Genomic DNA, 57,671 nt, shown 5'->3' with positions numbered 1-57,671 from the left:
CGACCGGTCATACGACCGCAAAAATCACTGCTCAGCACGGCCTCATCTACGATGAACTCATTCAACATACAGACAAAACGAAAGCAAGACTTCATTATGAAGGCGCTACTGATGCATTAAACATGATTAAAGAAACGGTTGAATCCTTGGCAATCGATTGCGACTTTGTTCATAAGGACGCTGTTCTTTACGCAGAGAATGACGTGTACGCTCGTAAATTAGAACGAGAAGCAATGGCTTACAAAACATTAAACATTCCCTATGAAACGATTGATGGACCTCCAGATCTACAGGCGGTGGGCGGCTTGCGCATGCCCGATCAAGCGGAGTTTCATCCGATTAAGTATTTATCTTCTCTCGTCCATTATATCACTAAACACGGTGGGCGCATTTATGAGCAGACGGTGGCAACAGACTTGTCTAAGGATGATCGTCCAGAAGTGATCACACGCGTTGGCCATCGCCTGCAAGGGTCCCACGTGCTTGTCTGTTCACATTTCCCTTTTTTTGAAGGTAACCAATTTTATTTTACAAGAATGTACGCCGAGCGCTCCTACATTCTTGCCATCAAACCGAAACAAATGCCTGCAGAAGATGACATGTATTTAAACCCAGAAGATCCGGTCCGCTCCATTCGCAAAATGTCCTTCAAAGGAGAAGAACTTCTACTCATTGGGGGCGAGCAGCATAAAACAGGACAAGGACGTGCGACGAGTTCTCATTACGAAGCACTTGAAACATTTGCCAAAAAGCATTTCGGAATTGAGCGCATCGTTGACCGCTGGTCTGCTCAAGATTTAACAACGATTGATAAACTGCCTATATCGGAAGAATGAGTGATGCACATCCGAACGTATACGTGAGTACAGGATATCGCAAGTGGGGAATGACGACCGGTACGTTAGCCGCAATGATCCTTTCTGACGCTGTCCAACTCAAGCAAAATCGGTATGCATCGTTGTATTCACCCAACCGGTTTTATGCAAACCCTAGTATCGCGACCTTTCTTAGAGAAAACCTTAACGTTAGTAAACACCTGTTACTCGGTAAGCTGGACTTGACGAATCAATCGTTAGATGATCTGAATACGAATGAAGCGATTGTGTTCAAGCATAATGGCCAAAGAAAAGGTGCATTTAAAGATGCCGAAAATCACATCCACATCGTTGATACAACGTGTACGCATCTTGGGTGTGAAGTGGCATGGAATGACGGTGACCATACTTGGGATTGCCCTTGCCATGGATCAAGATTCTCCTATACAGGCGATGTCATTGAAGGTCCAGCCGAAACCCCTTTACAAACACATGATCATAGTCTATTTACCAACCTTGACACGAAAGATGATTCGTCTGGTTGGTAAAAATAAAAAGAACTCGTCGATGTTGTTAACGAGTTCTTTTTTCCTTTAAAGTAACCCTTTTTCATGAATGGCTTGCGATAACGACGATCGAACCGAGACTTCATCAAATTGAATACCTAGTTGTACTGCCGTTTGCGCAATTTCAGGACGTAAGCCAGACAAAATTGTATGTACGCCTAATAATCTTAGCCCTTGAATAAGCTGAAAAAGCTGTTGTGCCACCATCGTATCGACAATGGGTACACCTGAAAGGTCCATAAATAACGTAGACACTTGCTTTTCAGCACATTGTTGCAATGTGTGCTCCAACATAATTTTCGCACGATACGTGTCGATATCCCCTACGATCGGTAAAAGAGCGGTATGTTTCGTGAGCAAAAGAACAGGTGCACTCAATTCTGCAATCGTTCTCTGTTGGGCAAGGTTTCTACTTTCAGCAATTTCGTCATACGCTTTCGCAAACATTTGAATAACGGTGTTCATCGCTTCTGAAATGGTTACCGTCCAATCGAGCTCGTCTCGCCCCCTCCGTTCTTCAGAGAATTGTTCAAAATATTCCTCCAGTAACTGTTCATAGAGTCGTTGATTATGCGCGAATTCACGAATAATCAGATGAATGGGTGTGTTTTGATGATACTCATCTCGAGCAATTTCTCTTACCCAAGGTTCAAGCGTTGACTGGAATTCATCGATGGTACTGTTAAAAATCGTAAAGAAGCGTGGATGAAAAGCATGATTCTGTTCCTTTAATTGATCAATTACTTCTTGATTCCTTGAAGCGTACACGCCTTCATTTTTGTCTAGCTTTTCATACCAACGCTCAGTAACCGTTCTGCTATTCCTCATCATAAATTCATACAGACCGTCGTTTTGGCTCATAATCTTCTCTCCTGTTCCATATATATTTCTATCATAGAACAATTTGTGCACAATTGTCTTGCAAAAATGGGGGTAGAGAGATATGTCGAATCAAGATGAACAGGTTGTGCATCTTATAAAAGAAGTGGGCACACAAATTGTCCAATTAGAAAAAGAGTTAAAACAACTCAAACAGAGGATCACAACGTTGGAAGAGAATGAAAAAAAGCTTCATGAGCAGATGGAAGAATACGAACAGCTACACCGATACGTTCACAACAAAGTGTGCGAGCATGATCGCGATATATTTTTGCTAAAGCCTAGAGGTGACCGATGAAACAAGAATGGTATTACCTCGTAGATGATGGCAATCAAATTGGTCCTTTCTCTGCAAAAATGATGGTGCAATTGTACGAAGATGAGAAAATTCACAAAGAAACGTACGTATGGGATGGAATCATTGATGGGTGGCGCTACTTCTCAAGAACACAACTTTATGAACAATGGAAGTCCTATTCCATGCGTCATGAAAGGACAACCTTACAAGAGCCCGTAACTCGCATGCATAAATGGGAGGAAGTCATTGAAAAACGGGTGCTGCGAAGGCAATTCTTCGCTAAGATCTTTACCATCCATTCCTGGCAAGAAACGAATGATGTGTTATTCGCTCATCAACCCGTCCAAAAACCTGTACAACCTTGGGTGTACACGCGCATCATGTTGTTAAGTCTTTTTTTCTATTTACTAACGTTCATGCTGTCTTTTTTCGTCACCGATCTTCCAGTTTTCATCCCATTTGCCATAGCAGGTTTGCTTCTCCCTGGATTGTTATGGATTGTATTACTTATAGAGCTTCAACGACACGTGCAATTGCTTCCAATATTCTATACCGTGATCGTTATTCTTTCGGGTGTTGTTGCCATGATGGGTTACGCCACCGTTGCCATCATCGGCAACCCATTTTTACTGTTAATCTTCTTGATCGGAAGCGTTGCGCTTTATAATCGATTGTATAAGCATCAAGATCTTTCTCATTCCTTGCTTATAGGTACGCTAATCGCAGTGCCCTATGCAATCATTGAAGGGCAGATGCTCTTAACATCTGCTGGGAGTGATTTAGCGCTTTTCTCGTTGTACGGCACATTCCTCCCTTGGGGCATGCTTATCGGCGCAACCTTTTCAAAGTATTGGAACAAGTGGCAAAGCATCGGGTTGTTTTCTCTCGCCATTCTTTTGGCTGGATTCTACTATACCTTCCCTATCACTTTCGTCATCGTTCTCGTTACGATCGTTGGATTAATAGCGGTCCTCATGCTAATTTATGTACAATATATTAAGACAGAGCAAAAAACAGGCGAATAGAACCACTCGCCTGTTTTAAGATTTCTTTTTATTTTTATGAATGCCTAAACGCGTTCGCTCACTTCGTACGTCAAACCCAAACTCATCCATACGTTTAATCATATTTAAGTACAACTCGCCATTTTTTCTCGTATCCATTCCATCGAATAAAGAAATAAAACGAACCCCTTGTTCGCGTAGCTTCGCTAAGTTGTCGATCAGTTGTTCACTAGATGATGCAAAACAGGAAAGCTTAATGACGACGATTGTGTCTTTCGGCTTTACAGTGTCCATTAGCTTTTCGAGCTCAACTGGTTCATTCGCTTTTCCAAATTCTTGTTCTTCAAACACAAAGTCTACACCGTAATTTTTAAGCATTTGTCGCTGAATAAAGCCTTTTTCATCGCGACTATAAGGATTCACATATCCATAGATCACTTCGCACACCTCCTTTAGTCTATACTTCTGTCTCATACCTGTTTCTCGTCCTTTTCAAACGCCCTTTAAAAAAGCGGAATCTGCACATGCTCTGCTTCTTCAAGGTTGGAGACGGTAATCCCGAGTAGCCGGATACCTTTTTCTGCATCCCCTAACTCTGTCCATAATTCTTCAGCATATTCATAAATGTCGTCAGAAGCTTGCACGTGACGGTTGCCACTCGCTCTTCTTGTAATCGTTTCAAAAGAATGGTAACGAACTTTAAGAACGACCGTTTTTCCTTTCTTACCATGCCTAACTAATGCGTTCATCACCTCATCGGCTAAGCGTTTAAGCTGGGCTAGCACTTCAGTTTCTGAGTACAGGTTTTTAAAATACGTATGTTCTTTACCCACTGACTTTCGTTCACGTTCAACCCGAATCGGCTTATTATCAATGCCACGAATCTTTTTATAGTAAGACATGCCCGCTTTACCAAAAAGACGAATCAATTCCATCTGTTCTAACTGATACAAGTCATCTCCTGTATAAATGCCAAGTTCATGCATACGTTGCGCCGTTTTCGGCCCGACACCTGGAAACTCCTCCACTTGTAACTGGCGAAGAAACCCCTCGGCTTCATCGGGAATGATGACCGTTAATCCCGCTGGTTTTTGCTGATCAGAAGCAATTTTAGCAATGAACTTATTATATGAAACACCCGCTGAACTCGTCAGCTTTGTTTCCTTCCAAATGTCTCGTTGAATCATCCGTGCGACGACCGTCGCACTTGGAATGTTCTTTTTATTGTTCGTCACATCAAGGTACGCTTCATCAATGGACATCGGTTCTACGAGGTCTGTATACCGAAGCATAATGCTTCGAATTTGTGCCGATGCCTCGCGATACGCTTCATAATTGCCAGACACAAACACCCCGTGTGGGCATCTTTCATATGCTTCAAAGGCACTCATTGCCGAATGTACACCGAACTTACGCGCTTCATAGTTCGCCGTGGACACAATGCCCTTTCCCCCGGTTTGGTGAGGATGCTTCGCAATGATGACAGGTTTGCCTTTCAGCCGTGGATCATCTCGTTCTTCAACAGAGGAGAAAAACGCATCCATGTCGATATGAATAATCTTCCGTGAAATATCCCGATAAGGTTCTGGAAACTGAATTCCTGACGACACGGCCACTTCCTCCCTGTTTTCGTATACATTTATTATAGCGAACGTATGATCGTTCTTCAAGTGACAAGGGAACTTCACATAAATATTTTACTTCCGGCTCTATATAGTATGAATTTTACATTTTCTTGATTTGCGCTGTTAGGAGTGGGGTTGGGTGAGTAGCGCGGTGCTGGGTGCCTTTTGCGCGCTAGTTTACACGTTCTACGCGCAAGTTTGCCTAATTTAATGATTTTGGCGATCATTCCGCTAAACTCCTGCGCAGTTTGTTCCAACTGCAGTGCAAATTCAATGCCCATAAGCGAGCACCCTGTCGGTCTGAGCGATGCCGAAGCCAAATCGGACTCGGTTCGGCGCCGACGTCTTGTGGGTACTTCGGGGTGGGGATGTACACATGACCCGGTGATCTGTTCCCTAGTTTATGAGAATCCATCGCTTTTCCTGCGATACTCCTCAACTTGAGAACCGTTCGGGGCAACTCGAGCACAGGTTTCCACTTTACCAAGCTTACTATTGGTTCTTGAAGCAATTCTTTCGTTCAACTTATATAGAACAATAACCCAACATTTAGTGTAGAGCAGAAAAAATGAGCGACCCCAATTGGGGTCGCTCATTCATTTATTCCTCATCTTCGTCCTCGTTCTCATCGTCAGTTTCCTCATCACTGTCTTCTTCATCAACTTCTTCATCTTCACGCTCTGCCTTCTCATCAGCGCCCGCGATTTCAATGTCGCGACCGAGCGTATAGTCGACGCCTTCAGTATACGAGTTGCCCGCATTCCAAAGGAGGAACTCGTAGATATCGTTGTCATATAGCGCTTGAATTTGCGCTTCAACTTCAGCTACCCCATAGCTCATATAATTCCCAGATCCAAGATAGGAAGCTGTAAAGTCTTGAAGCCACGGTCTCGAAACCGGTGGGTTGTCCAATTCACTTAAAACATCGTTTTCCATTTGTGAAAACCAATCCATAACATTGTAAGGCTCCAGATCTGGAATTGGAATTCCTTCAATGTGCCCAACACCCCAGTGACTTGGATAAGGCATGGCAGAGATAATGTCTACGTGTTCTGCAATTCGTTGATAGTCTTGGCCAATCGTTGGTGCACCGTCAGGTAGACGAACGGGCTCACCGAAAATATCAACAGAAACTTTCACACCGTATTCTCTTAGTTCTTCACGGGCGTATTCAACAAAATCTGTAACCGCTCGGAACCGCTTCTCAGAACTCTCAACGTCCATATCGCCGTATTGACCGTAATCAAAATTTAAGCGATCTTCATTAGATGCGAGGTTTTCTGGAAAACGAATATAATCAAATTGAATCTCTTTAAACCCAGCCTTTGCAGCCTCTCTAGCTACTTCAACATTGTACTCCCAAACTTCTTCAGAGAATGCACTAACAAACACATCACCATAGTTTTCCCACATTGAGCCATCTGGCTCGGTATAAGAAAGTTGAGGTTCACTTTCACCAAGTACACGATCTTTAAAAACAACTACACGCGCAATCGGATAGATCTCTGAATCTTCAAGTGTCTCCATCATCCCGTCAACATCAGAAATAATGGCTTGTGAGTTGTTTTGAATTCGCTCATCTTCAGAGTCCGTGTCAATAGTAATATTGCCGTGATCGTCTTTAATGTCAATAACCATTGAATTCAATTCGGTACGATCTAGCAGGTCAACTAACGTTTCGAACCGGTCCCCACCTGCTGAATACGCGGTAGAATACACACCTCTCACACCGTCTTGAGGATATTCAATCTCAATGCCGCTATCGTATGTAAATCGATCAGGAATTAGGCGTGGGAGGAACAAGAGTCGATCTTCTTCTGAAGGAACGTCAAACAAGCGATCTTCTTCGACTTCATCTTCAGCTTCATCACTGTCTTCTTCTGCATCGTCTTCTTCTGTTTCTTCTTCAGTATCCGCATCCGTTTCTTCAGCCTCTTCTTCTGCAGATACGTCAGTCACCCCAATGCTCAGTGCAAACCAGCCAGCAAACAATAAAGTTGATAGTTTCAAAGGTTTATTCATTAATTATTCCTCTCCCTCTTCTTCCTCAACGTCCATTTCAAAGTCTGCGAGAATTTCTTCAATCGTAAGTAACGCTTCTTCTAACTCGTCCCAAGCTGGAAGTGTTTCGACATTAGAATCATTTAACGTTTCAATGCCATCTGCCAACATTTGAAAATCGGCTTCTTCACTTCCTAGACCATCAAAATATTGTTGATGACGCTCTAGATTGGCACTATATTGTGAGATAAATGAAGAAATACCACTTTTAGCATCCGCTAAACTAGATGCTGTTTCTTCAAGATCACTCGGAAGTTCTTCAGCATTACCGTTTTCTAAAACGAGCTCAACGGTGGACAAGTCAGATTCCATTTGAGCGTATGCCGATTCGATTTCATTGAAGTACTGTTCACGAGCGCTTACATTCTCAGCAACTTGCCCTGAACCTTCTGTCAATGCACCGTTTGCGTCATCTGCCAAGTCTTCTTCAAAATGAATTTGCAAGTCTCTTTCTTGTTCCAAAATGTTATGAGCTGCACTGATGATCGTCTCGTGTTGCGACTCTATGCTATCAAATGCAGTGCCTGCCTCTTCTGTGCTGCTCGGCTCGTCAGTGCCATTACATGCAGCGAGTAAAAGTGCCGTACTAGCAGCACCAAGCACCAAGTTCATCTTTTTCATTTGTTTCTCCTCCCTGTTTCTAAACCTGAGCGTTATCGACAATGTTACTAGAGATGCGCCTGATTTCCTAGATCTTTTTTCCTCCATTGGCAAAAGAAAAACCGGCACGTAAAAATTGCCAGTTTTAGAAATCATAAACCATATTTATTATATCAGCACCTTAGTAAGAGTGGAAGAGTTAGATGTATGATTTTGTCAATTGTCGTAGAATTATGAACAGGGACAAATGCATAGAGAGCGGTTATACTAGATGGAACGCTTTCGTTTGAAAGGAATTCGAGTATGAAACAACACCAACAAGATTTCACCCAAGGCCCATTGTTTAAGCCGTTGTTGCTGTTTTCTGGGCCCATTATGCTCGCCAACTTACTTCAATCATCATTCCAGATCACTGACAGCTTATGGGTCGGTAACTTGCTTGGCGCTAATGCACTCGGTGCTGTCGCCGTTTCCAGTACGATCATCTTTACCGTTCTCTCATTCGTCATTGGTTTGAACAACGCATCGTTAACGATCCTTTCTCAACAACGTGGCAAAAATGACCAAACCGGCTTAAAGCGATACTTAAACGCATTTGTTGTCGTTATGACACTCATTGCCCTATCTGTAGGTGCTGCAGGCTATTGGTTTAGCGAGCAGTTACTCTTATTAATCGGCACGCCTGAAGCTATGCTCGCTTCAGCAGACGCCTATTTGCGTATTAATTTTCTAGGCATTCTCTTTCTTTTTGGGTATACCTTTATTAGTACGATCTTACGTGCGCTCGGCGATAGCAAAACGCCTCTTCGCATCGTATTGCTCGCGGTGGTTTTAAACATCGGTTTAGACCCGCTGTTCATCAGCGGATTTGGCTGGGGCATTGAAGGGGCTGCTTATGCGACGCTTGCTTCTCAGGGGACTGCCTTTTTGTTCGGTGTTATGTACATCATCAAAAGACAGCTAGCACCATTTACTATGCCACACTTGCCCTCTAAACAAGAAATTGGTTTGATCTTAAAACTCGGCATTCCTTCAGGGTTGCAAATGTCAGTAATCGCGGCAGGTGTTGCGGCCATTATGAGCGTGGTGACGAGCTTTGGTAGTGATGTTGTTGCTGGATTTAGCGCTGCTCAACGTTTAGACAGCTTAATTATGCTTCCCGCCATGGCCCTTGGGACGGCTGTGAATAGTATGGCAGGACAAAATATTGGAGATGAACAGTGGGATCGCGTAAGAACGCTCGCTAAATATGCGGTTCTTTATAATCTCGTCATTATGTTTGCCATTGCAACGGTCATTGTGCTGTTTGCGGAATACGGCGTGCGTTTATTCATCCAAGATCCAGATGCGGTTTTGTTTGCGACTCGTTACTTACAAATCGTTGCCTTGTGCTATCCGTTTCTTGGCATAAACTTCGTGTTGAATGGGATCGTAAGAGCGTCGGGAGCGATGTATCAAGTTCTCGCATTGAACATTATCTCTTTTTGGGTATTAAGATACCCAATTACCGCGCTTTGTTCCTCGTTATTCGGGGAAATTGGCATCGGAATTGGGATGGGAATCAGCCTTCTCATCGGTAGTTTATTTGCCTATCTGTACTACCGCTATGGGAAGTGGGACCAAAAGCGGATTTTTGCAGAAGAATAAAGAGGGAACACGAAAGCGATGAGATTCGTATTCTGCGAATCTCATCGCTTTAGTTTTTCTTCGCATCCGGCACCGTTAATGTAAACCGAACTCCCGCATCGGTATTTTCTAATTTGTATGGGTAGGACAATGCTTCAGCCATTTGTTGAACGAGATACAAACCAACGCCACTACCGCCACTGTTTTTGTTTCGGGACTTTTCTACACGATAAAACGGGGCAAAAACAGCCGTTAAGTCTTTATCTGATAGTGTTGCGCCTGTATTCACAATTGAAATGTCATAAGCATTAGAAACCTTTTCAGCTCGAATGACCATCCACTCTCCTTGAGGAGAATACATAAAGCCGTTATGAATGACGTTATACATAATCCTCGATAACAGTTCTTCGTTTGACTGAACCCACACGTCGTCCTCTAGCTGACTATCGACCGTAATCTCTCGTTCTAATTGGAAGTACTCCAGTCGCGCCAACGTCTGATTAATGAGGGAATTGAGGTGAATATTTTGTCGTTCGATACTCGTCAAGCTTCTCTCTAATTTCGACAGCTTCATCATATTTTGCAAAAGACTTTCCATCTCTTCGGTCGTCTGAATCGACTTAGCCAAATACACATCCCGGTCTTTATACGGACCGATTTCGTGTAGCATGCCTTCAAGCTGCCCTTTTAAAATTGTAATCGGTGATTTTAGTTCATGGGACACTGCTGAAAAATACTCTCTTCTTTTCTCTTCAATCGCCCGTTCTTTTTCAATGTCGGTCTGCAGTTGCTCATTTGCCGACTGTAACCGTTCCATCGATTGTTCTAAGTTCCCAGACATATGATTGATGCTTTGAGATAATTCACCGATTTCATCGCTCCGGTTCATGTCAATTTTATCGGTGAAGTTCAGCTGTGCCAGCGATTGAGCAGATTGATTGAGCTGAAGGAGCGGTTTTGTGATCTGTCTAGAGAACACATAGGCAAACCCAACAGATAAAACAATCGCAAACACAATAATGTAGGGCAAAAAGAGAAACAGTGCTTCAGTCGCCTCACTCACCGGCTGCAAAGAAGCGTTCACGTACAAATAAAACGGCTGCTCTTCGATTAAAATCGGAATCGTCCTTGCGTACCCATCGGAAAAACCTTCAATATGTTCAGGGTTGGCTAAGATGCGTTCCCTATAGTTCAAGCCCCATCGATTTCAATCGAACGAGCGTTTAAGGAGAGTAGCGGTGTATAGTTTTCGTCGAGCAGATGAAAATGCACATTCTGATTCCAACTAATCTCTTGCATCCCTTCATAAATCGCTTGAAACGGGCTAGCTTGTGCTTGCTCGACCAATTCGTCAACCGCTTCGTCAATTTGTGCAACCTTATACTGTTCATAAAAACTCGGGAGAAATAAATAAAGGGCTACATAAAACACAAACGCAAGTGTAAGTAATGTACCTGCTGAAATTAAAAACAGTTTGCCCGTAATTCGATTCGGTGACAGTTGCTTAATGAGATTAATCATCCAATTTATAACCGACGCCTTTCACAGTTTGAATCGTATCAATGCCTAGTTTTCTTCTAACGTTTTTTATGTGTGTATCAATCATTCTCGTCTCTCCTAAATAGTCGTAACCCCACACTTGCTCAACAATTTTCTCTCTTGTCAGTACAATGCCTTGATTCATGAGCAATAACTTTACAATTTCAAACTCTCTCGTTGTCAGCGTCACCTCGCACCCATCTACCCACACTTGGTATCGATCAGGATCGAGCTTGATACTACCAAAATGCAACGTAGTGTCGGGTTCCGATTGATTGGCTCTTCGTAACAGCGCTTCGACTCTCGCTGTTAGAATTCGAAAAGAAAACGGCTTCGTCATATAGTCATCAATGCCGGTTTCAAACCCACGCACTTGATCCTCTTCTTCACCAAGTGCCGTCAGCATAATGATTGGAACACTCGATTGTTGGCGAATCATTTTTACAAGTTGAAGCCCATCAATGTTTGGCATCATCACATCAATGAGACAAAGATCAAACGAATAATTTTTCATCCATTCATACGCCTCTAATCCATCCAATGCAGTGGTCACATCATAGCCACCAGCGATGAGAAATTGCTTTATAATTTCTTGGATCTCTAAATCATCTTCTGCAACAAGTATTCGGTTCATAGACGGTCCCCACAGTTTCATAGTATACGCTCATTATAATCGATGCCGACACCCCTCTTAAAGAAAAGTCACTTCATCATCGAATTCCTAAAGAGAAACCCCTTCGTAAAACTGCCTTTCGAGCAGTTCTACGAACTAAGACAACGTAACACTTCCATCTTCTTATAGAAGCGCAAGATCCAACGTAGATATACCTACGCTGGGATCTTGATGGATTTTAGGTTAATTTTTGCTGCAATTCCTTGATTAGATTTTTGTCAGCACATCTGTCGTCAATGTGGAATTTATGAATTAATCAACGTTCACCCCGGTATGCTTCTTTGTCCCTCCTTTATATGAATAGATTGTCATCAGAATCTTCTGCTACGTTCAGCATTAGCTGGGGGGCAGCTTGCTGTTTACATATTTTAAACTACAGACCCTATCTGTAGTTTGTGTGAAGTTCACTTGAAGACTAGATGAGGATTCACAAATCTTGTGATTCCATTCTTCTACACTTTCTATTTACACCATTCTTTCGTATAGTAGCAGTGAGGTGATGACGTGCAAGCAACCGATATCGATTGGCAAGCCATTGTTGACAATGATTCGACCTTTGATTCTATATTTGTATACGCGGTTCAAACGACGAAAATCTATTGCAAACCGTCTTGCCGCTCCCGCCAACCAAAACGCTCTCACGTACAGGTGTTTCAACGAGCTGAAGATGCAGAACGGCAAGGTTATCGACCTTGTAAACGCTGCGAACCACGGGAACAATTACAGCCAAACGCACGGCTTGCACAAACAATGACTTCTTTGCTTAGAAATCATTTAGACGAGCCCGTCACTTTGAGATGGCTTTCAATGAAACTTCATAAAGACTCTGCCCACCTGCAAAAGATCTATAAAGCACAAACTGGGGAAACGCCAAAACAAACACTCACATACATGCGTATGCAAAAAGCAGCTGAACTTCTCGTTCATACGCACAAATCAATCGCTGAAATTGCACGAACTGTCGGGTATACGAATCGTTCATCATTTCAGCGAACGTTTGACAAGGTTATGCACAGTACACCACAACAATTTCGAAATGAGGAGGGGAAACGATGAATGTTTACTACACGAACATCACAGTTTCAAAAGACAGCCATTGTGATTTATTAATTAGTGAGTATGGGCTTTGTTATGTCGGGGCTCCTACCGAATCTTATTCGACAACAAAAGCGTGGCTAGACCGAAACTTACCAGACGCAGTATTAACGACTGACCCGCTCGTGACAGAACCTTACGAGAATGCTTTGCAACACTATTTACTTCAAAAAGCGAACACCATCGATATTTCGATTCATCTCGTCGGAACCCCTTTTCAAAAACAAGTATGGAATGAATTATGTCAAATTTCATATGGGCAAACGAAGAGCTACTCGGACGTGGCACGTGCACTCCACCGACCAACAAGCGTTCGGGCTGTGAGCAATGCCATTGCGAAAAATCCCGTTATGATTGCCGTTCCTTGCCATCGTGTGATCGGTAAAAACGGTAAACTAACCGGTTTTCGTGGTGGTTTAGCGATGAAAAAACAGCTACTTCAATTAGAAGAGGGGGTATTTACATGAACCTAGACGTGCAACACGTCCAATCAAAGTCAATTCTCACACGAACGTCTGGGTTTTTAAATGGTTATACACATTCACTAAACCCTTATACGGGTTGTGCTTACGGGTGTAGTTTTTGTTACGTGAGGCAAATGCCAATTGCGCTTTTTCGAACGGAGAGCTGGGGAGAGTATGTCGATGTGAAGCAAAACGCCAATGCACTACTCGAAAAAGAATTAATACGTGCAAAGAAAAAAGAACCTGTCTCCATTTTCATGTCTTCCAGTACAGACCCTTATCAGCCCATCGAAATGAAAGCAGAAATCACTCGAGCGCTCCTTACTACCCTCATCGAAAACCGTCCAGCTTTTCTGTTCGTACAGACGAGAAGCCCAATCGTGCAACGTGACATCGATCTGTTTAAAGAACTTAAAGACCAAGTGTTTGTTAGCATGACCGTTGAAACCGATGACGACGAATTCGGAAACAGTTCACCCCGAATGCCCCTGCGATTCGCGGCCGATTAAAAGCATTAGAAAAACTCGCAGCAGCAGGTATTCCTACTCAAGCAGCAGTTGCCCCACTATTGCCTAGCACCCCCAACTTCCCGCAACGTTTGGCAGATTATGTGGAGCGTGTTTGTATTGATGACTTCTTTTTAGGCGATGGAAGTGGAGGAAAACGAACCTCACGCCTTAACATCCGGTCCTTATACGACGAAAAACACGTCCGAGATTGGTACGACCCCTCCGCCCGCGATCGCCTAACGAAACGCTTTTTAACAGTTTTTAAGGACGAAAATGTGAGGATGAACCAGGATGGCTTTCTGCCCCCTGCACATCTCGGATTGAGTCGGTAATATCAAGTGCAAGCCGTAGCCGACCACGCCAGGCAAGAAGCCCATCCTCATCCTCTGTTCCCCGATTTAGTTGTGTATACGCCAATCCATCAGATTCCACATAACCGACAGCCCCACCTCGCTTCTTTACTTGCAGTGGCCAAGCGGCGTCATTCATTGAGAACACCTTCTCATGCATGAGTGTTCGTAAACTCGCTCTATTCATCCCACAAGAACCAGCGGTCACATCCCAATCCTCTTCGCCCATTTCTTTCGAAAATAACCGATTTACTATACTCTCGGTTTGTTGCCAAGACTCGGGGTGACTCCGAAATGCCTGTTCGCTTCTACCAATTACCGTATAATCGTTCGCCTGAATCGTCTTGTGCACAGCGGCTAACTGCTCTTTGGCCGTGTCTAACCATGTTAATAATCGATCGGTGTCGCAATAATGGAAATGATCTGATTGCGTGCGCTCATTTGCTAGCTGGAGTAGTGAATGTCTAGCATGAGCAGCTCCTTTTGCAGGAATGATTTGTACCAAAAAACCTAAGCGTTGCAGTTCCTCCTGTAGAACATTCGGCGTCTCTTCACTACACGTGGCAATTTTTTCAGTAAAATACGCATTTAACTGTTCACCGTGCTCGTGCATTTTCGTAAGCAACGCACTTTTTGGGTCATGCAATGTAACAAGCAGCACCATATTCAAAACGATTCACCTCAGATAAAATGAAGGAAGTGAAGATCTCTCCTCACTTCCTGGGCGTTTTAGTTTGCCATGACTTTACAAACGTCTTGTGTAAATGCGACAGGGTCTTCAAGTGGAAGCCCCTCGATAAGCAAAGCCTGATTGTATAATAGCTTTGTATAGAGCTCCAACGTTTCGTCATCCGCTTGTTTTAGCGATTGAAAAACATCATGCTGGGCATTCACTTCTAATACTTTATCTGCCTTAACATCTTGATTATCTGGCATGGACTGTAAGACTTTCTCCATCTCTATCGTAATCTCGCCATCAGCCGCCAGAAAGACCGGATGTGTTTTTAGCCGCTTTGATTCGCGAACGTCTGTCACTTTCCCTTCTAGAAATCCTTTCATTTTGGCAAAAATCGCTTGGTCTTCTTCTGTTGCTGTACTCTCTTTGTCATTCTCTGACAAATTAAGGTCTGCACTTGAAACCGATTGGAATTCTTTTTCGTTGTAACTCGCAATCATCTTCAAGGCAAATTCATCAATATCTTCGGTTAGGTAGAGAATCTCGTAGCCTTGCTCCGCGACCATCTCCGTTTGTGGAAGCTTATCTATTCGCGTGACAGATTCACCGGTAGCATAGTAGATATGAGATTGATCGTCCGCCATACGTTCTACATACTCCAAAAGTGTGACGAGTTTCTTCTCTTTAGACGAATAGAACATTAACAGATCTTGTAGGTCATCTTTATTCATGCCAAAGTCGCTATACACGCCAAACTTCAGCTGACGACCAAACGCTTCGTAAAACTTCAAGTAGTTGTCTCGGTCGTTTTTTTTGCATCGTTTTCAGTTGCGATTTAATCTTCGATTTGATGTTTTTGGCAATTAACTTTAATTGTCGATCGTGTTGCAACATCTCTCTAGAGATGTTGAGTGACAAATCTTCAGAGTCAACCATTCCTTTGACAAAGCTAAAGTAATCAGGCAACAGGTCGCTGCATTTCTCCATAATGAGCACCCCGTTTGCGTAAAGCTCCAACCCTTTCTCAAATTCCTTTGAATAATAATCAAACGGTGCAGACTCAGGAAGATAGAGAATCGCATTGTAGCGAACCGCCCCGTCTACACTAATGTGGACATGGTCTAATGGCGTATCAAAGCCGTAGCGTTTGTCTTTATAGAACTGTATATAATCCTCTTCTTTAAGCTCCACTTTGTTCTTTCTCCAAATCGGAACCATGCTATTGATCGTTTGTAGTTCTTCCACTTCCTCCATTTCATCACTGTCATCCGATTTAGGCTGACTCACTGTAACGTTCATTTTAATCGGATAGCCGATAAAATCCGAATACTTCTTAATGATCGACTGTAAGCGATGTTCATCTAAATAATCCTCATACGTTTCTTCTTCTGTGTCTTCTTTCAGTGTGAGAATGATTTTCGTACCAACCTCATCTTTTGATGTTTCTTCGATCGTAAACCCATCCGTACCGTTGGACGTCCATAGGTACGCCTTTTGTTCATCTACGGAACGACTGATGACTTGCACCTCTTCGGCGACCATAAATGCAGCGTAAAAACCAACACCAAATTGACCAATAATGTCATGGCCATCTTTAATTTCTTGTTCTTTCTTAAATGCTAGAGAACCACTTTTGGCAATTGTGCCTAGGTTGTTTTCTAATTCTTCACGTGTCATCCCAATCCCTGAATCCGTCAGTGTTAGTGTGCGACTTTCTTTGTTTGTCTCCACTTGAATGTAATAATCTTCACGATTAAACGTGATGGAGTCATCGGTGAGCGCTCGGTAGTACATCTTATCTGTTGCATCACTTGCATTAGAGATGAGCTCACGAAGAAAAATCTCTTTGTGTGTGTAAATGGAGTTAATCATTAGTTCTAATAAGCGTTTCGATTCTGCTTGAAATGGAATTTTAGTCATGTCTGTTTCCTCCTTGACGATCGTTTAGCACTCCACTCTTTTGAGTGCTAACCTACGTATTATTTTACCGAATCACCCAAAATCGTCAATGATTATGCGGATATTTTACACATTTTTGTTACATAAGAACTGTACACTTAATAGAATTGTTAATTTAAGGCGTAGGTACATATTGTATAATGACACTGAATGAAAATGACGCATATCGTGAGGTGTACGATGTCTGCGCGATTCCATGTTCGAACCGTAGTGCAAGAAGAAGAGCTCCACTCCATGAGTCAACTATATGATGATGTATGGAATAGCAGTGAATCTAGTACGATTCAAGAGAGAATGAAACTACATTATGAATATGAAGGATTTTTAGGGCTTCGGGTCATTGGCCCAAAAGACGAGCTTTACGGTTTTGTTTATGGCTACACGTCTAAACCTGGACAATATTATCACGAACGGTTGAAATCCAACTTGCCGAGCCCCATTTATGACCAATGGCTATCCTCTTGCTTTGAACTCTCCGAACTCGTCGTTCACCCTTCTGCAAGGCGCAAAGGAGTTGCCCGGTATCTTTTAGAACATATCACGACCGTCGTTCGCCACGATACCGCGATATTGACGACGCAGGAAACAAACAAAAAAGCGAGAGCGCTTTATGAGCAACTCGGATGGCAAACAATATCTGAAACGTTCTACCCCTCCTCCTTACTCGAACCGTATGTCATAATGGGTAAAGATCTCGAAGAAGCTGATGGTGTCCCCTCTATATAATTGAGCGTTTTTATGGCTTTAGCCGCCCCCTCCCGCTAGAGCCAACGCTCGTCTTCCTTAATCTACTAACGGTCATTGATTGTGAAATTCGTAGTTTCCATGTATATTTTTAATGAGAGAGATTCTCAAGGAGGAAAACGATGCACACATCCGTGAAATTCTGGATGAAAACTACCCGCTCCCAAGTGCTACCTGTGATGGTGCTTCCAGTGCTCATTGGTGCAGCCGGAGCGTTTGCTGTTTATGAAACTTTTCATCTCGGACTATTTTTACTCACACTTATCGGTGCGCTTAGCGCTCACCTGTTTAGTAACATGATTAATGATTTATGGGACTTTCGAAATGGTGTGGACATCGCTGCTGAAGAAACGGCTGCTGCCATCTCTACCAATTCTCGAGTATTGCCGAGTGGGACTGTTCCCGAACGAACATTTGCCTTCGTCACGTGGCTATTCTTTTTTATTGCCCTCCTATGCGGCGTCGTGATTAGTGCGTTTGTAGGTTGGACGGTTCTGTTATTTGCAGCTGCAGGCGGCGCTATTGCTTATTTCTACGTTGCCCCTCCACTTAAATTTGGGTATCGGGGGAAAGGATATAGTGAAGTAGCTATTTTCCTCGCTTTCGGCGTGTTGCCCGTCGTTGGTACGTATTACGTACTTACCGAGCAATTGGATCTCCAAGCCTTCATGATGAGTGTACCAATTGGAATCTTAACCACGTTAATTTTATTTAATCATCATTTCTTACATTGGCAAGCCGATGAAGCATCTGGGAAAAAAACACTCGTCGTTGTTCTTGGCGAGAAAGGAGCGCTTCGCTTTTCTAAAGTACTCGCTTCGCTAGGATTTTTCTCCATTATTGTCGGCATTGTGTTCGGTGCGTTTCCGTGGTACACAGTGCTCGCCATCATCCCTGCAATACCGTTATTCAAAGTGTATCCTTCTTTTAACGATACGAATGCCAACGAGTCGTATGTGAAACTGATGAGCGCATCGTTAAAAGCGTCTGTCCGCTCAGGCTTGATCATCACGATTTGCCTCATCATTAGCGGACTACTATAAAAAACGAAGGTGTGAAAAAAATGACAAACACGCGCATACTCGGAGATTTTCATAATATCATTTCAGAAAACGACACATGGAGAATTGGGGGCTTCCCACTTCCTGACGGAAGTTTCTGGGAATACCGTGAGCCGGAAGCCGTTGTTATTTCTAGAAATGGCTTTCTTTACGTGCGTGCTCCGCTTAGTCGCTCGCATGACCATGTCCAAATTCTTGATAATGCCAAGCATATGTATTACTCAAAAGAGCCCATCACTGTTCCTGAAAACACAAAAGTGAGCTTTGAGCTTCAAATTCGCGCCCGCACGAAAGACACAAATCCAGACGACTTGTATGACGGGTACGTATCCCTTAACCTTCTAGATTTCTCAACAGGAGCTGCACTTGACTTCTTCACGAACGACAAACAATACGCCTCCGTATACGGCGTGCTTCCGTTCCCTGGTGTCGATGTGCCTGATACCGATGAAACGAAGTATTTTTGTATGTTCAAAGAATCAGATGAGCATTTCAACTCGAACGACTTTAATCAATATAAGATTACGTATGACCGGGCTAACGATGAAGTTATTTTCTTTGTAAACGGTCACGAAGTGCGTCGAGAAACCAACGTACCGATTAAATTCAATCAATTCACCGTTGCCCTTGGCATTATGACCGAACAAGACCTCGGTCCAGATGGTAGTGTATCCGTTCATGGTCAAACGGTAATTGGTGAATGGTCGCCAGTAACCGTAACAACAGAAGAAGAATAAACCGAACCTAAGGGAAAGAACGCCGTCAAAGCTGAATAAAACGAAATTCCTTTAGAAGCGCTTACGATGGAATTTCCGTCTTTTATGTTGGGATGTTCAGCGTGAGTAACCATTCAAATTCCAAACACCCCCATACGTGGTCTGAAGCCACGTATGGGGGTGTTTGTGCACAACCTTCCCCCCTTCCAAACGCTTCTCCCCACGTCTTGCGCCTACGTACTACCGCCCCGTTACGTACAAAACGGTGGAGCATCAAATGTCAGTTTTTCGGTTTATCTTCGGCACCAAAGCTGCCGATGGTTGCTCGCCCTTGAGGTCTAGATGAATAAACAGGGCTGAAGTTCGTCATAGAGCGCCCAGTATGAGGTTAGCTGCGGCGTTCTGAAGCGATCTATATAGGATGAACTTAACATTTTCTAATTGCACAGTTTGTTGTTTGCTTTCCACTTCAGGCGGGTGCTTGCCGCGGAGGACCGGCCGAGCCTCCTCGGTCTTGCGACCTGCGGGGTCTCGTCTCGGCCCTTCTTCCGCAGGCGTCACCGCCTCTCGTTCCAATTAACGGTACTGAATAGACGACGTCGCTGAACTGGGGTTGCTCAATATTGGCATTCAACTTCATCCTTACACTTTGGAGGCCAATAGCAGTAGATACCCATCATTGCTACGTCTATTGTAAACGATTAAGATCGATCTCAAAGTCGATGAACTTCAGGCTTTAACGGTTAGTCTACCATTCGTTTGTGAAGAAATTCTTTAGATCAACTTATATAGATCACCAACCCTCTAGAAATTCCCAAAAATGAGTGGCTGTTGCCACCGAAAGAGCTGAAGATCGTGAAAAACGATCTATATAGAACGAACGCAAGATTTTCCTAATTTATGCTGTTGGGTTGGAGGGGTAGCTTGGTGCTGGGTGCTGGGTACCATTTTGCGCGCTAGTTTGCCTAGTTTAACGATTTTGGCGCTCATTCCGCTAAACTTGCGCGCAGTTTGTTCCAACTGGAGCGCAGATTCAATGCCCATAGGTGAGCAACCTGTCGGCCTGAGTGCGGCTGAAAAAAATCGGACTCGGTTCGCGCGATTTGCGCCGACAGTATGCTAGGTTTTTGGCTTGAAAATGCAAAGGATGGTTCTCTGAACCCGTTGCCGCAGGAGATGGCGGCATATGCGGGCAAGACGAACGACCGTTCTGCGCTCTAGTTTTCCCCATTTGCGCGCAAGTTTGAGCTTTTCACTGATTTTAGCGCCGATTTCGCCAAACTTGCGCGCAGATTCCAGGCTGAAGTGCCAACGACACGTCGGCCCCGCCGGGGCCGAAACGAAACCGAACTTGATTCGGCGCGGCTCGCGCCGACAGCTTGCGGGTACTTGGGGCGGGGATGTACACATGAACTTAAGATCTGTTACCGAGTTTGCTTATTCTGTTCCCTAGTTTATGAGAATAGATCGCTTTTCCTGCGACTTTCCCCAACTTGAGAACAGATCGGTCGCAACTCGAGCACAGTTTCCACTAAACCAAGCTTACCATTGGTTCTTGAAGAAATTCTTTCGTTCAACTCATCTAGATTGCAAATCTCCTAATCATTCCCAAACATAATTCAGCTAGAAGTTCTTGTAAGCAAAAACCACCTCAACTTCGGTAGAGAAAAATCAAACTTCTTCGTATACTTGGCTGTCGGGACCTCCCGCTCGCATCGCTCGTTCAGCTCGATGCGGAAGCGAACATGACGAGCTGTGTCATGTTTATCACTTGAGCATATTAAGTTCAACAAATATAGAATGTCACATGAACTTCGCCAACTTTCATAAATTGCATGATATGGGGTGTTTGACGGGTGAATGATCATATAAAAAGGGCAGTCATCCTCTCTGCCCTTTTATCTATGGTGATCACTGAGCAAACGGATCACGTCTGTTCAAAGTTATCATTCGTACACTTCGTAATGCTCCCCCGTTTGTTTCCCTTCCAAAGACTTTACGTACGCCTGTGCGACCTTTTTACCGGGAACAGGCTGAAAACCACGGAAATAACTGCCAAGTTTTTCAAATGATTCTTCTAGCACTGTTGGACTTACGGCATTAATTCGGATGCTACGTGGCATCTCAATTGCCGATGCTTTCACAAACGATCGTACCGCGCCATTTGCCATCGCAGCTGAAGCCCCTTGTGGTATTGGGTCATCCATCATGACTCCGGTTGTGAGTGTGAAACTGCCACCATCTGCCACATAAGGAATACCTAAAAGCACCAGGTTAATCTGCCCTTTCAGCTTACTGTTGAGACCGACTTCGTTCTTTTCAGGTGTTAACTCGTTAATCGGTGAAAAACCGGCTCGCCCAGATGCATTAATGACTGCATCAATGATACCGGTTTGCTCATACATCTGTTGGATACTCGCCTCGTCCGTAATATCGACTTGGATATCTGAACCGTTCCTCCCTGCTCGAATGACTTCATGATGGTTCTTAAGAAACGCATAAATCTCCTTCCCGATCGTTCCACTTGCACCAATGAGAAGCACCTTCATCTAATCAACAACCTCTCCTAAAAGAATTCGCTTCAGTTTACGGATTAACTTAATAACTATGAAAAAAATCCGTCTGTATTCTTCATTTACCGTTATGGGGTGAGATAAACATACAGAGTCGGTGAATATTATGCGGAAGAAGAGCACATTAACATCCGGACAAAATACATGAATTCCTGTTTTTGATGGCGTATAACGCATGGATGAATTAGCATATTCAAGTATTAGTGACAAAAAGAAATTTCCAAACGTAAATATCGAAATGAATCTCACAAAAAAAATCGAAGTGGAGTGGGATTTTTTTGTCATCACCCAAAACTCCACAACGATTATATACTTCATGTAAATTTCATTGAAAATGTGTTCCCTACTCTTCCTCATGTTACGATCATTTTAAATGCATATCAGAATTTCTGACAAAGTCATTATCGGTCTTTATGACGAGCCTATTCCTAACTTCAACAAACAAATTGAAGGGTTAGGCAAAATGGTTATTGCCAAAGACTATATTGTTTAGACCCCAGATATAAAAGAACTGGAAACCACCATGATCGCATGTTCAAGCGATGAGCGATTTGCTTAGCTAAACCGCTCATTGGCAATATCCATGACCATCATTGACGCGGCCATATTGCCGGCAGTGCTAGCCATAAGAAGCGAGGAAGATGCTTTTTTCTCAGTCTCACCAGCAATATGAACGCCAAGTACGTTCGTTCTCCCAAATCCATCAGTAATAATTTCATCTCGATCATTTTTTTCTAACTGGAGTTGTTCAGCAAAAGGGTCTGCACGCACGTATTCGGGAACGACGAACCCGCCACGCCTTAATACCTGCTCTCCATTTAGTAATTCAACGGATGATAATTTTCCATTCTCTCCGTGAAGTTGGCTAATCGGGTTTGTTTGAATGGAAATTCCTTGCTCGGTTAGCGGTTTGACAGCTTCTTTGTCAACAGGTTTACCATTTGTAAACACGACCAAATCTGCGGACCAATTTGACAACAATTTCGTCAAGTGGAGAATGGCTGGTTCATCCTCTGCAAACACAGCAAGTGGTTGGTCACGTAATTCATAGCCATCACAAAAAGGGCAGCCAAAAATGGACGTCCCATAATATGTGCGAATTTGCTCGTGAGAAAACACTTCTTGTACGCCAGTCGCGATGAGAATTCGTTTGGCGACGAACACCTCTCCTTCTCCAGTGGTGACTTCACATCCGCCTCCTATTTTTGCAATGCTTGCTACAGTTGCAGAAATCTTCTTCACCGTCGGATAAGCAAGGGCATCAAGCTGCGCTCGTTCTCGAAATGCAATCGGGGACATGCCATCTCTCGTAATGAAATTGTGTGACTCTCTCGTCACACGGTTCCGGTTCGTATCGTTATCAAATAATAACACGTGTTGACGAGAACGACCGAGGGTCAAAGCAGCAGCTGAACCTGACGCACCCCCACCGATAATAATGACATCAACATTTTTCATATTTTAACACTCTCCAATGAATATAATAAAGACCTATATTATCTATAATTAAACCGTGATAAATGCCACTAAAAAGTGGCATTTATCGGACTTGAGAGACCAAATCTTCGAGTCTTGTTTCATCTAGTTGTGCAAAGAACTTCTCCTCTGCAGCTTCAATGGACCGTTGAATGACACAGTTTGGGTTATGTGTCTCACAATAATCAAAGATCGCAGGCAATCCCTCTACCGCACGAATCATTTCTAATACGGAAATCTTCTCCCAGCCTGCTTTTAATTTATATCCCCCATTTGCACCTGGAACAGAAACAATCATTCTCGCTTTCACAAGTTTTGTTAAAATCTTGGATAGATACGTGGTTGAGACGTTTTGATGGCCTGCAAGCTTGGCCACACTCGTATGTCCCGAATCATCGCCAACAGCTAAATGGAGCATCGTGTGCAATGCATAATTCGTCGCCTTGGACAGTTTCATCTTTCGGCTCCCTTAACATAGATAATATGAGTCTATAATATCAACAACACCTGTTTGTGTCAATCAAATTGGAATGCAATCTTGCCATGCTCATCTAGAGTAAGCACAGCTGAAAACTTTTTCTTGTTTTTGCTCACGAACCCTTTAATTTTTCTCGTTTCTCTTTTCGTACACAACATCCGAATTTGATTTTCTGTGAGTGTCTTTCCTGCAATTCGAATCGGAATCACTTGTTTGCACCCTTCTTTATATTTGTCACAGCCGTATACTCTACCCTTTTTGATCATGGCTCCCCCGCATGCAGGGCAATTTGCAATTGATGGGGGTTTCACTCGATCCGTTACAGAACTGTCTAGCTGTAACTGGCCGACTTGTTGCTTGGATGTTTGTAACAGATGATGAATGAATTGCTCAATATTCGTTAAAAATTGATCTTTTGATTTCTCCCCTTGCCCAATTCTTAGCAAAAACTGTTCCCACTCAGCCGTCATATCTGCTTTAGATAACAGTGTTCCATCGACAGCTTCACAAAGAATACGACCTTTCGGGGTCACACGAACGATATTTTTCGTGACTTCAATGTAGTTTTCTCGAATGAGTGTTTCGATAATGCTGCTTCTTGTCGCTTCTGTGCCAATACCTGCTGTCTTCTTTAACACCTCTTTGAGTTCCTCATCTTCAACAGATTGGCCTGCCGTTTTCATTAGGTTAATGAGCTGTCCATTCGTATAAGGTTTTGGTGGCTTCGTCTCATCTTCGTGTACGCGTAGGTGTGCATGAACGGATTCTCCTTCTTGAACATTCGGAAGACGCTCTGTGTCTTCTCCCTTTTCAAATAGCAACGCTTTCCAACCTCTCACTCGTTCAACGATGCCTTTCGCTTTGAACTCTAGCCCCTTAATGTCAACTGTTACATGGGTTTCTTCAAACTGATGAGCTGGCATAAACATCGCCAATGTGTTCGTTAAGATTTCGTCATAAATCTTCTTCTCAAGCGCTGGCAATTGATCGATGCGGCGGCGTGTAGGGACCCGCTTCGTCGGAATAATTGCATAGTGCTCTTTCACCGCTTGATCGTTTACGTATCGACGATCCGGCTTTCCATGTTGAATGAGCGAAGAGGTGGACTCTGGTACAGAAAGCAATTGTTTATATTTAGTTAAGTTTGTGTTCAAATACTTGAATTCATGTTGCGTAATGTAGTTGGAATCTGTTCTTGGATATGTGACAAGCTTCTTTTCATATAAAGACTGAACCGTACGAAGCACTTGAGAAGGGCTCAGCTTCCATCTTTTGTTCGCTTTCGTTTGAAGTGTGCTTAAGCTATGCAATCGCGGAGATTTCACCCGCTTCTCGACACGATTCACTTCAGCAATCGTTCCCTCTTCCTCCTCACGGATGCCTGCTTCATTAAATACTTTCTTTACTTCAGGCATCGAGCCGTAACGATTCGGGTGCTTCGCTTCAAATGAGCCCTCGTTCGTATGAATACGGGCGTAGACCTCCACATAGGCTCGGGCTTGAAGTGTCGGATTTCTTCTTCCCGACGATGAATTAGGCAAAGCGTGGGTGTTTGCACACGGCCGACACTAAACGCTTGTGACAGCCCACGTTCTTGTAGCAGAAGGCTGTAGGCTCTAGAAGCATTCATTCCAACAAGCCAATCACCAAATTGACGTGCTTTTGCTTCTTCGTACAAAGACAAATATTTGTCCCCTTCCTGCAACTGCGTAAATCCACGCTGTACTTCTTGTTTCTCTAAAGAATTGATCCACAATCGTTGAGTCGGTTTGTGCGAGGCACGGGCTTTCTCAATAATACTTCTTGCAATGTTCTCCCCTTCTCGGTCGGCATCTGTGGCAATGATCACTTGTGTTGCTACAGCGAGTAGTTTCTTCACTGTATCAAATTGCTGTTTTTTATCTGCAGGCACAAAAAACTGAAATTGCTCTGGTAAAATCGGAAGTTCGTCCAACTTCCATTTCTTCCATTCTTTTTTATAATGATGAGGTTCAGCCAAGTTGACCAAGTGGCCAACCCCCCACGTAATGACAGTACGGTCGCTAAAGTAATTCGGATCAGTCACTTCAATATAGCCATTCTTTTTCGTCGTTTTTGAAAATGCAGACGCGTAGTCTCGCGCTTGACTTGGCTTTTCAGCCAAAATGACGGTTGTCATGTTCCTCACCTCTACCGCTACTTTGTGCGTTCCTATCTTTATCCAATTATCGCATCCTTAACACGTGGTGACTAGCTGAAAATATAATAAAAAGGCATGAAGCACATGGCTCCATACCTTTAATTTTATGGTTCGTAATAAATTGGTGCGTTCGGTCCAAGTTCAACGCCTAAGAACATCCAAATAATTAACATCACTGACCATGATAGCAAGAAGAAGATTGAGAATGGGAACATGGTAGAAATGAGCGTACCAATCCCCATCCGCTTATCGTACTTCTGTGCAAACGCAATAATCATTGCGAAGTAAGGAAGCAATGGCGTCATCATGTTTGTCGCTGAATCCGATACACGATACACAGCTTGTGCAAGTTCAGGTGAATACCCTGTTTGCATCATAATAGGTACAAAGATCGGAGCCATCATCGCCCATTTTGCTGAAGCAGAACCGATAAACATGTTTAAGGTTGCTGTAATAAGGATAAAACCAATAACGACTGGAAGCCCATCGATATTCAATGAAGTGAGCAATTCTCCACCGTAAATCCCCATCACAACATCTAGGTTGGACTCATTAAAATATGCGACGAATTGACCTGCTGTAAACGCAAGGACGATAAACATACCCATTGAAGCCATCGTATCCGACATCTGTTTTGCGACGTCTTTATCGCTTTGGATTTCCTTGGTCACAATTCCATAAACGATGCCAGGAATGAGAAACAAAATCATAATCATGGCGACAAGCGAATCCATAAATGGCGACATCACAATCGGCATCTCTGGATTGTCTCCGCGCATAGGCCCCCATTCAGGAACGACGAGCAAGCTAAGCAGACCTGCAGATAAAAATACAGAAACCGCTGCATACACTAACCCTTTTTTCTCTACTGATTTAAGTGGCTCAAGACTACCCGTATAGTCCCCTTTATATTCACCTAACCGCGGTTCAACAATCTTTTCTGAGACAAACGTTCCAACAATCGTAAGTAAGATCGTTGAGGCAATAATAAACCACCAGTTCATCGCTACGTTCATTCCCTCAGCATAAGACGGATCAATGGTCGCAGCTGCTCGAATTGTCATTTCTCCAAGCATAGGGTCGATGGACGTAAGTAGAAGGTTCGCACTAAATCCCCCTGAAACTCCGGCGAATGCAGTGGCGAGCCCAGCAATAGGGTGTCTACCAAGTGCCGCGTAAATGACAGCCCCAAGTGGTGGCAACACTACATACCCTGCATCCGTTGCCACACTTGACATAATCGCTGCAAATAATAGTCCCGCCGTAATCATGCGGTTGGGGATAGATAAGACAAATGCTTTTAAGCCAGCGCTAATTAAACCTGTTCGTTCACACACACCAATTCCAATCATTGTTGCGAGTACAACGCCAAGAGGAGCAAAGTTGATAAAGTTATCAACCATGCTTTCAAACATATAAGAAATACCCTCGCCTGATAGAAGGTTTTGTACTTCAATTGTCTCACCAGGTTCCGCTGGGTCGTCAACGGACACATCAAAACTTGACACAATTAACGAGCTGATCACAACGATACCTGCCAAAATTGCAAACAGTGTTATAGGATGTGGAAGACTGTTGCCGGTTTTCTCTACCGTATCAAGAAAACGTTGAAACAATCCTCTTTTTTTCTGCTTGTTGTGTTCTTCATTCATGATGCTTTCTTACCTCTTTCTATCCTAGCCTTGACAATTCTTACATAGCAAAAGAATTCCCACTATTTTCGTAGTTCGTTTTTTGCTGGATGTTTTATCATAATCATGATTGGGATAAAGGAAAATGTCAATTGTCAATTTACTATTCTAAAAAAATAACTACCTAATAGTACTATCCATTTATTGAGAGAAGATAAACGTTAGATATAACTCATTATAACTCCCTAATTTTCGGAATATATCCCACTAAATAGCACATAAAAAAAAGCCAGCTTCTAAAAATAGAAGCTGGCTTTTTACTTTATTCAGATATAAATCGAACGAGCTCATCGTTGAATTTTTCCCGCTCATCATGGAAAAGACTGTGTCCACTTTCTTCAAATGGAATCAAGGTGCTTTTTTCAATGCCATGCTCAAGAATTTCAGCGAGCTCAAACGGGCAAACCTCATCATTTCTTCCATGCAATATCGCTGTCGGTACGTGTATGGATGAGAGATCATCACGCAAGTCTGCGTCCCTCAGCGTCCGTGCGGAAAGAATTGTTGCGTGTGGTCCTGCTTCCATAGCGAGACCGTGAAACCAGCGATTGTACGCTTCACTCGGGTCTTTCCCAAAGAATAGACTTCCGAAATCAACGAGCATGTTCGCTCGGTCCGCATAGGCTCCATCGATTAATCCGTTCACATTGTCTTTCGGAATGCCATGTGCAAAGTCATCTCTTTCGGTAAACACTGGGGCGGCGGCACCAAGAAGGGCCAACTTCGAAATGCCTTTTCCTTCATGACGTGCCATATACCTTACCGCGATCGCTCCCCCCATTGAAAAGCCAGCAAGCACAGCGTCTTCAAGTTTTAATTGATCAATGACTTTTCGAACATCGTCTGCCATCGTATCATAATCGTACCCGTGTGATGGTTTATCTGAATTTCCGTATCCTCTAAGGTCGATACCGATGAAGCGAAACCCTTTCTCAGGCAGCACAGACATTTGATGTTCAAACATCTTATGGTTCACAGGCCAACCGTGCAAAAAGACGACCGGCTTGCCTCTACCAATATCTTCTACAAACACGTTTGTTTTCTCTCCGACTTCAATGAAATGACTCATCGTATACACACCTTTCACATCGTATGGAAATCAATTCCCAAAAGTCTTGCTTTTGAAACTTGTTTATATCCAGTATGATAAGGGTATAGATTACACGCTTCGCCGTAATCAAAATGCACTTACTAAAAGGAGCGATAATTCATGAGATCCGATCTTTTGCATTACATTAACGGAGAATGGACAGAATCTTCGGGCAAAGATACTATCGAAGTGATTAATCCTGCTACAGAAGAAGTGATTGGTACTATTAGTAACGGCACGAAAGAAGACGTTGACCGCGCAGTGAAAGCGGCACGAGCTGCTTTTCCACATTTCTCACAAACATCTAAATCCGACCGCATTGACCTGCTACATCGGATTGCTGAAGAATATGAGAAACGAAAAGATGACTTTGTCGAAATGATTACACAAGAGCTCGGAGCCCCTGTAAAAATGAGCCACAAAGTCCATTACAATATGGGACTCTCTCATTTTAAAGAAGCAGCAAAGCAACTAGACACATTCGAATTTACGGAAAACCGTGGGTCGACGCTTATCCGGAAAGAATCGATCGGTGTGAGCGGACTCATTACCCCTTGGAACTTCCCAACAAACCAAACATCGACGAAACTTGCCAGTGCCTTTGCTGCCGGAAGTCCAGTTGTGTTAAAACCATCTGAGCTCACACCGTATGCAGCGATCATTCTTGCTGAAGTATTCGAAGCGGCAGGCGTGCCTAAAGGAGTATTCAACCTCGTAAATGGATCAGGTGAAACCGTCGGGGATGCAATCAGCTCTCACCCAGACATTGATTTTGTTTCCTTTACAGGGTCTGGTGCTGTCGGACAGAAGATTAGTGAAAACGCTGCCAAAACGGTAAAACGTGTGCACTTGAACTCGGTGGCAAATCGCCGTTAATTGTTCTAGATGATTATGACGTGAAGAAAGCAGCAAAAATCGCTGTTTCAAACGTCTTAGCCAATTCCGGACAAGTGTGTACAGCCGCAACTCGAACGCTCGTATCCAAAACAAAACACGACGAATTTGTCGAAGCAGTTAAAGAGGTGCTTCCGAAGTTCCCTGTAGGTGATCCTCGGGATGAGAATACATTTTATGGCCCTCTCGTCGCCGAAAAGCAATACGACCGCGTCCAAGAGTACATTAAGAAAGGCGAGGAGGAAGGCGCAACGTTACTTGTTGGAGGTACAGGTAAACCTGAAGGGTTAGAAAAAGGATATTATGTAAAACCAACCGTGTTTACGAACGTCAACAATGACATGGTTATTGCAAGAGAAGAAATCTTCGGTCCGGTCATGTCGATTATTACGTATGATGACCTCGAGGACGCCATTCGAATTGCGAATGATACGATTTATGGTCTCGCAGGTTATGTTGTTGGAGATGATCCAAAAACGGTGGAATATGTCGCATCTTCCATCCGAGCAGGCAGAATCTCAATCAACACACCTCCTGCCGACTTCTCCGCACCGTTTGGTGGTTACAAACAGTCGGGTATAGGTAGAGAATGGGGAGACTACGGCATTGAGGAATACCTTGAGATTAAATCTGTCGTCGGGATGTCCTCATAACCGATCAAAGACACAACACGCATGAGGAGCACCAAATATGTTCAAACGTTGGTTCAAAAAGAAGAGCTGCTTCTTTTGCAAGAGTAGCCAAGGGCACATGAAACCGTACTACACACTGGAAAATGAAAAGATCTCCGTTTGTGAAAAGTGCTTGGAGTACGCGGAACGAAGAGCTTTTCGTAAAGGGTGATTATGAACAACGAAAAAGTGTCCCATCTCGGGACGCTTTTTCGTTGTTCTATATAGGATGAACTTAACATTTTCCTAATTGCACAGTTTGTTGTTGCTTTCCACTGCAGGCGTATGCTTGTAGTCCAGAGTATAAGGGCAACATCGGCGGCCTAAAGACAGCCACCGTGTTTTCTTGACACTCCAGAGTATAAGTGCGACATCACCTCACCCTGCGCTGCCGCTTGTGTTCGCTGTGTCTACTTTACCGCGGAGACCGGCCGAGCTTCCTCGGTCTAACGACCTGCGTGTTCTCGTCTCGGCCCAATTTCTACAGGCGTCACCGCCTTTCGTTCCAATCAACGGGACGGGATAGGCGACGTTGTTGAATTGGGGTTGCTCAACATTTGCATTCAACTCTATCGGTACACTTTGGTGGTCAATACAGTAGATACCCATCATTGCTACGTTTATTGTGAACGATTAAGATCGATCTTCAAAGTCGTTAAACTTTAGGCTTTAACGGTTGGTCTACCATTCGTTCGTAAAGAAATTCTTTCGTTCAACTTAGATAGATGGTTTATCTTATAGAAACAAAATCAAACTCGTCGCCATAACCGCCATACCGAGTACTACACCGTATATATCATGTGACCATCATCGTATTTTCTCGCAGCTGGTAATAGCTCATCTAAGGAAATAAAAACCATAATGCCAGCAACTGACGCAAATACGAATCCAAATGACATCTCATTCAAGTACGGCATGAGAAATAAAAAGGCAACGACGGCCCCTAAAGGCTCTGCTAACCCTGACATGAATGATAACTTAAACGCTTGCCAACGACTGCCGGTTGCATAGTAGACCGGCACACTAACAGCAATCCCTTCCGGGATGTTATGGATGGCGACGGCAATGGCAATCGCGACCCCGAGCGATGGATCATGCACAGCAGAAGCGAACGTGGCGACGCTTCGGGGAAGTTATGAATAGCGATCGCTAAAGCGGTTAACGTCCCCATTTTCAGAAGTTCTGGGTTGTCCCGCAGTACACGAGCTCTCGGCGCATTCATCTCCTCGACCTTTTTAACTTCATGCGGATTCTTCTCATCTGGCACACACCGGTCAATGATCGCAATCATGAGTATGCCAGCAAAAAAACCACCGGCAGTGAGCCAGCTGCCTGTCTCTCCAGTCGTACTCGCCGTCAGCGCTTCATGAGCTTTTGGTATAATCTCCATAAATGATACATAAATCATCACCCCTGCTGAAAACCCTAATGCCCAAGATAAAAACTTGGTGTTTGTGTCGAAGTAAAGAATGCAATAAAACTACCAATGCCAGTAGAAAGACCTGCAAACAACGTTAGTAGAAACGCTAGCCACACTTCTTCACTCACAGCCCACTCCCCTTTTACACTTCGCTGGTTGTCCTATATATATGTTAGGATATGCCGATCATGAGCAAGAAAGCGCGTGTAACGATTTTCTCGCAAACGCGACTAAAATAAAAAGACGGACTTCTAATAAGGAGAATACGATGAAGAAAACATGGTTGTTCATTTTACCTGCCCTTATGCTGACGGCTTGCGGGACGAACCCATCACAAAATAGTGGAGATCAAATCCATATTGGCAATGTTGATGACCTTACCGAAGGTTATGTATTAGGCATAACCGATGAGACGATTACACTGAACATGTCCCCAGCTCATCAAGCTCATGCTCTTGAGGAAGGTTATGAATTTACGGATATGATGCTTCGGTCCATGGATGTCGTTCGGACGGATGAGCTCGATGTGATTGACCGTAATGGGTCAATTATGGAAGATCCAGATATTGAAGAAGGAGAACGGTTACGGTTTGACTTTGACATGGCAGAGTTTGATGATATTGAAGGGCCGATTGAGCTTGACTACGTTGTCGTAGACCCTGTGACAGCAGAGGAAATTATTGCGGAGTATGCGCCTTCAGAGCCTGGGGTTACGGTCGGGTATGTTTATGATGAAACCGATGGCGTAAATGAGTTGCCCGAAGGAGACGTTAATGACTTACTCGACCATCCAGACGTATTAGACCTGTACTACTTGCCTCAATCATCCGATGACCACGCCCACAATTACAAAGAGATCTTTGAAATTGAAACGTTACCCGCTTGGGTACTGTTTGATGAAGATGCGAATGTGACGGTTTATGAATCATTGGAAGACGTACAAGCTGAAGTGAACGAGAACTAGTTCACTTCGGGGTTTTTATATCAGAAAATTATGATTAAAAATTTTATTGACCGGGAATTGGACAAGTAGCCGAATGTGGCAATTCTTTTCTGGAGGGATTCGAATGTCAAGCAATCGCGCAGTCGTGTACCAAGGACCTGGTGAAGTCACTGTTGAAGACATTGCCTACCCTGATCTCGTGTTACGAGATGGCCCTGGTGTACCCAAAGCAAATGTAAACCGTAAATGTGAGCACGGGGTGATCTTGAAAGTCATTACGACGAACATTTGCGGCAGTGACCAACATATGGTTCGCGGTCGGACAACCGCTCCTCAAGGTTTAGTTCTTGGTCATGAAATTACAGGCGAAGTGATTGAAGTCGGTAGAGACGTGGAGTTTGTTAAGAAAGGAGACATTGCTTCGGTGCCGTTTAACATCGCATGTGGTCGGTGTGTGATGTGCCAGACGCAAAAAACCCACATTTGTACGAATGTGAATCCAGAACGCCCAGGTGCTGCTTACGGTTATGTGGATATGGGTGGATGGGTCGGTGGACAGTCAGAGTACGTGATGGTGCCTTATGCTGATTTCCAATTACTCGTCTTCCCAGACAAAGATCTGGCAATGGAGAAAATTTTGGATTTAACGATGCTAACGGATATTTTCCCAACTGGTTTTCACGGCGCATATACGGCAGGTGTCAAAACGGGATCCACCGTCTACATCGCCGGAGCAGGTCCTGTTGGTTTAGCGGCTGCTCACTCTGCTCAGCTTCTCGGCGCATCAGCGGTTATCGTGGGAGACTTGAATGAGCGACGTCTTGAACAAGCCCGTAGCTTCGGGTGCGAAACCATTAATCTAAAAGAACATGATCGTCTCGGTGAACAAATTGATCAGATTCTAGGAGTACCAGAAGTGGATGCAGCAGTTGACGCGGTAGGGTTTGAAGCATCAGGGCACGGGGAAGCGGGTGAACAACCTGCCGCAGTCCTGAATGCAATCATGGACGTTACCCAAGCTGGAGGTAGCCTTGGTATTCCGGGGTTATATGTGACTGAAGATCCTGGAGTCTCGACGACGATGCGAAAACTGGCTCTTTAAAAGTTCGGTTCGGTCTCGGCTGGGCAAAAGCTCATACCTTTACAACCGGACAGACTCCTGCGATGCAATACAACCGGAGCTTAATGAAATCCATTCTTTCAGGAAAAGCGAACATTGCTAAAGCAGTAAACGCAGAACTCATCTCATTGGACGATGCACCAAAAGGGTACGCCTATTTCGATGAAGGTGCTGCCAAGAAATTCGTCATTGACTCACGATGGTAAAGCGTTAAGAAAAAAGCAGTAAGGGGAGAGCCGCCGACCCCCTTACTGCTTTTCTTTCATTAAATCAAGCTAATAATAATGCTCACAACGACGATGAGTCCAATAATCATGAGAATTGTTCGGATCATAAGTAACCGCTCCTCATTTTTGTCATATGTGTCTATACCTAAACGGTGAAGGTTTCAAACAAAAATGAGAAAAATGAGTCGTTTGTGCCACTAGAAAAACCACTAGCCGTACCAGTGGTCCTGCAATTCATTAAAACGTAATGACATTAAAGCCCATGAGCGCAACAATAACGAGAAGTACGATCACACCAATAAAGGCGCCCATACCATTCTCTCCCCGCTTCGCTTTGCCAAGAGACATTTCCATTAGACCGATCATAACGACAGCTAAGATGCCTTTAACAATGTAAACGAGCGGCCAGCCCATCTCAAAGAGCATACCCACACCTGAAACGAGCATGATGATAAAGAACAGACGAAGAATCATATGAAGAATTTTACCAGGTTTGTTCTTATGACTCGTAAACAAAAAGTACGCAACGATAAATAGCGCCGCAACAAAAGCCCAAGAGCCTTGATGTGAAGCAAAGAACATATCAAACATTTTTTACACCCTTCCTGTAATCCTACTCTCTTTCATTCTAACAGGATTACCCGAATCCATCACTTTATATCCTTTCTAATTACTAGTTTACTAACGAAATATGAACAGAAGATGAACAGAAAAGCTGTTTCTATGTAGTGTATAGACGTACTGCCCACATCACTCTCATGATGCAGGCAGCACGGTCAATTCTGTATTTAAATTTATCATCAACTCTTCAACATGTAATTATTTCTCTTGTTCTACCAATACTTCAAGGTCATTTACAATTGGAGAATGATCGACATCAAGTCCATCATACGTTTCAATTACACGACCATCCATATCGACGAGGAATGTTTGCGTCGAGTGAATGATATCCTCGTTTTCAGGGTGCGCTTGAACAACACTATTAAAAGATGCGGCAGCAAAATTCTCTACTTCCATTCTGTCATAGCCTGTGAGAAAGTCCCAGTTAGAAAAATCTGCATCATACTGCTCTCCGTATGCTTTTAACTGCTCTGGCGTATCGTGTTCTGGATCAACCGTAAATGAAATTAAATTCACATCTAGCTCCCGCTCATTTAATTCGTCTTGAAGTTCGGTCATGTTAGGGGTCATTAAATTACAAACGGTCGGGCAACGCGTAAAGACCATATTGACGAGAGAGTACTTTCCTTTCAAGTCTTCGTTTGATACAGTCTCGTTATCCTGATTCGTATACGAGAAGTCATGCAGTTCTAAATGTCCCCCGTCTGTCGCTGTTGTTGGTTCTTCAGCATCGCCCGCTTCCGGTTCAGACGAACCACATGCTGAGAGTACGAACGCGACCGCGAGTGCACTAATGAACATCCAATGTTTTCTGTGCAAATTCCTTCCTCCTTTAGATTTCGTCTGTGGTTCATGCTTGTTTAAGACGTTTCTCTACTTTGAGGAATATGCACAAGCTTGGCAACTATGTCTAATTCAGGACAAGAATATTTTACAATATTTCTTGAAACGCTCGTAATCGCTAACCTAGAAGGTTTACAACCTCATCTTCGATTCGTTCAATTGATACTCCAGGACCGTAGCGTTCAACAACTTTGCCGTGTCGATCAATGAGAAACTTCGTAAAGTTCCATTTTATTTTACTTGAGCCCACTCCTTTCGTTGCGGTTGTGAGCCTGTCATAGAGCGGGTGAATGTTTGCACCTCGGACGAATATTTTCTTAAAAATCGGAAAAGTCACACCGTATTTTTCCTGAAAGACTTTCGGAATCTCTTCATCATTGAGTGGCTCTTGATTCACAAATTGATTGCTCGGAAAGGCTAAAATTTGAAATTGGTCGTCTTTGTAGCGTTCATACAACTCTTGTAAACCCGTTAGTTGATGAGCAAACCCGCAGCGACTTGCCGTATTTACGATCAACAACACACAGCCTTGGTATTTTTCTAGTTTATACTCGCCGTCAACAAGCGACTCTACAGACACCTCGTAAATTTGACTCATCGGAAATCCTCCCGTCTTTCCTTATATTTACCCGCAGCAATCCGTGTTCAACCTTCATTTGTTGTCAAGCGGATCAAAATCACTTTATAATAGAAGAACATACTTTTAGTTTATTCATCAAGGAGGAAATCTATTTCTATGACACAACCAAAAGCATTGACCATCGCTGGATCGGATTCTAGTGGCGGAGCAGGTATACAAGCAGACCTGAAAACCTTCCAAGACTTAGGTGTATACGGAATGAATGCATTGACGACGATTGTCGCAATGAACCCTAATGGCTGGAGTCACAACGTATTTCCGCAACAAGCCTCTACGGTAGAAGCGCAGCTAGACACGATTTTTTCAATTGGTGTGGATGCGATGAAGACAGGGATGCTCGGGTCCGTTGACGTTATTGAGTTGGCAGCGAAAAAAATTGAAGAACACAACGTTCAGAAGTCCGTCGTTGATCCCGTTCTCGTATGTAAAGGCGAAGACGAGGTACTTCACCCAGAAACAGCCGACGCATTACGTGAAGTGTTGGTGCCGAATGCCTACGTTGCAACACCGAACCTTTTTGAAGCTTCACAACTGGCTCAAGTTGACAAGATTACAACGATTGAACAAATGAAAGAAGCAGCAAGTATTATCCACAACAGAGGTACACAATTCGTCGTCGTTAAGGGTGGAAAGCAGTTGGATTATCACCTTGCCGTTGACCTCGTCTATGATGGAAAGACATTCACATTGCTTGAAACCGAGAAAATTGATACTTCATACAACCACGGTGCGGGCTGTACATTTGCTGCAGCGATTACTGCAGAACTTGCAAAAGGTACCGAGGTCAATGAAGCAATTAAAACGGCAAAAGCATTTGTTTCAGCAGCGATTCGCTACGGCATTCGCTTAAACGAATACGTAGGCGCTGTGCGTCACGGTGCGTATCGCACGTTTGGTGACGAGACGACCATTACTTCAACATCGATTTAACGAAAAAGAAGCCAGGCTCATCGCCTGGCTTCTTTCTTATAATTGTTCGTTTATTCGTTTAACGTGGTTGTATTCTTCTTCGCGTTTCTTCTCTACTTCAATGATCTTCTCAACATCTGCATGATACTCTCCAGTGCTATATCCATGAGATTGGTGCATCGCTTTCTCCATAAGTTCGGTGTAATTCATCGGTTGTTCATTACTCTTCACGTAGTAATCCTCCCAATATTCATAGCCGCTACAAGCGGTCTTACTCTTCATTTACCCGAACTGCTGTTAATGAAACGTCAGATTTTCTTTCGTAACCAATCTGCGAATGTGTTCAAGTAAGAAATTAACGCTTCGTCTGTCTCCTTGTCTTGCAGCTGTCCATTCTCTTCAAACTTATCTGGAGCCTTAGCAACCTTTAAAGAGCTGTGCTCCATAACCGTTGCACCTGCAGCTTTTAATGTTGAAATAACCTGCTGTTGCGCCCCAGCTGTTCCACCATTGGTCGGGGTCGCTCCAATCACACCAGCAAAATGCCCATTCAGCATATTCTCATTCGCATCACTGCCTGCCCAATCTAGCGCATTCTTTAACACACCAGGAATGCCCTGGTGATACTCTGGTGTCACAATGAGAACGCCATCACTCTTTTGAATTGCTTCTTTAAAGTCACGAATTTGCTCAGGATCACCGTCACTTTCAAGATCACCGTTAAACAATGGGATGTCCTTAAGTGGGTATTCGGTAATTGTCAGCTCAGGAACTTCTTTCGATATGGCTTGACGAAGCAGTTTTGTATTCAGTGACGCAGATCGCAAACTTCCACTAATACCAATAATATTTAACGGTTTCATATGATAGGACTCTCCTTATGGCAATATATTTGCGTAAAAAAAAGCAGCTCCGCAGGGGACCGCGGAGCCACAACAGAGGATGAGGGATGCAGGCAGGGCCGGTTGGCATTCAGCGACTCGATGTGTTACAGGGGGGACACACCAAGGCTGATCAGGAGGGCGTAGTTCCTTTATGCGAACGAGGAGTTATGTTTAACGGTCGTCGTCCGTAGACTTCCGTGTGCTGCACGTGTGCAACGGCTCCATGTTCTTTCACCGGTTACCCTGTTGATCATTAGATACCTTTTATTGGAATGTTTCAAACCTGTTTTTTAAATTATTTACAAAAAAATATAAGAATTGTAACCGCCTTACTTTTTCTCATCTACAAAGTGGTTTATGATAGATAAGGTAGACAACAATTCTTGCGTTTACTACTTACATTCATTATGCACAGGGAGCGATTGAGATGGATTATCGAATTGAAAAAGATACACTCGGTGAAATGCAAGTACCTGCCGATAAATATTGGGGCGCGCAAACACAACGCAGCGTTCAAAACTTTCCGATTGGCAAAGAGAATATGCCTAGAGAAGTTGTGCAGGGCTTTGCCATCTTAAAAAAAGCAGCAGCGAAAGCAAATGAAAGCCTAGGCAAACTGGATAGCGAACGAGCAAATGCCATCGCACAAGCAGCCGATGAAGTACTCGAAGGAAAATGGGACAGCCATTTCCCGCTCGTTGTATGGCAAACAGGAAGCGGAACACAATCCAACATGAACATGAACGAAGTACTTGCTAGAAGGGGTACAGAAATTCTTAAAGACAAAGGTTCAGACACAACGATCCATCCAAATGACGATGTGAACCGTTCCCAAAGTTCCAATGATACATTCCCAACGGCGATGCACATTGCAGCGGTAAGTGATGTCAACCAAAAGCTTCTCCCCGTACTTGAAACGTTGAAAAATACGATTAATAAGAAATCTGAAGAGTTCAATGACATTATTAAGATTGGTCGTACTCATTTGCAAGATGCAACACCACTTACACTCGGGCAAGAGTTTAGCGGCTGGTATGAAATGCTAAGAAAAAGTGAAATGATGATTTCTGAAAGCATTCAACACCTCCACGATCTTGCGATCGGTGGAACAGCTGTCGGAACTGGGATTAATGCACACCCAGAGTTTGGAGAGCGCACAGCCGCTTTTATTAGCGAATTCACATCTTTCCCATTCCGTTCTGCGCCGAACAAGTTTCATGCGCTAACAAGTCATGACGATACGACATATGCCCACGGTGCCATTAAAGCATTGGCTGCTGACCTTATGAAAATTGCGAATGACGTCCGTTGGCTCTCTAGTGGTCCAAGATCTGGAATTGGTGAATTAACCATTCCTGCAAACGAGCCAGGCAGCTCGATTATGCCTGGAAAGGTTAACCCTACACAAAGCGAAGCACTTACAATGGTCGTCACACAAGTGATGGGTAATGATGCGGCCATTGGGTTTGCAGCAAGCCAAGGAAACTTTGAGCTAAACGTATTTAAACCTGTGATTATCTACAACTTCTTACAATCCGTGCAATTGCTTACAGATGCGATGAAATCTTTCCACGATCGTTGTGTTGAAGGAATTGAAGCAGAAAAAGAAAACATTGAAAACCACGTGAAAAACTCACTAATGCTCGTTACAGCGCTTAACCCTCATATTGGGTATGAAAACGCGGCTTCCATTGCGAAAACAGCTCATCAAGAGGGACTTACACTAAAAGAAGCTGCATTGAACAGTGGCTTATTAACCGAAGAACAATTCCACGAGTGGGTTGATCCGGCCAAAATGGTTCAACCCTCCGAATGATACAGCGAACCACCGAGCGAATATTTTGCTCGGTGGTTTATTCATCATATGTGTAACGAACGACATACTTTTTATTTTTTAAACGGATGACTTCCACGAGTGGACCCACTTCATAGCCCCCGTGCCAGTTATCTTCAAGCTTCGCTTTTATGCAACTCGCTTGGAACTTCGTATGATACGTCTCTTTCCAATAAATCCAACGCGGTCTATACATCAGGACGTTCCTTTCATAAAGACTTCAACCAATCAACTCTTCATCTTCTCGGATCTTCATTTCTTTTTTTGCTTTTCCCTCTTGCTTATCTCGAATGCGGTGCGCCAGTCGAGCAGATGCATTTGCGGCAATGCTACACACGAGATCATCCAAAAAAGTGTTCACTCGATCCGACGCACGATCCAAATCTCGAATAACCCCAGTCTTCTCTTTATCAAGATAACCAAATGTTGTCACAGCAATGCTGCCGAAACCGAATACTGAACCGAGCGCAATCGTTTCATCCACCCCAAATAACCCTTCATCAGATTCAACTAGCGCTTGTAACGGTGCTGACAACTGCTGTTTTTCAGCCAGACAATCAAGTTCCACACCGACGAGAATCGCATGTTGAATTTCTCTTTTCATTAATACCGCATCGACGCTGTCTATACATTCAGATATCGTTAAGTCTTCAGCATATGGGTGTTGTAAAGCATACACAATATGACCGATATCTTCAACCGTAACCCCGCGGTTTTCTAGACGATCCCGTGCCGCTTTCTCAACAACATCCCCTTTTACAGGTTGGTTCTCTTTCCCCATATGAATTCCCCCTTAGCTAATATACTATCATATTCATGCCGTCCCCCAAGCTCCACAAGATTATGATACAATACGTCTAGATTCTAGTTGTAATAAAGGAGATAACGAGATGGAAGGATCCGTTCAAACCATTGCATTTAAAAGTACAATTTTAGACACAGAACTTGATCTGCAGCTGTACATTCCACCGAACTATCACGAGAACATTGCGTATCACATCGCCATTACCGGAGATGGCCAAGATTTTTTTAAGCTAGGAAAAATTGATCAACAGATGGAGACGTTTATTTTGGAAGAATCTGCCCTGACACGATCGTTGTTGGCGTTCCTTACCCAAGAGTTTCAACGCGCCGCCTATGGTATGCTCCGCTTGGAGAACAAAAAGATGACTACATTCGCTTTCTAAAAGATGAATTGCTTCCTTTTCTTTCAGAAAGATATCATCTGCTGGGCAGCGCCGAAGCTCGTTTACTTCTCGGCGATTCGCTATCGGCATCGCTCACGTTAATGGCTTGCATTCAGGAACCTGACACATTCCAGCGAGCAGTCATGTTCTCTCCTTATGTAGACGATACACTGTTGTCTCTCGTTGCAAATAGTGACGATTTGCATCGCTTTACTGTATACCACACCCTTGGGAACAAAGAAGACGATGTGAAGGCAACAGATGGCAGGATATTGGACTTTGTAACGATGAACGAGCAATTACATGCAGCGTTAGATGGCACATTGAAACACTATCAATATAAAGTGATCGAAGCGGGTAACCATACATGGTTTACGTGGGCGCCAGAACTTCCACACGCACTCGAATATCACTGGTCATAAGGAGGAAGAAAGCTATGGAAGTGACCATCGCTCAAACAGAAGAAGAAATGAAAGGCGTGCAACACGTGCGCTACGAGGTGTTTGTGAAAGAACAACACGTCTCCGTTGAAGAAGAGTGGGATGAATACGAGGATTCCAGCATCCACTTTCTCGCTCACGACAACCACACCCCTGTAGGTGCGGGTCGTTTACGTTGGGTAGAAAATACAGGGAAGGCAGAGCGCATTTGCATTCTGTCCTCCTACCGTGGTACAGGTCTTGGACGTTTAATCATGAGTGCGCTTGAAGATTACGTACAATCGCAAAACGGCAAGGAAGTGATCCTCTCTGCCCAAACTCATGCACGACCGTTTTATGAAAAAATCGGATATAAGGTAACGAGCGAGGAAGAATTTCTTGATGCGGGTATCCCTCACGTTTCCATGATAAAAGGTATAGAATAGATGGTAAAACCGCTGTGCAAACGAACGTGCACAGCGGTTTTATTTAACCAAGACCGTCTATTCTTCTTCCTTTGCCCGTAACAAAGCGTTCGGAACGTTGCCGATAATAAAAAGAAGAGGCGTAATCATCGGTAGGTTCTTTATATTTTCGGTACACTTCATATCGATGTACCGGCTGTACGCGCGAAGCGGCATGAATAAGATTTGATGGACGTTGGACCCGATTGCCATATTGGCTGGCTGTCTCATTAACGTTTGCTGGAACATATCCCACTTCAATCTCTCCTTCATAGCGATTACCTTTATAGAACTTGTATACCCGAACTCTTCGTCGTTTACTCCTCTTGTCCGTATTTGTTTACATATCGTTCTAACCCCTGATAAATCAGGATTTTTATGAACTCAAATAAAACTACACACGCTTTAGGGTAAACGTACATACGATATAGCGAACATGAAGGAAATCCTAAAGGAGTGATGAACGTGAGCTGCGGTCGCAAAGACTTTGATACCGGCAACTGCGTATGCGATGCGGTGCTTGCGATTAGTGAAGCACAAGATGCCGTTGATAAAAAAACTGGAAACTGCGCGAATAGTTGTTTCTCTAATCTGCTTAAACCAAACGGGCGGATTAACGACACAATTCCATTCATGCTAAAAGGGAAGACCGGAGAATTATTCTGGGCTACCGGCGGTCTAACTGCTGATTTCCCTGATGTTTTCGAATCTGTATTCTTCAGAGTAGAGAACATTTGTGAGAAATCTTGCTGTGCTACACTATCCTGCTTCGCCCAATCGGTGACATCTTGTTTACACAATCGTGCTGCGTCGATCCAACGTCTTTATCTGATGTAGTCTCTCTTGAGCGCACAAACTGCTGCATTGAAGTAGATCTAAGCTGCTTCTGCGCAATCCAATGCGTAGACCCAGGATTGGTAGACAATCCAGTCGCACCTCCAGGTCAATAACTGGAGGTCACTGGAAAGGGTTAGGCAAACGTTTCGATCGTTAGGTCGACAACGTCCTCGTATTTAATCGTCACAAGATAAGGTAACTGCTGGGTCTGCATCGTAAACTGCTCATCTTCAACAGCGGTAACGTTGCCGACCCAGGTCTCTTGTGATGTTTTACACGTACACACTGTCGGCTGCAAATTTCTCATTTTATACAACAGATCTACCTTTTCATTTACCGTTTTTTCGGAAAATGGTTTTTTATCTTTCTTTTGTACAGGCTTTTCCTCTTTACGTTCGCTCACTACTGTCTTCTCTGTACTTACTTTGTCACTAAGTGCGTCCCGAAGAAACTCGTTCGCTTCCATTGAATTGTTCGTTTGTTGCCAATCAAACCCTAAATGCCTAGACAGGTCAAAGGATCGTTTCTTTTGCATTGGAGTTTCCTTCGGTGTTTCTGCTTTTTCTTGAGTAGCTGCCTCTTGTTCCACTGCCTGTTCAGCTTCCTCAAATAACTCTTGATTTCTTCGTTTATACAATACTTCTAACTCATTATCTCCTTGTGAAGGTAAAGAATGTTCAGGGTTGTCAATATATAAAAGTGGTTGTACACGATTAATGATCCGCTTTGTTCGCATCATCTGCCTCCTTAACTTGTATTGTTTCCATTGTATTCAGCCGTCTACAAGCTATGCAGATTCTTCTAGTTATTCGCCCGTTTTCCTCTCGTACTCACACCCAACGATACACTGCTGCATAGGTTAATATGGAGAGCAAAGGGTTCTCTAAAGAATCTATATTCCAGGAGGAATGTTACATGTCAGATTGTTGTCACCAAGGCGGTAATCAAGGTTTAGGCGGATTTGCATTTGTAGTTGTGCTCTTTATTCTCTTAGTTATTGTTGGTTCTGCATACTGCTAATGCAAAAAAACAGCCATCCATAACGGATGGCTGTTCTTCGTTTATTGTGGTAGCGGTGTGTCTTCTTGCGTTTCAATAATCTTTTCGATGTGATGACAAGCGGCCATGTGACTATCGTTCATAAGCTCTGTAGAACGAAGTTCTGGCTCTTCCGTTTTACACACTTCTGTTGCAAACGGGCAACGCGTATGGAAACGGCAACCACTTGGCGGGTTCATCGGTGATGGCACATCTCCTTGAAGCACGATACGCTCTCGCTTCTTCGTCGGATCAGGAATTGGAATGGCCGAAAGTAATGCACGTGTATACGGATGTCTAGGATGATCAAAGAGATCCTTCTTGTCAGCAATCTCGACAATCTTCCCGAGATACATAACGATCACACGATCAGAAATGTGACGTACAACACCAAGGTCGTGAGAGATAAACAAGTACGTAAGGTTCAATTCGTTTTGAAGTTTCTTCAAAAGGTTCAACACTTGTGCCTGTGTCGACACGTCTAATGCGGATACCGCCTCATCACAAACAATGAGCTTCGGGTCAACTGATAGCGCTCTTGCGATACCAATTCGTTGGCGTTGCCCACCACTAAATTGGAAAGGATAACGTTCCGCTTGTTGCGGTCTTAAACCTACGAGTTCCATTAACTCACGAATTCTCGCTGGACGTTCACTTTTCGGTACAACTCCTTGAATTGCCATTGCTTCATCAAGAATTTGTTTTACTTTTTGTCTTGGATTGAGTGACGCATATGGATCTTGAAAGATGATCTGCATTTCTTTTCGTTTTTGCCTAAGATCACTTTTCTTAAGTTCCATTAAGTTATCGCCATCAAAGAAGATCTCCCCACCCGTCGGGTCATCTAGTCGCAAGATGGCACGACCAGTCGTTGACTTCCCGCACCCAGACTCACCAACGATACTTAACGTTTCGCCTGGATTGATGGCGAATGAAATATCATCACAGCTTTTACATCAGCCATCTTACGGTTTAGAATTCCACCTTTTACTGGGAAATACTTTTGCAAGTTCTTCGCTTCAAATAATGGAGTCGTCATTGATTCGCTGCAACTCCTTTCGTTGGGTTTGAACCATTCCACTCGTCAGTGTAGATCCAACAGCGTGTTTGTCCACTCGTATTTTCATCCTCAACATTGTTTGAAGGAGATGCGAGCTCCGGGTGATTTTCGATACAAAAATCAGTTGCATAAGGACAACGCTCAGCAAATCGGCAACCGTCCGGCATATTTTGTGGTGAAGGTACAGTGCCTGGAATCATTTCCAACTCATCTAAATCAATGTCATGACGAGGAATGGCATTCATCAACCCTTGCGTGTATGGATGCAACGGTCGTGTAAACAGTGTTTTCACATCTGCTTGCTCCACAACTTCTCCTGCGTACATAACGACTACTTTGTCTGCGGTTTCCGCGATAACCCCAAGGTCATGCGTAATCATGAGCACAGCCATTCCTGACTTCTCTTGAAGCTCTTTAATTAGCTCAAGAATTTGCGCTTGAATGGTCACATCTAATGCTGTTGTCGGCTCATCCGCAATGAGTAGCTCCGGATCGCACGAAAGCGCAATGGCGATCATTACTCGCTGCCTCATCCCTCCTGATAATTCATGAGGATAACGCTTCGCCCGGTCTTCTGGTGCAGGAATTCCAACGAGAGTAAGCATGCGAATCGCTTCTTGCCAAGCCGCCTTCTTACCAAGTTTCTTATGAATACGAACGGCCTCAGACACTTGATGTCCAACCGTGAACACCGGATTTAATGACGTCATTGGTTCTTGGAAAATCATCGATAAACGGTTTCCCCGGTATTTCGCCATTTGTTGCTTCGTTTTCTTTAGAAGATCGTCTCCACTAAGGCGAATCGATCCCCCTACAATCTTTCCAGGGTGCTGAATGAGTTGCATGACCGATAGTGACGTGATGCTTTTACCAGAACCAGACTCACCAACAATCCCTAACGTCTCATTATTACTTACACTAAAATCCACACCATCAACAGCTTTCACCTCGCCATCTGGCGTGAAAAAGGATGTACGCAAACCTTCTACTTCCAAAACAGGTGTCTGTTCATTTGAAGCCAATGTCCATGACCTCCTTCTATATCCAACCGGAAATCATCTTCCGATCATTTAGTTCAGTTCAATTCGTTTGTTCAAAATACGATAGGCGATGTCGACGAGGAAGTTCACGAAAACGAATGTTACCGCAAGTACGATAACCGTACCTTGAACTACCGGGAAGTCACGTTGCCCAATTGCGTCAACAACCAGCCTCCCTAGCCCGTTGATCGCAAATACATTCTCTGTAAGAACAGCTCCACTTAAGAAATAACCAAACTGCAAACCAATGACCGTTACAACAGGAATCATTGCATTTCTGAATGCGTGCTTATAGATGACGAGGTTTTCTTTAACCCCTTTTGCACGTGCTGTTCGTACGTAATCTTGATCAATGACTTCGAGCATACTGGATCGGGTCATCCTCGCAATGACTGCAGCTCCTGCCGTACCCATCGTAATGGCTGGCATGATCACTTGTGCAGGCGTTCCCCACCCTGACGTTGGCAACCAACCTAGTTGTATTGAGAACCAATAAATGAGGAGTAAACCTAACCAGAAGTTTGGCATTGATAAACCAACAACAGCAATCGCCATCGTTCCGTAGTCACGTAATGTGTTGCGGTACGTTGCAGATAAAATCCCGAAGAATAGACCTGCTGTTACAGCAACAACCATGCCCCATAATGCAAGTTCAACCGTTATGAAAAACCGGGGCGCGATAATATCAATCACAGGTTGTCCCGTTCTAACGGATTCACCTAAGTTAAACAATAGAAGGTCCCCGAGAAATCGCCCATATTGAACGACTAACGGGTCATTCAACCTAAGTTTTCTCTCATTTGTTCAAGCTGAGCTTCTGAAGCAGCCTCTCCGGCCATGACTTGTGCGGCATCCCCTGGTACGAGCTGGATAATTAAAAAAGCAACGAGGGTGACACCTAACAGTACCGGAATGAGTTGAAGCAGTCGGCGAATAATAAAAATATGCATGTCAAATCCTCCTACTTTTTCGACCTTGGGTCTAACGCATCACGAAGTCCATCACCTAACATGTTAAACGACAATACGAGAAGCACAATGGCAATCCCTGGAATATCGTTAAATGAGGATTCTCCCACATGTATGAACGTCCATCATTAAGCATGGCTCCCCATTCCGGTTCAGGCGGCTGAACACCGACACCGAGGAAGGAAAGTCCGGCTGCACTTAAAATCGACGTTGCAATTTGCAATGATGCTTGGACAATAATTGGAGATGATACGTTCGGTAAAATATGTTGAAAAATGATTTTCCCATCTTTGGCCCCAAGAGCGCGAATTGCCTCGACGTACTCAATTCCTTTTACTTCAAGAACAGATCCACGAACGATTCTGGCAAAAACAGGTATGTTGTAAATGGATAGGGCGATGATGACATTAAACATGCTTGCGCCTAATGCACTAACAATTGCTAGGGCTAACAAAATCCCTGGGAATGCAAGCATAACATCTGCTGCACGCATGATAATCGTATCTACCCAACGACCGTAGTACCCAGAAATGAGTCCTAAAAGTATTCCGAATACGGCACCGAAAAAGACAGAAACCACACCGATAAACATCGTCAAGTGCGTACCGTAAATAATTCGGCTAAAAATATCTCGACCGTTTTGGTCCGTTCCGAACCAGTTGTCTGCTGATGGTGGTGCAAATCGATTTAAGATGTCTGTCGATTGGTAACTATGCGTCATCAACAGTGGTGCTAAAATGATAATAAGAATGAAGAATAGTAAGATGATCCCACCGATGAGCGATGACTTGTTGCGGACCAGCTGCTTCATCAGGTTCTTAAACCGTGATTCCGGCGCCCGATTTCCGCTTTGGCCGTGCTCTCATTAACGGTTGACCCCATGAACTGCTCAACCCCTTCTCTTTCATTGTTCTGATGCATGAACACGTGTATAGTGTGGCTCAAAATCATCATTTTACGCTGTTCGTCTTATTATATCAATGTTCGAAATGAAAACAATATAACCGTTGCAAATTCTTCCTAATCGTCAACGATTCGTAGCTTATTTCGACATTCTGTATTGATTTTTGCTTTTTTCTAACAAATTCGTGTTAGACTTAGTCTCGGTTGAACCTCCTTCTTGGTGAATAACAAAAATCAATACTTAACAGCTTACAACAGGAACTATTTGTTGTAAATCGTAAATATTTGTTTCGTTTTGTTAATTTTTTCGCAAAAAAGAGTATTGAAAGTTTTTGATTCGTAGTATATAGTAACCGTAAACTGGTTTTCTTACAATAAGGGGGATAAAAATTGAAAAAGTTTAAAAAGTCTAGCGCTTTCGGTTTAACAGTTGCCGCTGCGTTCGCACTCGCTGCATGTTCGACAGATCCAGAAGAGGCACCAGAAGATAGTGAAGGTGGAGATACATCCGAGGACACTGAAGTGTCAGAAGATGATGACGTTTCCAACGAAGAAGCAGCCGGAGACGGTGGAGAACTTGTTATCGCATTGTCTGCAGATGGCGTCTCTCTTGACCCTCACGGTCAAAATGATAACCCATCAGCGAAGTACCGTTCTCTCATTTATGAAACGTTAATGACGTTCGATCCGGAAACGTATGAATTGGTTCCAGGTCTTGCAGAAGAATATGAACAAATTGACGAAACAACGTTTGAGTTCACTTTACATGAAGGCGTTGAATTCCACAACGGCGAAGAACTTACCGCAGATGACGTTGTCGCGACATTTGATCGTATGCTTGACCCAGACATTGCCGCTCCTTCAGTCTTCCTATTTGAAATGATTGATAGCGTTGAAGCGATTGACGAGTATACTGTACAAATGACAACAGAATTCCCATTTGCACCGCTTCTTTCCCACTTAGCGCATAACGCTGGTGGTATTATCAGTGAGACGGCAATTGAACAAGATTACGCTGGAGAAATTAACCTTGATGTTGGTGAAGGCGAAGCCGGAACAGGTCAGTTTGTGTTTGATGAGTGGAACGAAGGCTCAAACCTCCGCATGCTAAACAACGAAAACTACTGGGGTGAGCCTGCGAATATTGACAGTGTCTATTTTGAAGTCATCGGAGAAGACTCCACTCGTATGGGAAGTCTTTCCAACGGTGAAGTGCACGTTGCTGACCTCATTCAGCCAGCATTGGCAGATCAAGTAGACGGTTTTGATAACGCAAGTCTTGTGAGTGTCCCAAGTTTAAGCCTTACGTATGTAGGAATTAACACAGAAGTTGAACCGTTTGATGATGTACGTGTTCGTCAAGCGATCTCTCTCGCCATTGATAATGATGCCCTCGTAGAAGGCATCTACGAAGGTTATGGTGAGCCTGCAAAAGGACCGATCAACGATCTCGTCTTTGGTTATGACCCTGACATTGATGACATCGGCTATGACCCTGAGCGTGCTCAAGAATTACTCGAAGAAGCAGGATTGGAAGACGGATTTGAATTCACACTTCTTATGAACTCGGATAACCCAGTTCGTGAGCAAACGGCAGTTTTAATTCAAGATCAACTTAGTGAAATTGGCGTTACTGCAAGCCTTGAAAACGTAGAGTGGGGTGCTTACCTCGACCAAACGGGTGAAGGCGATTCAGAAATGTTCGTTCTCGGTTGGGTTACAGTAACAGGGGATGCCGATTATGGTATGTACTCTCTCTTCCACTCTAGTCAACACGGAAACGCTGGTAACCGTTCATTCTATACGAACGAAGAAGTCGATGACTTGCTTGACCAAGCACGTCAAGCAACTGATGAAGATGAGCGTTTAGAATTATACAGCCAAGTTCAAGAAATTCTCGTAGAAGAAGCGCCAATGCTTTACACTGCATTTGATGAACTCCGCATCGGTGTTGCTGACTCAGTCGAGAACTTCTACCAAGTACCAAACGGTCAATTTGACCTTTCAGAAGTGACAATCACTGAAGGCGCAGACGTTGGCTACTAAAGTTTAGACACGCAAGGGGCAAGGGATAATCGATATCCCTTGCCCCATTTTTATTTGAATAAAATTCGAGCCATAGTTTGCAACTCTCATACGCAACACCTGTTTTTTGAGCTGATGTGAAAATTGGATTAGATAAGTTCGACTTTTGTGTTTTTCATTTGCGCTGTTGATGCTCGATTTCCACCGCCTTTCCAAGTCAGGAGAACCGGTCGAAGTTCACAATTAGCTCTCAAAGAAGTTAAAAACGTTTTTTGTATTAAGCTGCTTTCAAAGAGCCTCGATTGGAAACAGAATCACTCTTTTATGCCCCTTTGGCCCCGTTCTGCTTCCAATCTATTGACGTCTATTTCCAAACAGCTGTTTATGGAAGCAGATCGAGCCCTTTAAAGAGTAAGTGCGTCAGTCTACTTCCAAAGCCTTCTTCATTCTTTCAAAACTTCTTTAAAGTTAGCGTCACACGCCGTGCCACACTCACAATCAAGACATTTCTCAAACTCGGTCATGTAGCACAACACCTTGAGACTTTGCGACATCTATCGTTCAGTAAATTTTTTTTTCGTTCAACTTATATAGATCATTTTAGTGAGATTACTCTCGACAACTTTGCTGAATTATCGGTGCCGCTCCCCTCTTCATGTAAGCAAACGCCAATCATCCTTAAATATTGCTTTACAAGAAAAAGTACCGTTCAACTTTTATCATGACTTCCTTCCATCATTTCCTTTTTGGAAAGTTCTCCGAACAGCCGTCGCACGTTTTAGACGCATCCGTTAAATTCACTAACGTTAAGCACGAAAGTTTATGATTGGTCGCTTTTGTGGTACACTTCTTCCGCACTATAGAACTCGGTTAAGAGGTGGCTGCATGCAACTAGAATCGACGACGCGATCAAATCGCTATTATACATATTTATTAATTATTGCCATTTTAATTATTGCATCTACATTACGTTCACCAATGACTTCCGTCGGCCCTCTCATCCCGTTTATTCGAGACGACTTGGACATTGCCAATTCAACAGTTGGACTTTTAAATACCCTTCCACTTATCGCATTTGGGCTTTTTTCGCCATTTGTTCCGAGAATTTCCAGAAAGTACGGCATGGAAATGACACTGCTTTTTGCGATGCTCGTTCTTGCTGCAGGCATATTCATAAGATCGGTCGGATCGGTGTCTTTACTACTTACAGGAACGGTTCTGTTAGGCTTAGGAATTGCCGTTGGAAATGTGCTCATGCCAGGCCTTATTAAGATGAGCTTCCCTTATCGAATCGGATTAATGACCGGTATTTATTCGGTTTCAATGAATGTGTTTGGCGCCTTCGCATCTGGTGTTTCTGTTCCTCTTGCTACGTCAGAACAATTTGGTTGGCAAGGAGCTCTTCAGTTATGGGGGATACTAGCAGTATTCGCGATCGTTATATTGCTTCTACGATTACCGGCCATACTTTCTGAAGAAAAGAAAGTACCAGGACGTGTTGACAACCAGCCTTCCCAAGCTCTATTTAAGTCTAAAATCGCTTGGGCAGTCACCCTGTACATGGGTTTTCAATCGTTTATCCCGTACAGCATCTTTACATGGTTGCCTGATATGATGCTCGTAAAAGGGTTTGATGCAACCGAGGCAGGCTGGTTTATGGCAATCTACCAAGCAGGCTTGATCCCAGCAACGTTTATCGTTCCAATTATCGCTGCGAAAGTGACAAATCAACGGGCGCTTGCTTTTCTGTCTGGTGTGCTGTTATTTACGGGATTACTCGGTACCATGCTGTCAACTTCCTATCTGATCCTCGCTTTTCTCGTTCTAACTGGAATGGGCGCAGGAACGACATTTAGTCTAGCAATGGTCTTCTTTGTTTTACGCACAAGAACCATTACCCAATCTGCTCAACTTTCAGGGATGGCGCAATCTGTCGGTTACTTGATCGCCGCCACTGGACCGATTGCACTCGGTAGCTTAGCTGATTGGTCAAATGGGTGGACATTGCCTTACCTCATTCTTATGTTTGTTTCTGCTTGCATCGCACTATTTGGCCTTGTTGCGGGGCAGAATAAACAAGTCATTGAACAAGCTAACGTTTAATAAAATGCCGGGTTTACAACGAAATTATCAAACCTCAAAACAATCTAAAATATAAACCGAAGGACTAAAAACCTCTAAATGAGAGTTCCTAGTCCTTCGGTTTTTCAATGTCTATAATCTTTTAACCGGACTACGCCAAAATACATAACGTCTCGACGAAAAAGACCAAGCAAAAAAGGAGCATGCTTCTGAACATGCTCCTTACTCTCCTTGTAGCCGCTCTACTTGGGCACAAATTTCGTGTTGCCAACCATTGTCATTTGTTGCATAGGCTAGATATGACATTGCTTGTAGCTTCTCTTTTTCCCAGAAGTAGTTTTGCAAAAATGTTTTACTTTCTTCTAACTCTGCTTGTTCAGGGTCAGACAATGTGCGAAACTCTTCTTCTAGTACGAGACGAATAAATCGTTCAGCTACTACGGTATACATCGCATTCACTCACTTTGCTCTAATAAGGATGGTGTATGGACAGTATATCCACAATCACCCATTCTTATAAGAACTAGCCCATTCCGATAATATGATACCCACCATCAACGTGAATGACCTCACCCGTGATGCCCTTAGATAGGTCACTCATAAGAAACAGGGCTGTATTCCCTACCTCTTCAGTCGTGACCGTTCTTTTTAATGGAGCTTTTTCTTCCATTTCTTTTAAAACAGTATTGAAACCAGCAATTCCTTTAGCAGATAGCGTACGGATCGGACCTGCTGAAATGGCGTTCACTCGTATTTGTTTTGCTCCTAAATCATTTGCTAAATATTTCACACTTGCATCAAGAGCCGCTTTTGCGACACCCATCACATTGTAATTCTTCACGACTCTCTCACCGCCGAGGTAAGTTAGCGTAATGATTGAACCGCCCTCTGGCATCATTTCATATTTTTCAATGGCGTGTGAGACGGCGGTTAAGGAGTAGGCGCTAATGTCGTGAGCCAACAAGAAGCCTTCTCGAGATGTTTCAGTAAACGTACCTTCAAGATCTTCCGTCTTCGCAAACGCGATGCAATGCGCTAGACCGTGGATCGGTCCAACATCAGCTTTAATCTGTTGAAACGTCTTATCAATTTCATCATCATTTGTAATGTCACAAGCATAAATGTATTTTTCCTGGTCAATGGACGCGGCTAGCTCCCGCACATTCTTTTCTAACCGATCCCCAGCATAAGTAAATACGAGCGTAGCTCCTGCGTCTGAGAGGCTTCTTGAAATCCCCCAAGCGATACTTCTTTTATTTGCAACTCCCATAACGACATACGTTTGACCTTCTAAAGATAATGCCATATGTGTGAACCCCTTTCCAATCCGTTAGATCACTACTTCATTCTAGTACCTGGTCATAATCATACCATACTCTTGTAAAAAAATCACGAATCGGTCACTAGAATTACTGCGGCGAAACTGATATATTTTAAAAATACGCGGGGGTGTAGAATATGGAAGAAAAATTGGACTTCATTGGTGATGTACATGGGTGTTATGACGAGTTACAGCTACTTTTACAGCAAATGGGCTATCAGGAAGGCTCACATCCAAACGGCCGAAAACTTGTTTTTATCGGCGATCTTACCGATCGTGGACCGGACTCATTAGGCGTTATTCGACTTGTTCATAAACTCGTGAACGTTACACAATCGGCGTATTACATCCCTGGAAATCATTGTGACAAGCTGTATCGATATTGGAAAGGCAACCGCGTGATGATCCGGCATGGGCTGGAAACAACGATTGCGGAGTATGAGCAGTTTCCAGTAACAGAACAAACGAAAATTCGGAGGCAGTTCATGCAGCTGTACGAGCAGTCCCCGCTCTACCAAGTGTGGAATGATGGACAAGTTGTTGCTGCACACGCAGGTATACGCAGGCGAGATATTGGAAAAAGTGCTCATCGTCTGCGTTCTTTCCTCCTTTATGGAGACGTCGATCACCAACAACAAAAATCAGGCAAGCCACCGGTTAGAAGAGACTGGGCAAAACGCGAAACCAACATAGACCCTATCGTTGTCTATGGCCATACACCGGTTCCTAAACCACGCGTGAAAAACCGCACAATTAACATCGATACCGGGTGCGTGTTTGGCGGCTTTTTAACCGCATTTCATTACCCAGAACGAACCTTCACGATGCAAAAATCAAATCAGCCATTACAAGTGGATGCATTTAACCACGAATTTGATTATGAAACCCTCGATATGAATTAAGAAAGGATAAGATTTTGATGATAAAGAAATACGGTCTACTTACTGCAATGATTGTATTGGTGTTGGCAGGATGCTCAGAGGCTGAAGTGAGCATGATCCAGAAGAATCAATGATATATGTTGTTGACGATCCTGCTCCATGACCGTTCATGCGAGAATGGTTAATGAAGGTTCCAGCGATACAGATACACTCAACTTTAATTACGATGTAACCGACGAATCGTTGCTCGAGTCTATTGATGCTGATGCGCTTATAGAAGAAAGTGAGGAGTTCACAATCGGGGCAAACAATGCATTTGTACTGAATGTGTCCATCCCTCTTAGTGAGCCATTGACTGCCGATGAACTCAGCGGAGGAATTGAAGGCTACGTCACCGACATCGCTGGAAATGAAATTTACCGATTTTCATTTGAACAAGTTGAAGAAGCTTAATTGTGATTCATTCAAATGGAAGTATTTAGGAGATTCGTGATCTGGATCACACCCGAAACGATCTAGATCGCGTTAATACGATGGGTTTTTCCAGATACTGGCCGATCTATATGGAATGAACGAAACACTTTCTTGATTTACACTGTTGGGTGTTGGGTTGGAGGGGTAGCGCGGTGCTATTTTGCTCAGTTTGTTCCAACTGGAGCGCAGATTCCATGCCCATAACCGAGCAACCTGTCGGCCCCGCCGGGGCCGAAACGAAACCGCCTCGGTTCGGCGCGGCTCGCGCCGACAGGATGTGGGTACTTCCGCGCGGGGATGCATAGGTGATCCGGTAATCTGTTCCCAAGTTTGTTCATTCTGTTCCCTAGTTTATGAGAATAAACCGCTTTTCCTGCGATTTCCCCTAACTCGAGAACAGTTCAGCCGCAACTCGAGAACAGTTTCCACTTTCCCAAGCTTACCATTGGTTCGTGAAGAAATTCTTTCGTTCAACTTATCTAGATCGTTTTTCTGCACCGACGAAGGCGACGGTAGCTCATTTTTGGAAAATCCTGGGAAATTGGCGGTCTAGATCGCTTTGGAACACCTCACTTCATAATAAACAATCTAAGAATGATCGACTCTAAACCAAACTTCAAGAGCTAGCAACCATCGGCACCCGAGGTGCCGAAGAAAAACCGAGCGGTCTTCGTCATGACTCTCGTTAATGTCTTTTCGGTCTTTGTGACCGAAACGAGTGGTAGAATTTCTTACGCCTAATGTATAGGCGAGGAATTTATGCAGTTATCACCTCAAGATCAGTGAATTTCTTTAGTACACCATATATAGATCGTTCGTTTTAGCCTGTACGGTATAGACGAGAGTGATACGGATGATCGGTCGGGTTCTGGGACAGAATGGCATTTGGCCTACGACCCGCTCTCATTAATAATCTGCCCTCACAGTATTCATTAAGCAAATACTCAAATTAATATTTAAGTAAGTATAGAGTTACTATCAATCGTTTCTATATAACGAGCCGAAATCAACGTTGACTTCGGGGGCTCGTTATATAATAAGATGTGGAGCTGATTTTCATGACAGCATCAGCTTACGGTTTTTAGGTGTTGTTTAGCTATAGTTTTCGGGGATCATATTCAGCATATCCACCGGTAACGGTGCTTCAATGTGAAGTCGGTCGTCTGTTATCGGGTGCGTAAATGTGTTTGACTTGCAATGCAACGCTTGTCTAGCAATATGGGATGAAGCATTGCCATAAAGTGTATCACCTGTTATTGGAAAACCGATTGATGCCATGTGGACGCGTATTTGATGGGTTCTACCTGTATAAAGTTTAATATCCAGGAGTGTTCGGTCGTGATCTGCCCATACTTTTCGGCAATGGGTCATTGCCGGGTCCCCTCCTGAAGACACCGTACGTTCTATTATTGATCCTTCTTTTCGTGCGATTGGCTGTTGAATGGTTTGCTCTTCTGCTCGTAATTCTCCGTCCACAATCGCCACATATCGCTTCCCTACTTCATCTTGTAAACGTTTGTGCAGTTGATCATGGGCAAAACGATGCTTCGCAAAAATCACAATTCCACTCGTAAACTGATCTAACCGGCTTACTGGATGAACGCCCCCACTTTGTTTGGTCTGCTGGAAATAGTGGATCACTTGTTCAGCAAGGGAATGCCCTCGTTGCCCTTGACCGGGCAACGTCTTCATTCCACTTGGTTTGTTTACAGCAATGAGGTGGTCATCTTCAAAAAGAATTTCAACCTCCAACGCACACGGCTTAAAATGAACAGGAGGTGCGATGAAAGGGTAGTGAATCATCAGTCGATCTTTTCCTTGCAAAAAACTGCCCAAATGCGCACCCTCGCCATTTACTCGGATTTTTCCGTTGCTTTTCAGTAACTTCACTGAGCGAGAAGACATGTGGCAGGCCGATTTAACATATGCGGATACTGTTCCTTGAAAGTCGTCATGAACGGTCCACGTCCAGCTGGCAAACGGCTCGTTATTCACCAATAAATGACTCTTTCACGCGCTTCCAAAATGGAAAAGGGCGAAACCTCGCGAAGCGCACATATTCATCAGCGACACGACACTGGATGGAAGCAATATCTTTGCTAACGAGTGAATAATGGTCGATCGTCAATTGCATGCTCACATCATTGAGCGGTTTTAAAAGGCACGTGTGATGTTCTGGGAGGACTAAAGGCGAACCAATTGTTCGATACACTCGGTTGTTGATGGAGGCCATTTCAGAAATCTGCATTGACGCAAGCGACGGATGCAAAATTGCTCCACCTAAAGCTTTATTATACGCCGTGCTGCCAGATGGCGTGGAGATACATAACCCATCGCCACGAAACGTCTCAAACTCTTCTCCTTTAATGTCCACGTTACAGACGAGAGACCCTTCCGTCGTTTTCACCGTACATTCGTTTAAGGCCAAATACCGATCCGAAGAATCACCGTCATGATAACGAACGGTCACTTCAAGCAGTGGGTACTCGACGACTTGAAACGGAGTCTTCGCAATATGGATGACTAACTTGTCCGCTTCATCGGGTCTCCAGTCCGCATAAAACCCTAAATGACCCGTGTGAACCCCGACAAAGCAAGTGTTTTGCAGCCGGTGCTTATGGCGATGAAACGCTTCTAGCAATGTGCCGTCCCCACCTACGGAAATGACAATTTCAGGTTCTTTAGGATCTTGTTCTAATTGATGGCTGTTTAAGCTTCAACCACGGTACGCGCAATATGGTTGGAAACATCGTCCCCTCTCGACGTTACATCATATTTCATACAGTGCCTCCTGACGATTCGTTTTTAAATGACTCGCGATGGTTTTCTTGTCTTTCTTGGATAATCGTCTGTGCTTCACGTACTTCACCTTGAATTTTCGACATCTCTTCATCCAGATTTGATGCCGCTTCTGCTGCGCGATACAGACGTTCCTTAATATCTTTTGGAATTTCGCCTCTGTACTTGTAATTTAACGAGTGTTCGATCGTCGCCCAAAAATTCATCGCCATCGTACGAACTTGAATTTCTACGAGAATATGTTTCGTTCCATCGATTGTGTGTACAGGATAGTCGATTACCATATGATAAGACCGATAACCACTTAATTTCTTTTCTTTTATATAATCACGCTCACTAATAATCGTAATATCATTTCGGCTTTGAATCATTTCTACAATCGCGTCAATGTCTGTAACGAACTGACAAACAATTCGTACC

49 protein-coding genes and 12 pseudogenes (2 of these 61 running past the window's edge) are annotated in these 57,671 nt (G+C 43.7%); 25 read left to right on the top strand and 36 right to left on the bottom strand.

From position 1 onward, the window contains the following. Nucleotides 1-1,363, top strand: a pseudogene (locus JCM19039_RS07490) (FAD-dependent oxidoreductase); it begins 175 nt to the left of the window's first position. Between the two features lie 45 nt (nt 1,364-1,408). Here the strand turns inward: JCM19039_RS07490 and JCM19039_RS07485 are convergent. After that, the gene (locus JCM19039_RS07485; RefSeq protein ID WP_042425560.1) at nt 1,409-2,242 is read right to left on the bottom strand and encodes an STAS domain-containing protein; all 834 of its coding nucleotides are present in this window, start codon (nt 2,240-2,242) and stop codon (nt 1,409-1,411) included. Nucleotides 2,243-2,324: 82 nt separating this feature from the next. Between JCM19039_RS07485 and JCM19039_RS07480 the strand changes: the two genes are divergently transcribed. Next, complete coding sequence (locus JCM19039_RS07480) at nt 2,325-2,558, top strand: hypothetical protein (protein WP_042425556.1); 234 nt, start codon at nt 2,325-2,327, stop codon at nt 2,556-2,558. Continuing rightward, a complete protein-coding gene (locus JCM19039_RS07475; RefSeq protein WP_042425552.1) occupies nt 2,555-3,583 on the top strand; it encodes a DUF4339 domain-containing protein in 1,029 nt (342 codons plus the stop codon). The genes JCM19039_RS07480 and JCM19039_RS07475 overlap by 4 nt, the downstream gene beginning before the upstream one ends. A gap of 15 nt (nt 3,584-3,598) precedes the next feature. Here JCM19039_RS07475 and JCM19039_RS07470 read toward each other — a convergent pair whose 3' ends face one another. From JCM19039_RS07470 to JCM19039_RS07450, 4 genes are all read right to left on the bottom strand, one after another. Beyond that, nucleotides 3,599-4,000 (bottom strand): recombinase family protein, encoded by a 402-nt coding sequence (locus tag JCM19039_RS07470; protein WP_042425549.1) that lies wholly within the window; start codon nt 3,998-4,000, stop codon nt 3,599-3,601. Between the two features lie 65 nt (nt 4,001-4,065). Then, the gene (gene dinB, locus JCM19039_RS07465; RefSeq protein WP_202963190.1) at nt 4,066-5,178 is read right to left on the bottom strand and encodes a DNA polymerase IV; all 1,113 of its coding nucleotides are present in this window, start codon (nt 5,176-5,178) and stop codon (nt 4,066-4,068) included. Between the two features lie 609 nt (nt 5,179-5,787). Continuing rightward, a complete protein-coding gene (locus tag JCM19039_RS07455) occupies nt 5,788-7,209 on the bottom strand; it encodes a putative glycoside hydrolase (RefSeq protein WP_052398598.1) in 1,422 nt (473 codons plus the stop codon). A gap of 3 nt (nt 7,210-7,212) precedes the next feature. Then, nucleotides 7,213-7,869, bottom strand: coding sequence for a YkyA family protein (locus tag JCM19039_RS07450; protein ID WP_042425539.1), 657 nt, complete (start codon nt 7,867-7,869; stop codon nt 7,213-7,215). Nucleotides 7,870-8,151: 282 nt separating this feature from the next. On the opposite strand from JCM19039_RS07450, the gene JCM19039_RS07445 reads away from it, so the two are divergent. Continuing rightward, nucleotides 8,152-9,495: an MATE family efflux transporter gene (locus JCM19039_RS07445; RefSeq protein WP_042425536.1), complete on the top strand. Its 1,344-nt coding sequence runs from the start codon at nt 8,152-8,154 to the stop codon at nt 9,493-9,495. A 49-nt stretch (nt 9,496-9,544) separates the two neighbouring features. On the opposite strand, the gene JCM19039_RS07440 is transcribed toward JCM19039_RS07445, so the two are convergent. Genes JCM19039_RS07440 through JCM19039_RS07435 form a run of 3 tightly spaced genes read right to left on the bottom strand, consistent with a single transcriptional unit; the run spans nt 9,545 to nt 11,647 of the window. Further along, on the bottom strand, nt 9,545-10,669 hold the full coding sequence (locus tag JCM19039_RS07440) for a cell wall metabolism sensor histidine kinase WalK (protein ID WP_052398597.1): 1,125 nt from the start codon (nt 10,667-10,669) through the stop codon (nt 9,545-9,547). Further along, complete coding sequence (locus tag JCM19039_RS21770) at nt 10,666-10,995, bottom strand: hypothetical protein (RefSeq protein WP_052398596.1); 330 nt, start codon at nt 10,993-10,995, stop codon at nt 10,666-10,668. Before JCM19039_RS21770 ends, JCM19039_RS07440 begins: the two co-directional genes overlap by 4 nt. Further along, nucleotides 10,988-11,647: a response regulator transcription factor gene (locus JCM19039_RS07435; protein WP_042425533.1), complete on the bottom strand. Its 660-nt coding sequence runs from the start codon at nt 11,645-11,647 to the stop codon at nt 10,988-10,990. The genes JCM19039_RS21770 and JCM19039_RS07435 overlap by 8 nt, the downstream gene beginning before the upstream one ends. Nucleotides 11,648-12,190: 543 nt before the next feature. On the opposite strand from JCM19039_RS07435, the gene JCM19039_RS07430 reads away from it, so the two are divergent. From JCM19039_RS07430 to JCM19039_RS07420, 3 genes and pseudogenes are all read left to right on the top strand, one after another. Next, a complete protein-coding gene (locus tag JCM19039_RS07430) occupies nt 12,191-12,742 on the top strand; it encodes a bifunctional transcriptional activator/DNA repair enzyme AdaA (protein ID WP_042425530.1) in 552 nt (183 codons plus the stop codon). Beyond that, a complete protein-coding gene (locus JCM19039_RS26880; RefSeq protein WP_042425528.1) occupies nt 12,739-13,248 on the top strand; it encodes a methylated-DNA--[protein]-cysteine S-methyltransferase in 510 nt (169 codons plus the stop codon). Before JCM19039_RS07430 ends, JCM19039_RS26880 begins: the two co-directional genes overlap by 4 nt. Beyond that, a pseudogene (locus tag JCM19039_RS07420) lies at nt 13,245-14,086 on the top strand (radical SAM protein). The gene JCM19039_RS26880 and the pseudogene JCM19039_RS07420 overlap by 4 nt, the downstream one beginning before the upstream one ends. Here JCM19039_RS07420 and JCM19039_RS07415 read toward each other — a convergent pair. Both JCM19039_RS07415 and htpG read right to left on the bottom strand, forming a co-directional pair. After that, on the bottom strand, nt 14,016-14,774 hold the full coding sequence (locus tag JCM19039_RS07415; RefSeq protein ID WP_152550127.1) for a hypothetical protein: 759 nt from the start codon (nt 14,772-14,774) through the stop codon (nt 14,016-14,018). The pseudogene JCM19039_RS07420 and the gene JCM19039_RS07415 overlap by 71 nt on opposite strands. 59 nt (nt 14,775-14,833) lie before the next feature. Then, nucleotides 14,834-16,700: pseudogene (gene htpG, locus JCM19039_RS07410) on the bottom strand (molecular chaperone HtpG). Nucleotides 16,701-16,919: 219 nt separating this feature from the next. On the opposite strand from htpG, the gene JCM19039_RS07405 reads away from it, so the two are divergent. From JCM19039_RS07405 to JCM19039_RS07395, 3 genes are all read left to right on the top strand, one after another. Beyond that, nucleotides 16,920-17,465, top strand: a complete 546-nt coding sequence (locus JCM19039_RS07405) for an N-acetyltransferase (RefSeq protein ID WP_052398595.1) — start codon at nt 16,920-16,922, stop codon at nt 17,463-17,465. A gap of 140 nt (nt 17,466-17,605) precedes the next feature. After that, nucleotides 17,606-18,526 carry a prenyltransferase gene (locus tag JCM19039_RS07400; protein ID WP_042425522.1) on the top strand — a complete coding sequence of 307 codons (921 nt, stop codon included), beginning with the start codon at nt 17,606-17,608 and terminating at the stop codon, nt 18,524-18,526. Between the two features lie 20 nt (nt 18,527-18,546). Beyond that, a complete protein-coding gene (locus JCM19039_RS07395) occupies nt 18,547-19,281 on the top strand; it encodes a DUF6081 family protein (RefSeq protein WP_042425519.1) in 735 nt (244 codons plus the stop codon). 1,925 nt (nt 19,282-21,206) lie between these two features. Here the strand turns inward: JCM19039_RS07395 and JCM19039_RS07385 are convergent. The 7 genes and pseudogenes from JCM19039_RS07385 to JCM19039_RS07360 all read right to left on the bottom strand — a co-directional run bounded on the left by JCM19039_RS07385 (nt 21,207) and on the right by JCM19039_RS07360 (nt 28,726). Continuing rightward, a complete protein-coding gene (locus JCM19039_RS07385; protein WP_042425514.1) occupies nt 21,207-21,809 on the bottom strand; it encodes a short chain dehydrogenase in 603 nt (200 codons plus the stop codon). Between the two features lie 579 nt (nt 21,810-22,388). Further along, entirely contained in the window at nt 22,389-23,291 is a 903-nt protein-coding gene (locus JCM19039_RS07380; protein WP_042425511.1) for an NAD(P)/FAD-dependent oxidoreductase, read from the bottom strand. A gap of 82 nt (nt 23,292-23,373) precedes the next feature. Further along, nucleotides 23,374-23,766 (bottom strand): Rrf2 family transcriptional regulator, encoded by a 393-nt coding sequence (locus JCM19039_RS07375; protein WP_042401693.1) that lies wholly within the window; start codon nt 23,764-23,766, stop codon nt 23,374-23,376. A 59-nt stretch (nt 23,767-23,825) separates the two neighbouring features. Beyond that, nucleotides 23,826-24,053 (bottom strand): topoisomerase C-terminal repeat-containing protein, encoded by a 228-nt coding sequence (locus JCM19039_RS25315; protein ID WP_238544968.1) that lies wholly within the window; start codon nt 24,051-24,053, stop codon nt 23,826-23,828. 195 nt (nt 24,054-24,248) lie between these two features. Next, a pseudogene (gene topB, locus JCM19039_RS25310) lies at nt 24,249-25,945 on the bottom strand (DNA topoisomerase III); the annotation flags it as partial. 125 nt (nt 25,946-26,070) lie between these two features. Beyond that, entirely contained in the window at nt 26,071-27,618 is a 1,548-nt protein-coding gene (locus tag JCM19039_RS07365; RefSeq protein ID WP_042425508.1) for an AbgT family transporter, read from the bottom strand. Between the two features lie 301 nt (nt 27,619-27,919). Beyond that, complete coding sequence (locus JCM19039_RS07360) at nt 27,920-28,726, bottom strand: alpha/beta fold hydrolase (RefSeq protein WP_042425504.1); 807 nt, start codon at nt 28,724-28,726, stop codon at nt 27,920-27,922. 141 nt (nt 28,727-28,867) lie between these two features. Here JCM19039_RS07360 and JCM19039_RS07355 point away from each other — a divergent pair. Continuing rightward, nucleotides 28,868-30,294 (top strand): annotated as a pseudogene (locus JCM19039_RS07355) (aldehyde dehydrogenase family protein). A 753-nt stretch (nt 30,295-31,047) separates the two neighbouring features. On the opposite strand, the pseudogene zupT reads toward JCM19039_RS07355, so the two are convergent. Beyond that, nucleotides 31,048-31,860, bottom strand: a pseudogene (gene zupT, locus JCM19039_RS07350) (zinc transporter ZupT). 140 nt (nt 31,861-32,000) lie between these two features. Here zupT and JCM19039_RS07345 point away from each other — a divergent pair. Together JCM19039_RS07345 and fdhA are read left to right on the top strand one after the other, a co-directional pair. Continuing rightward, nucleotides 32,001-32,696 carry a hypothetical protein gene (locus tag JCM19039_RS07345; RefSeq protein ID WP_042425501.1) on the top strand — a complete coding sequence of 232 codons (696 nt, stop codon included), beginning with the start codon at nt 32,001-32,003 and terminating at the stop codon, nt 32,694-32,696. 103 nt (nt 32,697-32,799) lie between these two features. Beyond that, nucleotides 32,800-34,001: pseudogene (gene fdhA / locus JCM19039_RS07340) on the top strand (formaldehyde dehydrogenase, glutathione-independent). A 258-nt stretch (nt 34,002-34,259) separates the two neighbouring features. On the opposite strand, the gene JCM19039_RS07335 reads toward fdhA, so the two are convergent. The 3 genes from JCM19039_RS07335 to JCM19039_RS07325 all read right to left on the bottom strand — a co-directional run bounded on the left by JCM19039_RS07335 (nt 34,260) and on the right by JCM19039_RS07325 (nt 36,084). After that, a complete protein-coding gene (locus JCM19039_RS07335) occupies nt 34,260-34,613 on the bottom strand; it encodes a YisL family protein (protein ID WP_042425496.1) in 354 nt (117 codons plus the stop codon). Nucleotides 34,614-34,841: 228 nt separating this feature from the next. Then, nucleotides 34,842-35,462 carry an SCO family protein gene (locus JCM19039_RS07330; protein WP_052398594.1) on the bottom strand — a complete coding sequence of 207 codons (621 nt, stop codon included), beginning with the start codon at nt 35,460-35,462 and terminating at the stop codon, nt 34,842-34,844. A 142-nt stretch (nt 35,463-35,604) separates the two neighbouring features. Next, nucleotides 35,605-36,084 (bottom strand): glutathione peroxidase, encoded by a 480-nt coding sequence (locus tag JCM19039_RS07325; protein WP_042425495.1) that lies wholly within the window; start codon nt 36,082-36,084, stop codon nt 35,605-35,607. Between the two features lie 138 nt (nt 36,085-36,222). Between JCM19039_RS07325 and pdxK the strand changes: the two genes are divergently transcribed. Beyond that, complete coding sequence (gene pdxK, locus JCM19039_RS07320; protein WP_042425492.1) at nt 36,223-37,056, top strand: pyridoxine/pyridoxal/pyridoxamine kinase; 834 nt, start codon at nt 36,223-36,225, stop codon at nt 37,054-37,056. 36 nt (nt 37,057-37,092) lie between these two features. Here the strand turns inward: pdxK and JCM19039_RS24290 are convergent, their stop codons facing one another. Next, on the bottom strand, nt 37,093-37,266 hold the full coding sequence (locus JCM19039_RS24290) for a hypothetical protein (RefSeq protein WP_193744172.1): 174 nt from the start codon (nt 37,264-37,266) through the stop codon (nt 37,093-37,095). A 77-nt stretch (nt 37,267-37,343) separates the two neighbouring features. Further along, entirely contained in the window at nt 37,344-37,898 is a 555-nt protein-coding gene (locus tag JCM19039_RS07315) for an NADPH-dependent FMN reductase (protein WP_042425489.1), read from the bottom strand. 448 nt (nt 37,899-38,346) lie between these two features. On the opposite strand from JCM19039_RS07315, the gene fumC reads away from it, so the two are divergent. Then, complete coding sequence (gene fumC / locus JCM19039_RS07310; RefSeq protein ID WP_042401716.1) at nt 38,347-39,735, top strand: class II fumarate hydratase; 1,389 nt, start codon at nt 38,347-38,349, stop codon at nt 39,733-39,735. A 37-nt stretch (nt 39,736-39,772) separates the two neighbouring features. Here the strand turns inward: fumC and JCM19039_RS24285 are convergent, their stop codons facing one another. Together JCM19039_RS24285 and JCM19039_RS07305 are read right to left on the bottom strand one after the other, a co-directional pair. Then, on the bottom strand, nt 39,773-39,949 hold the full coding sequence (locus JCM19039_RS24285) for a hypothetical protein (protein WP_193744170.1): 177 nt from the start codon (nt 39,947-39,949) through the stop codon (nt 39,773-39,775). Between the two features lie 24 nt (nt 39,950-39,973). Further along, on the bottom strand, nt 39,974-40,534 hold the full coding sequence (locus tag JCM19039_RS07305) for a phosphatidylglycerophosphatase A (protein WP_042425484.1): 561 nt from the start codon (nt 40,532-40,534) through the stop codon (nt 39,974-39,976). 109 nt (nt 40,535-40,643) lie between these two features. Between JCM19039_RS07305 and JCM19039_RS21765 the strand changes: the two genes are divergently transcribed. The 3 genes from JCM19039_RS21765 to JCM19039_RS07295 are packed head-to-tail and all read left to right on the top strand — an operon-like array spanning nt 40,644 to nt 41,805. Then, nucleotides 40,644-40,940 carry an alpha/beta hydrolase-fold protein gene (locus JCM19039_RS21765; RefSeq protein WP_052398593.1) on the top strand — a complete coding sequence of 99 codons (297 nt, stop codon included), beginning with the start codon at nt 40,644-40,646 and terminating at the stop codon, nt 40,938-40,940. Further along, nucleotides 40,832-41,362, top strand: coding sequence for an esterase family protein (locus tag JCM19039_RS21760; protein WP_081834381.1), 531 nt, complete (start codon nt 40,832-40,834; stop codon nt 41,360-41,362). Before JCM19039_RS21765 ends, JCM19039_RS21760 begins: the two co-directional genes overlap by 109 nt. 14 nt (nt 41,363-41,376) lie before the next feature. Continuing rightward, nucleotides 41,377-41,805 carry a GNAT family N-acetyltransferase gene (locus tag JCM19039_RS07295; protein ID WP_042425481.1) on the top strand — a complete coding sequence of 143 codons (429 nt, stop codon included), beginning with the start codon at nt 41,377-41,379 and terminating at the stop codon, nt 41,803-41,805. A gap of 57 nt (nt 41,806-41,862) precedes the next feature. Here the strand turns inward: JCM19039_RS07295 and JCM19039_RS07290 are convergent, their stop codons facing one another. Further along, on the bottom strand, nt 41,863-42,096 hold the full coding sequence (locus tag JCM19039_RS07290) for a hypothetical protein (RefSeq protein WP_193744169.1): 234 nt from the start codon (nt 42,094-42,096) through the stop codon (nt 41,863-41,865). A gap of 192 nt (nt 42,097-42,288) precedes the next feature. On the opposite strand from JCM19039_RS07290, the pseudogene JCM19039_RS07285 reads away from it, so the two are divergent. After that, a pseudogene (locus JCM19039_RS07285) lies at nt 42,289-42,773 on the top strand (CotY/CotZ family spore coat protein). Nucleotides 42,774-42,793: 20 nt separating this feature from the next. Here JCM19039_RS07285 and JCM19039_RS07280 read toward each other — a convergent pair. Next, nucleotides 42,794-43,396, bottom strand: a complete 603-nt coding sequence (locus tag JCM19039_RS07280) for a CotO family spore coat protein (protein WP_042425475.1) — start codon at nt 43,394-43,396, stop codon at nt 42,794-42,796. A gap of 179 nt (nt 43,397-43,575) precedes the next feature. On the opposite strand from JCM19039_RS07280, the gene JCM19039_RS23080 reads away from it, so the two are divergent. Then, entirely contained in the window at nt 43,576-43,680 is a 105-nt protein-coding gene (locus JCM19039_RS23080) for a YjcZ family sporulation protein (protein WP_152550125.1), read from the top strand. Between the two features lie 41 nt (nt 43,681-43,721). Here the strand turns inward: JCM19039_RS23080 and JCM19039_RS07275 are convergent. The 4 genes and pseudogenes from JCM19039_RS07275 to JCM19039_RS07260 all read right to left on the bottom strand — a co-directional run bounded on the left by JCM19039_RS07275 (nt 43,722) and on the right by JCM19039_RS07260 (nt 47,577). Continuing rightward, nucleotides 43,722-44,737: pseudogene (locus JCM19039_RS07275) on the bottom strand (ABC transporter ATP-binding protein). Then, the gene (locus JCM19039_RS07270; protein WP_042425474.1) at nt 44,734-45,780 is read right to left on the bottom strand and encodes an ABC transporter ATP-binding protein; all 1,047 of its coding nucleotides are present in this window, start codon (nt 45,778-45,780) and stop codon (nt 44,734-44,736) included. The pseudogene JCM19039_RS07275 and the gene JCM19039_RS07270 overlap by 4 nt, the downstream one beginning before the upstream one ends. A gap of 48 nt (nt 45,781-45,828) precedes the next feature. Continuing rightward, nucleotides 45,829-46,748, bottom strand: a pseudogene (locus JCM19039_RS07265) (ABC transporter permease). Nucleotides 46,749-46,759: 11 nt separating this feature from the next. Beyond that, nucleotides 46,760-47,577, bottom strand: a pseudogene (locus JCM19039_RS07260) (ABC transporter permease). Between the two features lie 482 nt (nt 47,578-48,059). Between JCM19039_RS07260 and JCM19039_RS07255 the strand changes: the two are divergent. Next, complete coding sequence (locus JCM19039_RS07255; protein WP_042425473.1) at nt 48,060-49,715, top strand: glutathione ABC transporter substrate-binding protein; 1,656 nt, start codon at nt 48,060-48,062, stop codon at nt 49,713-49,715. 864 nt (nt 49,716-50,579) lie between these two features. Then, a complete protein-coding gene (locus JCM19039_RS07250; protein WP_042425470.1) occupies nt 50,580-51,797 on the top strand; it encodes an MFS transporter in 1,218 nt (405 codons plus the stop codon). A 201-nt stretch (nt 51,798-51,998) separates the two neighbouring features. Here JCM19039_RS07250 and JCM19039_RS07245 read toward each other — a convergent pair whose 3' ends face one another. Together JCM19039_RS07245 and fabI are read right to left on the bottom strand one after the other, a co-directional pair. Then, complete coding sequence (locus JCM19039_RS07245) at nt 51,999-52,226, bottom strand: hypothetical protein (protein WP_152550124.1); 228 nt, start codon at nt 52,224-52,226, stop codon at nt 51,999-52,001. A 73-nt stretch (nt 52,227-52,299) separates the two neighbouring features. Continuing rightward, nucleotides 52,300-53,082, bottom strand: coding sequence for an enoyl-ACP reductase FabI (gene fabI / locus JCM19039_RS07240; protein WP_042401741.1), 783 nt, complete (start codon nt 53,080-53,082; stop codon nt 52,300-52,302). Nucleotides 53,083-53,234: 152 nt separating this feature from the next. Here fabI and JCM19039_RS07235 point away from each other — a divergent pair, with 152 nt between their 5' ends. From JCM19039_RS07235 to JCM19039_RS07230, 3 genes are read left to right on the top strand one after another with little or no spacing between them, the layout of a single operon-like run. Further along, nucleotides 53,235-53,999 (top strand): metallophosphoesterase, encoded by a 765-nt coding sequence (locus JCM19039_RS07235; RefSeq protein WP_042425467.1) that lies wholly within the window; start codon nt 53,235-53,237, stop codon nt 53,997-53,999. 17 nt (nt 54,000-54,016) lie between these two features. Then, nucleotides 54,017-54,112 (top strand): lipoprotein, encoded by a 96-nt coding sequence (locus JCM19039_RS24280; RefSeq protein ID WP_193744168.1) that lies wholly within the window; start codon nt 54,017-54,019, stop codon nt 54,110-54,112. A gap of 25 nt (nt 54,113-54,137) precedes the next feature. Beyond that, on the top strand, nt 54,138-54,431 hold the full coding sequence (locus tag JCM19039_RS07230) for a hypothetical protein (RefSeq protein ID WP_042425464.1): 294 nt from the start codon (nt 54,138-54,140) through the stop codon (nt 54,429-54,431). 1,113 nt (nt 54,432-55,544) lie between these two features. Here the strand turns inward: JCM19039_RS07230 and JCM19039_RS07225 are convergent. The 3 genes and pseudogenes from JCM19039_RS07225 to JCM19039_RS07215 form a co-directional block, all read right to left on the bottom strand. Further along, nucleotides 55,545-56,447, bottom strand: coding sequence for an RluA family pseudouridine synthase (locus JCM19039_RS07225; protein ID WP_152550123.1), 903 nt, complete (start codon nt 56,445-56,447; stop codon nt 55,545-55,547). Continuing rightward, nucleotides 56,440-57,233 (bottom strand): annotated as a pseudogene (locus JCM19039_RS07220) (NAD kinase). Before JCM19039_RS07220 ends, JCM19039_RS07225 begins: the two are co-directional and overlap by 8 nt. Continuing rightward, on the bottom strand, nt 57,230-57,671 hold the 3' portion of the coding sequence (locus JCM19039_RS07215) for a GTP pyrophosphokinase family protein (RefSeq protein WP_042425461.1). The gene runs 224 nt beyond the window's last position; only the last 442 of its 666 coding nucleotides appear in the window; its start codon lies off the right edge, out of view — the gene reads right to left on this strand; its stop codon occupies nt 57,230-57,232. Before JCM19039_RS07215 ends, JCM19039_RS07220 begins: the two are co-directional and overlap by 4 nt.

Origin of the sequence: Geomicrobium sp. JCM 19039, from assembly GCF_000698145.1 — a bacterium.
Classification (GTDB): Bacteria; Bacillota; Bacilli; order Bacillales; family Marinococcaceae; genus Geomicrobium_A.
This window is presented reverse-complemented; position numbering and strand designations above follow the sequence as displayed.

Bases quoted from the DNA above. Each gene is read 5' to 3' on its own strand.
- JCM19039_RS07485 (WP_042425560.1), bottom strand. From the start codon at position 2,242: ATGAGCCAAAACGACGGTCTGTATGAATTTATGATGAGGAATAGCAGA.
- JCM19039_RS07480 (WP_042425556.1), top strand. From the start codon at position 2,325: ATGTCGAATCAAGATGAACAGGTTGTGCATCTTATAAAAGAAGTGGGC.
- JCM19039_RS07475 (WP_042425552.1), top strand. From the start codon at position 2,555: ATGAAACAAGAATGGTATTACCTCGTAGATGATGGCAATCAAATTGGT.
- JCM19039_RS07455 (WP_052398598.1), bottom strand. From the start codon at position 7,209: ATGAATAAACCTTTGAAACTATCAACTTTATTGTTTGCTGGCTGGTTT.
- JCM19039_RS07450 (WP_042425539.1), bottom strand. From the start codon at position 7,869: ATGAAAAAGATGAACTTGGTGCTTGGTGCTGCTAGTACGGCACTTTTA.
- JCM19039_RS07445 (WP_042425536.1), top strand. From the start codon at position 8,152: ATGAAACAACACCAACAAGATTTCACCCAAGGCCCATTGTTTAAGCCG.
- JCM19039_RS21770 (WP_052398596.1), bottom strand. From the start codon at position 10,995: ATGATTAATCTCATTAAGCAACTGTCACCGAATCGAATTACGGGCAAA.
- JCM19039_RS07435 (WP_042425533.1), bottom strand. From the start codon at position 11,647: ATGAACCGAATACTTGTTGCAGAAGATGATTTAGAGATCCAAGAAATT.
- JCM19039_RS26880 (WP_042425528.1), top strand. From the start codon at position 12,739: ATGAATGTTTACTACACGAACATCACAGTTTCAAAAGACAGCCATTGT.
- JCM19039_RS07405 (WP_052398595.1), top strand. From the start codon at position 16,920: ATGTCTGCGCGATTCCATGTTCGAACCGTAGTGCAAGAAGAAGAGCTC.
- JCM19039_RS07400 (WP_042425522.1), top strand. From the start codon at position 17,606: ATGCACACATCCGTGAAATTCTGGATGAAAACTACCCGCTCCCAAGTG.
- JCM19039_RS07395 (WP_042425519.1), top strand. From the start codon at position 18,547: ATGACAAACACGCGCATACTCGGAGATTTTCATAATATCATTTCAGAA.
- JCM19039_RS07385 (WP_042425514.1), bottom strand. From the start codon at position 21,809: ATGAAGGTGCTTCTCATTGGTGCAAGTGGAACGATCGGGAAGGAGATT.
- JCM19039_RS07380 (WP_042425511.1), bottom strand. From the start codon at position 23,291: ATGAAAAATGTTGATGTCATTATTATCGGTGGGGGTGCGTCAGGTTCA.
- JCM19039_RS07375 (WP_042401693.1), bottom strand. From the start codon at position 23,766: ATGAAACTGTCCAAGGCGACGAATTATGCATTGCACACGATGCTCCAT.
- JCM19039_RS25315 (WP_238544968.1), bottom strand. From the start codon at position 24,053: ATGATCAAAAAGGGTAGAGTATACGGCTGTGACAAATATAAAGAAGGG.
- JCM19039_RS07365 (WP_042425508.1), bottom strand. From the start codon at position 27,618: ATGAATGAAGAACACAACAAGCAGAAAAAAAGAGGATTGTTTCAACGT.
- JCM19039_RS07360 (WP_042425504.1), bottom strand. From the start codon at position 28,726: ATGAGTCATTTCATTGAAGTCGGAGAGAAAACAAACGTGTTTGTAGAA.
- JCM19039_RS07345 (WP_042425501.1), top strand. From the start codon at position 32,001: ATGAAGAAAACATGGTTGTTCATTTTACCTGCCCTTATGCTGACGGCT.
- JCM19039_RS07335 (WP_042425496.1), bottom strand. From the start codon at position 34,613: ATGTTTGATATGTTCTTTGCTTCACATCAAGGCTCTTGGGCTTTTGTT.
- JCM19039_RS07325 (WP_042425495.1), bottom strand. From the start codon at position 36,084: ATGAGTCAAATTTACGAGGTGTCTGTAGAGTCGCTTGTTGACGGCGAG.
- pdxK (WP_042425492.1), top strand. From the start codon at position 36,223: ATGACACAACCAAAAGCATTGACCATCGCTGGATCGGATTCTAGTGGC.
- JCM19039_RS07315 (WP_042425489.1), bottom strand. From the start codon at position 37,898: ATGAAACCGTTAAATATTATTGGTATTAGTGGAAGTTTGCGATCTGCG.
- fumC (WP_042401716.1), top strand. From the start codon at position 38,347: ATGGATTATCGAATTGAAAAAGATACACTCGGTGAAATGCAAGTACCT.
- JCM19039_RS24285 (WP_193744170.1), bottom strand. From the start codon at position 39,949: ATGTATAGACCGCGTTGGATTTATTGGAAAGAGACGTATCATACGAAG.
- JCM19039_RS07305 (WP_042425484.1), bottom strand. From the start codon at position 40,534: ATGGGGAAAGAGAACCAACCTGTAAAAGGGGATGTTGTTGAGAAAGCG.
- JCM19039_RS21765 (WP_052398593.1), top strand. From the start codon at position 40,644: ATGGAAGGATCCGTTCAAACCATTGCATTTAAAAGTACAATTTTAGAC.
- JCM19039_RS07295 (WP_042425481.1), top strand. From the start codon at position 41,377: ATGGAAGTGACCATCGCTCAAACAGAAGAAGAAATGAAAGGCGTGCAA.
- JCM19039_RS07290 (WP_193744169.1), bottom strand. From the start codon at position 42,096: ATGAAGGAGAGATTGAAGTGGGATATGTTCCAGCAAACGTTAATGAGA.
- JCM19039_RS07280 (WP_042425475.1), bottom strand. From the start codon at position 43,396: ATGCGAACAAAGCGGATCATTAATCGTGTACAACCACTTTTATATATT.
- JCM19039_RS23080 (WP_152550125.1), top strand. From the start codon at position 43,576: ATGTCAGATTGTTGTCACCAAGGCGGTAATCAAGGTTTAGGCGGATTT.
- JCM19039_RS07250 (WP_042425470.1), top strand. From the start codon at position 50,580: ATGCAACTAGAATCGACGACGCGATCAAATCGCTATTATACATATTTA.
- JCM19039_RS07245 (WP_152550124.1), bottom strand. From the start codon at position 52,226: ATGTATACCGTAGTAGCTGAACGATTTATTCGTCTCGTACTAGAAGAA.
- fabI (WP_042401741.1), bottom strand. From the start codon at position 53,082: ATGGCATTATCTTTAGAAGGTCAAACGTATGTCGTTATGGGAGTTGCA.
- JCM19039_RS07235 (WP_042425467.1), top strand. From the start codon at position 53,235: ATGGAAGAAAAATTGGACTTCATTGGTGATGTACATGGGTGTTATGAC.
- JCM19039_RS24280 (WP_193744168.1), top strand. From the start codon at position 54,017: ATGATAAAGAAATACGGTCTACTTACTGCAATGATTGTATTGGTGTTG.
- JCM19039_RS07230 (WP_042425464.1), top strand. From the start codon at position 54,138: ATGACCGTTCATGCGAGAATGGTTAATGAAGGTTCCAGCGATACAGAT.